Raw genomic sequence first — 49,417 nt, 5'->3', positions numbered from 1 at the left:
CCGGACGGCGCCCGCACCCTGGTGCTCGGCTGGGGATCCACCTACGGGCCGATCACCGCGGCGGTCCGCCGCCTGCGTGCCGCTCGGGAGCCCATCGCGCAGGCCCATCTGCGGCACCTCAACCCCTTCCCACGCAACCTCGGTGAGGTTCTGGCCCGCTACGAGCGCATCGTCGTCCCCGAGATGAACCTCGGCCAGCTGGCACTGCTGCTGCGCGCCAGGTATCTGGTCGACGCCCACTCCTACAACCAGGTCAACGGCATGCCGTTCAAGGCGCAGCAGCTCGCCGACGCACTGCGGGAGTTCCTCCATGAAGACTGAACTGAAGCTGTCCGCCAAGGACTTCAAGTCCGATCAGGAGGTGCGCTGGTGTCCGGGCTGCGGTGACTACGCCATCCTCGCCGCGGTGCAGGGCTTCATGCCCGAGTTGGGGCTGGCCAAGGAGAACATCGTCTTCGTCTCGGGCATCGGCTGCTCCTCCCGCTTCCCGTACTACATGAACACCTACGGGATGCACTCCATCCACGGCCGCGCCCCCGCCATCGCCACCGGCCTGGCCGGCTCGCGCCGGGATCTGTCGGTGTGGGTGGTCACCGGTGACGGCGACGCGCTGTCCATCGGCGGCAACCACCTCATCCACGCCCTGCGCCGCAACGTCAACCTCAAGATCCTGCTGTTCAACAACCGCATCTACGGCCTGACCAAGGGCCAGTACTCGCCCACCTCCGAGGTCGGCAAGATCACCAAGTCGACGCCGATGGGCTCCCTGGACGCCCCCTTCAACCCGGTGTCACTGGCCCTCGGCGCCGAGGCCTCCTTCGTGGCCCGCACCGTCGACTCCGACCGCAAGCACCTCACCGAGGTGCTGCGCCAGGCCGCCGCCCACGAGGGCACCGCCCTGATCGAGATCTACCAGAACTGCAACATCTTCAACGACGGCGCCTTCGACGCGCTGAAGGACAAGGAGCAGGCCCAGGAGGCGGTGATCCGGCTGGAGCACGGCCGGCCGATCCGCTTCGGCGCCGACGGGGCCAAGGGCGTGGTGCGCGACCAGCTCACCGGGGACCTGCGGGTGGTCGCCGTGACCCCGGACAACGAAAGCCGGATCCTCGTCCACGACGCGCACTCCCCCTCGCCCACCACCGCCTTCGCGCTGTCCCGGCTGGCCGACCCGGACACCCTGCACCACACCCCGATCGGTGTGTTCCGCTCGGTCCAGCGGCCCGTCTACGACACGCAGATGGCCGACCAGCTCGACACGGCCGTCGAGCAGCACGGCAAGGGCGACCTCGCCGCGCTGCTGGCCGGCGGCGACACCTGGACCGTCGTCGGCTGATCCGGCGGCCGATGCGCGACGGCCCGGCGCGACCTGGTCCAGGTCGCGCCGGGCCGCTCTCACGCACCCGTGCGGCGGGTCAGTGCACGAGGTCGGGCTCGGCCTCCGGGCTGCTCCGCGGGGCCGGCGGTGTGGCGGGCTGAAGGCGCCGCTGGAGCTTCTCGCCCTCCACGTCGACGTTCGGCAGCAGCCGGTCCAGCCAGCGCGGCAGCCACCATGCGGCGTTCCCGAGCAGCGAGTGCACGGCGGGCACGATGACCATGCGGACCACGAAGGCGTCGAACAGGACGGCCGCGGCGAGGCCGAAGCCCATCATCGCGACCAGGTCGTCGGCCTCGAAGATGAAGCCCGAGAAGACGCTGATCATGATGATCGCGGCGGCCGCGACCACCCGGCCGCTGTGGCGGAAGCCCGTGACGACGGCGGCCTCCGCCGAGGCGCCGTGGACGTACGCCTCCCGCATCCGCGTCACCAGGAACACCTCGTAGTCCATGGCGAGGCCGAACACCACGCCGATCATGAAGATCGGCAGCGTGGTCATGATGGGCCCGGTCTGCTCGACACCGAAGAACCCGGAGGCCCAGCCGAGTTGGAAGACCGCGACCAGCGCGCCGAGCGCGGCGCCCACCGAGAGCAGGAAGCCGAGCGCCGCCTTCAGCGGAACCAGCAGCGAGCGGAACACCAGGAGCAGCAGCAGGAAGGCCAGGCCGACCACCAGCCCCAAGTAGGGCAGCAGGGCGTCGGACAGGGTCTGGGAGAAGTCGCTGACGAGCGCGGTCTGGCCGGTCACCAGGACCTCCGTGGCGCCCGAGGACGCCTCGAGCGCCGTGGCCCGCGTGCGGATGTCCTTGACCAGGTCCTCGGTGGCGGCGTCGGTCGGGCCCGTCTTCGGGACGATGCTGAAGATGGCGGTGTCGCCGGCCTTGTTGGCGGTGGCCGGGGACACCGAGGCGACGGCGCCGTCCTTCTTCAGTTCCGCGCCGACCTTGTCCCCGGCGGCGGCCGCGTCCTTGCCCTCGACGGTGACCGTCAGCGGGCCGTTGAAGCCGGGGCCGAAGGACTCGGACAGCAGGTCGTAGGCCTTGCGCTGGGTGGTGTCGGTGGCCATCGTGCCCTCGCCGGGCAGACCCAGTTCCAGTTTGGTGGCGGGCAGGGCGAGCGCCCCGAGGCCGACCACCGCGAGGAGCAGCACCCCGAGGGGGCGGCGCACGACGAAGGAAGCCCAGCGGGTGGACAGGGCGGGCTTGGTCCGCGCGGCCAGCTTGGCCGCCTTCTCCTCGGACTTGCGCAGCTTGCGCGCCGACAGCGGCTTCTTGACCTGTACGAGGCGCCGGTCGGCGACCCGCAGGACCCGGCGCGGCGCGAAGCCGAGCAGGGCCGGCACGAAGGTGACCGCGATCAGTACGGCGACGGCGACCGTACCCGCCGCGGCGAGCGCCATCTTGGTGAGGATCGGGATGCCGACGACCGCGAGGCCGCCCAGCGCGATGATGACGGTGAGCCCGGCGAAGACGACGGCCGAACCGGCGGTGCCGGTCGCGATCCCCGCGGCTTCCTGCGGCATACGGCCCTCGGCGACCTCGGAGCGGTAGCGGGAGACGATGAAGAGGGCGTAGTCGATGCCGACCGCGAGGCCGATCATCATCGCCAGCGTCGAGGTCGTGGCGGACAGGCCCAGCGTGGAGCCCAGCGCGGCGATGCCGGAGACGCCGACACCCACGCCGATCAGGGCGGTCAGCAGCGGCATGCCGGCGGCGATCACCGAGCCGAAGGTGAGGAACAGCACGATGGCCGAGATCAGCACACCCGCCTGTTCACCGGTGCCGGAGACCGTCTGCTCGATCGGGACGGCGTCACCGCCGGCCTCCACGGTCAGTCCGCCGTCGCGAGCCCGGTCGGTGGCCTCGGTGAGGGCGTCGTGCGCCTCGTCGGTGAGTTCGGGCGCGGCGACCTCGTAGGACACCACCGCGTACGCGGTACGGCGGTCGCCGCTGATGGTGCCGGCGGCGAACGGATCGGCCACGCGCGCCACTTGGGGCGCCTTGCCGAGTTCGCCGAGAAGCTTGCCGATCGCCGGCTTCTCGTCGGCGATCGTCCTGCCCTCGGGCGCCTGGATCACCACACGGGCGGTGGCACCGTCGGCACCCGCGTCGGGGAACTTCTCCTCGAGCAGGTCGAACGCCTTCTGCGACTCGGTGCCAGGCATCGAGAACTGTTCGGTCGGCGGTGTGGGTGCGGAGGAGGCCGCGGACCCGACGCCCACGACGATCAGCACCCACAACAGGGTCATGAGGCCACGTCGCCGAAAGGCGAGACGGCCGAGTTTGTACAGGAAGGTAGCCACGGGTAACCGCACTTCCGTCGAGTGAAGGGGAGGAGTTTTCCGAGGGGGCCCGCCGCCCCGGGCGAGCCCGGGGCGGCGGCTGCGAGACGCACACACGGTGACCCCGCGCGCGGGCGAAGGGCCGGGTTCTGTGGCGGTACGGCAGTGATGCTGCAGCGATGGTCGAGCGGACGGGCGGGTTTCGGCCGGCGGCCCGGGCCGGTGAGCCCGTTCGGCTAGGCAGCCGTCGCCAGAGCCGCCACACCCGCCGTGCCGTGCTGCCGCAGGGGCCGCACGGGGTGGCCGTGGCGGGCGGCGAAGACGTGGCAGCGCAGGACGAGGAAGCGGCCGGTGCCGACGAGGCCCGAGGCGACCAGGTAGACGAGCTGCTCGGTCAGCAGGCCGGGGGAGGGCCGCAGGAGGTGCAGGACCCCCACGGCGAGGGTGGTGGCCAGGTAGGCGGCCGTCGCCGAACCCGCGGACTGCCAGTGCTCGCGCCATGCGGCGCGCCGCCCCTTGGCGAAGGTGAAGCGCGCGTGCAGTTCGGTGCACAGCAGGGTCGAGGCCACGGTGACCGCCGCGTTCGCGGCCGCCCAGGGGATCACCGTCGCCAGCAGGGGGACGGTGAGGCCGCAGAGGACTCCGACACCGCCGCCGAGGAGGACGAACCGGAGGAAGGAGGCGAAGGGGCCCGGGCCGGCCGGAGCCGCCACGGCGGGCTGGTGTGCGAGCGGCTGCTTCATGGCGGCGTCCTTCCTCGACGGGCCGGTGCGGGGGCGCTGTTACAGGCTGCGGGCGGTGATGTCGCCGTAGGAGGTGGTGGCGTGGACGGTCAGTTCGGCGGCGGAACCGGCGGTGTTCGTCAGGGAGTTGTCGACCCGGCCGTAACCGGTGCCGGCGTCGAGGGTGGCGGAGGTGCCGCGGGCGGCGGCGACGGTGATGGCGCCCTGCTCGGTGCGCAGGGTGAGCGTGCCGCGTACGGCCTCGTTGACGGTCAGGTCGCCCTTGCGAGTGGTCAGTTCGGCGCTGCCGTCCAGCCGGCCGACAGTGATGTCGCCCGCTTGGAGCGACAGCCGTGCGTTTGCGGTTTCGTCGAGCTCGACGGTGCCCTGGGCGCCCTCGAAGGCGACGTCACCGAGACGTCCGGTGGTGCGGAACTCGCCGTCGGCGGCCTTCGCCTCGACCCGGGAGCCGGCCGGCAGCCCGACGGTCACCTCCAGGGAGCCGGAGGCGCCGGTGAGCGGGTTGGCCTCGGCGCGGGTCTCGATGCGCAGCACACCGTCGGCGTAGGAGACCTCGGTCTGTTCCGCCGTCCTGGCGTCCCGGGCCTTGGAGGGGTCGGACGGGCGGACCTCGACGGTGGTCTCGGCCCGGTCGGTGGCCGCGAACCGGATGCGCCCGGCGGGGACGTCCAGGACGACGGACACGGGGGAGGGGGTCTTGAACGTCTGCATCTCGGGCTCCTTGCTCGGTCTTTCCGACATGAGAAACGCTACGTTGCATTCATGGATTCGACAACGGGGTTGTTGCACACAATCGCTGTATCTGCAGGTAGACAGCCTCAAATCGTTGCAACGGTCCCGAATTTAACGCAACACCCCTCGCCAGATGTCGTTGCAATGAATGCGAGTGAAGGTATCCGGTGCCCGATGCGCAGACTGCCGTTCCAGCCTGCTGAACCGGCCCCGCGGAGCGCGCCGGGCGATCCTTCGACCGCCCCTCGAGCGGGGCTGCGCCGGTCTTCCGGCGGTCCTCGGGATGGTGGACGGCGACCGCCCGTCCGTGCTCGAGGAGGCCGCTCATGACCGTGCAGGTGCCGCAACCGGCGGTGGTGCCCGAGGCCCCCGCACGGCACGGCCGCGGCCGGGCCGGGAAGGCCGCCGCCCTGGCCGTGATCGCCGGCTGCAACGCGATGATCCAGCTGGACGACCCGATCGTGAACATCGCGCTGCCGGGCCTGCGCGAGGGGCTCGGGCTGTCCGCGGTGAGCGCGGCCTGGGTCGTCAACGCCTACCTGCTCGCCTTCGGCGGCCTGCTGCTGCTCGGCGGCCGGGCCGGTGACCTCCTGGGCCGCCGCAAGGTGTTCCTGGCAGGCGTCGCCCTCTTCACGGCGGCCGCGGCACTGCGGGGCTTCGCCCGGTCCGCCGAGTTCCTGATCGCCGTACGGGCGGTGCAGGGCGCCGGTGCGGCGCTCGCCGCGCCGAGCGGGCTCGCCCTGCTGCTCAGCACGTTCGGCGAGGGCCCCGCCCGCAAGCGGGCCATCGCGGTGTGCACCATGGCGGGCGCGGCCAGCACCGCCGGGGGGCTGCTCCTTGCGGGCACCCTCACGTCGCTCAGCTCCTGGCGCTGGGTGCTCAGCCTCGATGTCCCCCTGGGCGTGGCGATCGTGCTGCTGGCTCCGTTCGTCCTCGACGAGACGCCCCGCCACCGCGGCCGGTTCGACCTTCCCGGCGCCCTGCTGTCCGCCCTGGGCGCCGCCCTGCTGGTGTACGGGCTGGCGCAGGCCGCCGAGCGGGACTGGAGCGATCCGGTGGTCGCCGGCTGCGTGTTCGGCGGCGTGCTGACGCTGGCGGTCTTCGCGGCCGTCGAGCGGCGGGCGCAGCAGCCCATCGTGGTGCCGCGGCTGTTCGCCGACCGCGACCGGCTGCTCGCCTTCCTCGGCACGCTCGCCGTGCCCGGTGCCCTGATCGGCACCTACTTCTTCCTCAACCAGCACTTCCAGCAGCAGCACGGCTGGTCGGCGCTGGCCACCGCCGGCGCGCTGCTGCCGCTGCCGGTGACCATGGCCGTGACCGCGGTGGCCGCCGTGCGCCTGGAACGGCGCATCGGCATCCGCCGGTTGTGGGTCACGGGCGCCGTGCTGCTGATGAGCGGGAACCTGTGGCTCTCCACGCTTGCGGCGGGCGACGGCTACGCCGTGACGGTGCTGCCGGCCCTGATCCTGCTCGGCGCGGGCATGGCGTGCTGTGTACTGCCGCCGACCGTCCTGGCCACCTCGGGATTGCGCGGCGACGAGGCGGGCACGGCCGCCGGTGTCCTGAACTCCTCGCAGTCCGTGGGCGGTTCCATCGGCCTGGCCACACTCGTCGCGGTCTCCTCGCACACCGGCGGGATGCCGGGCGGGTTCACCACCGGGGCGGCTTTCGCGGGCTGCGCGCTGCTGGCGGCGCTGCTCCTGCGGCGCCGCTGAAAGCGCCCCCGGGCGTCGTTTCGGACGACGGAAACGCTACGTTGCATTCGAGATGTCGGCAAGGTCGGCCGACCGAACGGGCAGGTGAGGACGGGCGAGAAGCAAGCAGCGGGTGCCGGGCCGGCAACATCCTCACTCCCTCCGCGTTGCAATGAATGAGGGGCGAAAGCTATGCTGCCCCTCCGACGCACGCCGAAGGAGACCGCGATGCCGGGAGGCAGGCTCACCCAGCAGGAGCGCCAGCAGATCGCGCTGGGCCTGGCCGACGGCCTTCCCTACGCGGAGATCGCCAGGCGCCTGGACCGGCCCACCTCGACGATCACGCGCGAGGTGATGCGCAACGGCGGCCCCACCGCCTACCGCGCGGACCTCGCGCACCTCGCCACCGAGCGCCGCGCCCACCGCCGCCGGCAGGCCGCGCCCCGGGGTGGACAGCGCACTCCCGAGCAGCCCCACGGGCGCGACGCCGAGGCGGTGCGCGCCTACGAGGAGACCCTGACCACCGTCTTCATGGCCTCGGGCATGCCCAAGATGATGTCCAGGGTGCTGGTCTGCCTCTACACCACCGACGAGGGCAGCCTCACCGCCGCCGAGCTCGTCCAGCGTCTCCAGGTCAGCCCGGCGTCCATCTCCAAGGCCATCACCTTCCTGGAGAGCCAGGGCCTGGTCCGGCGGGAGCGCGACGAACGCCGCCGGGAGCGCTACGTCGTCGGTGACGACGTCTGGTACCAGGCGATGATCGCCAGTGCCCGCTCCCTCACCCAGGTCGTCGAGGTCTCCCGGCAGGGCATCGGCGTCCTCGGCCCCGGCACCCCGGCCGCCACCCGCCTGGAGAACGTCGCCCGCTTCCTCGACTTCGTCCAGGAGAGCACCATCCGCGCGGCGGAACAGGCCCGCGAGGTGCTGCACACCCGGCCCGAATCGGTGCGGGACGAAACCGCCGCCGCGCGGTCCTGACCGCCGAGCCGGCGGCCGGCGCTCGGCTCAGGACGTTCCCGCACGAGGCACCCGGTGAGCGATGAGTCCCGGCGGCGGGCCGGGTCTGCGCCGGCATGACGGGCAACTGCGCTGACATCCCGGCCTCCGAAGGGGCCCGGTGATCCCATGACCGCGGTCGACGCCGACGGGATCGTCCTGGGCGCCGAGTCGTTCGGCGACCACCACGCGCCGCTCGTTGTGCTCGCGGGCGGGACGACGATGCTCTCCTGGCCCGACGCGCTGTGCGAGGGCCCCGCCGCCGGGCGCCGCGTCGTGCGCCACGACCTGCGTGACAGCGGGGAGCCGACGTCGGTGGACCCGGAGGCGCCCGCCTCCACCCTGCGCGACCTCGCCGCCGACGCGGCGGCCCTGGCCCGCGCGCCGGGCGGCGGGCCCGCGCACCTCGCGGGCATCGGTGTCGGCGGGACGGTCGCGCAGGTGGCCGTGCTCGACCATCCGGGTGCGTTCCCGGCGCTCACCCCGGTCGGCACGTGCGCGGTCGCGCCCGGCCCGCCCGACGACGACCTCCCCGACCACGACGGGGCGACGATGCGCCGGCTCTTCGCACGTGCGATGCCCGACTCGACCGACCGCGAGGCGGTGGCCGGGTACGCCGCCGCCGGCGCAGGAACCCGCGGCGACGACCCCACCGCCGCGCGCGTGCTCGCCGCGCGCGTCCGGGACCGCACACCCGGCACCGCCCCACCGGTCCAGACGGCCAACCAGACGGGCATGGTGTTCTCCAGGCTCGACCGCACACCCCGGTGGCGGGAGCGCCTGCCCGGGACCGCGGTCCCCACGCTCGTCGTCCACGGCCGCCGCGACCGGTTCTTCCCCGTCGGCAACGGCGAGGCGATCGCGCGCGCGATCCCCGGGGCGCGGCTCCTCGTCCTCCAGGAGGCCGCCGCGGCGGTCCCGGATGCCGCGGTCGGTGAAGTCCGCGAGGGGATGCTCGCACTCGGGTGGGCAACGGCGCGCCCCGCGGTCGCAGCATCCGAGTGACCCGCCCGCCGGGCACCTGCGGTCAGGGCACCCGTGAGGCGGGCCGGCCCCTCTGATGGCATGTTCAAGCCATTCTCCAGGTCCATCGGCGACGCTCGGACGGTAGCCGAGGTGGTCGTGACACCTGGAGGACAACTGTGAGGGACAGCCGATGAGACGGGCCGTGATCACCGGTATCGGAGTGGTCGCCCCGGGCGGGGTGGGTACCAAGGAGTTCTGGTCGGTGCTCACCGCGGGCCGTACGGCGACTCGAGGCATCACCCTGTTCGACCCGGCCCAGTTCCGGTCCCGCATCGCCGCCGAGGTGGACTTCGTCCCCGAGGCGCACGGGCTCGGCGCGGCCGAAGCCGAGAGACTCGACCGGGCCGCGCAGTTCGCGGTGGTGAGCGCGCGGGAGGCACTGGCGGACAGCGGCCTGGCCGGAGGACTCGACCCGCTGCGGACCGGCGTCGCGCTCGGCAGCGCCGTCGGCTGCACCACCGGGCTGGACGTCGAGTACGCGGCGGTCAGCGAGAACGGCGCGCACTGGCTCGTCGATCACACGCGGGCCGTCAGCCACCTCTTCGACTACTTCGTGCCCAGCTCGCTGGCCGCCGAGGTGGCCCACACCGTCGGCGCCCAGGGACCGGTGTCGCTGGTCTCGACGGGCTGCACCTCGGGCCTGGACTCCGTCGGGCACGCCGTGGAACTCATCCGCGAGGGCAGCGCCGACGTCATGGTCACCGGAGCCACGGAGGCGCCGATCTCACCCATCACCGTCGCCTGCTTCGACGCCATCAAGGCCACCAGCCCCCGCAACGACGAGCCGGAGACGGCCTCCAGGCCCTTCGACCGCACGCGCAACGGATTCGTGCTCGGTGAGGGCTCGGCGGTTCTGGTCGTCGAGGAACTGGAGCACGCCCGACGGCGCGGCGCGCACGTGTACGCCGAGATAGCCGGCTTCGCCAGCCGCAGCAACGCCTACCACATGACCGGACTGCGGTCGGACGGCAAGGAGATGGCCGAGGCCATCGGCGCCGCGCTGGACGAGGCCCGGCTCACCCCCGGCGACATCGACTACATCAACGCCCACGGTTCGGGCACCAAGCAGAACGACCGGCACGAGACGGCCGCGTTCAAGCGCAGCCTCGGTGCCCGCGCCCACGAGGTGCCCGTCAGCTCCATCAAGTCGATGATCGGGCACTCGCTCGGCGCCATCGGCTCCCTGGAGGTGGCGGCCAGCGCCCTGGCCATCGAGCACGGCACCGTGCCCCCCACGGCCAACCTCCACGAACCCGACCCCGCCTGCGACCTGGACTACACCCCGCTCGTGGCCCGTGAGCAGGTGACCGACGCGGTCCTCACCGTGGGCAGCGGCTTCGGCGGATTCCAGAGCGCCATGATCCTGACCCGCCCACACCCGGGAGCGAGCGCATGACGACCGGTATCTCCCCCACGTCGGTCCGCACCGGCGCCGCCGTGGTCACCGGGATCGGCGTCGCCGCCCCCAACGGGCTCGGTGCCGAGGCCTGGTGGGCCGCGGTGCTGCGCGGCGAGAGCGGCATCCGGCGCCTCACCCGGTTCGACGCCTCCGGGTACCCGGCGCGTCTCGCGGGCGAGGTGCCCGGATTCGTCGCCGAGGACCACGTACCGAGCCGTCTGCTGTCGCAGACCGACCAGGTGACCCGGCTGTCGCTGGTGGCCGCCGAGGAGGCCCTGCGCGACGCCGGCGTCGACCCGGCCGAGCTGCCCGAGTACGCCGCCGGTGTGGTCACCGCCAGTTCCGCGGGCGGCTTCGAGTTCGGCCAGCGGGAACTGCAGGCGCTGTGGAGCAAGGGCGGCCAGCACGTCAGCGCGTACCAGTCCTTCGCCTGGTTCTACGCGGTCAACACCGGCCAGATCTCCATCCGGCACGGGCTGCGCGGCGCCAGCGGCGTGCTGGTGACCGAGCAGGCGGGCGGGCTCGACGCCGTCGGCCAGGCCCGCCGTCAGCTCCGCAAGGGTTCCTCCCTCGTCGTCACCGGCGCGGTCGACTCCGGCCTGTGCCCGTGGGGCTGGACCGCACACCTCGCCGAGGGACGCATCAGCCTCAGTGACGACCCCGGCCGGGCCTTCCTGCCGTTCTCCGCCGACGCCTGCGGATACGTCCCCGGTGAGGGGGGCGCCCTGCTGGTGCTGGAGGACGCCGAGGCCGCGCACACCCGCGACGCCCGGGTCTACGGGAAGGTCGCCGGGTACGCGTCCACCTTCGACCCGGCCCCGGCGGCCGGGGGAGGGTCACGGCTCGGCGCCGCGGCCGAACTCGCCCTGGCCGACGCCGGAGTGCGGCCCGATCAGGTCGACGTGGTCTTCGCCGACGCCGCCGGTGAACGCGCGGCCGACCGTGCCGAGGCCGAGGTGCTCGCCGAACTGTTCGGGGAGCGCGGCGTGCCGGTGACCGCGCCCAAGAGCATGACGGGCCGCCTCGCCGCCGGGGGCTCCTCCCTGGACCTGGCCGCGGCCCTGTTCTCGGTGCGGGACCAGGTGATACCCCCCACCGTCGGCACCGTGCGCCCCGCGGACGACTGCCCCCTGGATCTGGTGACCGGTGCGCCGCGCCGTGACGTCGAGGTGCGGACCGCACTGGTGCTGGCCCGCGGGCGGGGCGGCTTCAACTCCGCCGCCGTGGTCCGCTCCTGAACACGCGGCCCGGGGCCGTCACGCCGTGACGGCCCCGGCCCCCTGACCGAAGTCCGTACCGAAGGAAGAGGTAGACCGTGAACCAGCTGGAACTCACCGACCTGACCACCCTGCTGCGCGAGTGCGCCGGCCAGGACGAGGGCGTGGACCTGGACGGCGACATCCTGGACGTCCCGTTCGTCGAGCTCGGTTACGACTCCCTGGCGGTCCTCCAGACCACCGGGCGCATCGAGAGGGACTTCGATCTGATCCTGGACGAGGACGCCATCGACGAGGCGGAGACCCCGCGCGCGTACCTGGAACTGATCAACCGGGCGCTGTCCGAGCGCGCCGCCGTCTGAGCGGGGGAGTGATGACTGCTCCGAACCGCCGGCGCTTCGTCACCGGGACCATCGCCGCGGCGGCGAGCGCCGGCGTCGCCGGCGGCGCCGGCGTCGCGAACGCCGCGACGTCCGGGACCTCGGCGACCGGACAGAACGCCGTCGTGGTCGACCCGTCGGACCCGCGCTACGAGGACCTCGCCGTGCGCGGCAGCAACAAGAGGTTCTCCACCCGCCCGGACGCCTTCCTCCTGGCGACCACCACGGACCAGGTGGTGCGGGCCGTGCAGAGGGCCGTACGGGAGGGCAAGCGCATCGCGGTGCGCAGCGGCGGGCACTGCTACGAGAACTTCGTGGGGGACGCGGCCGTCCGGCGGGTCATCGACCTGGCCGGGATGGACACCGTGCGCTGGGACGCGGCACGCGGGGCGTTCGAGGTGGGCGCGGGTGCCCGGCTCGCGGACGTCTACCGCACCCTCTACTACGGCTGGGGCGTGACCATCCCGGGCGGCGCCAGTGCGACGGTCGCCGCGGGCGGTCACGTGCAGGGCGGCGGTTACGGTGCCCTGTCCCGGCGTCACGGCATCTCCAGCGACCACCTCCAGGCGGTCGAGGTCGTGGTCGTGGACGCCTCCGGACGCGCCCGTGCGGTCATCGCCACACGGGAGGCCCGTGATCCGCACCGGGAACTGTGGTGGGCCCACACCGGTGCGGGGGGCGGCAACTTCGGTGTCGTCACCCGGTACTGGTTCCGCTCCCCCTCCGCCCGGGGCGGTGACCCGGCCGCGGCGCTCCCGCGCCCGCCGGGCAGCGTCCTGGCCGCCAGTGTGATGTTCCCGCGCGAGGGCATGACCAAGAGCGCGTTCCGCACCCTGGTCGGCAACCACGGACGCTGGCACGAACGCAACAGCGGCCCCCGCTCGCCGTACACCGGGCTGTTCAGCGGGCTGGTGCTGCTGGGCCGTCAGGCGCAGGACGACCAGGGTCTGAGCGCGATCGCCTTCACCCACCTGGACGCGACCCTGCCCCGTGCGGAGGCGCTGCTGAAGGACCACGTCGACGCCCTCGGCGCCGGAGTGGGCGTCGAGGCGTACACCGCGCCGACGGAGACCCTGCCGTGGATGGCGTCGGTGGAGGCGCTGGCCACGGCCCAGGACGCGGAGACCGGTCGCCAGAAGATCAAGTCGTCGTACCTGCGGCGGTCGTTCACCGACGAGCAGATCGACGTCCTGTACGACTTCCTGGGCAGCACCGAGCACAGCAACGAGACCAGCTCGGTGTCCATCCAGTCGTACGGCGGCAAGGTCAACACCGTCCACCCCGGGGCGACGGCGTCCGCGCAGCGGGACTCGGTGATGAAGGCGCTGTTCATGAACACGTGGCAGGACCCCGAGCACGACGCGGTGAACGTGGACTGGCTGCGCCGTCTCTACGCGGGTGTCTACCGGGACACCGGCGGCGTGCCGGCGCCGGGGGAGCGCAGCGACGGCTGCTTCGTCAACTTCCCCGACATCGACATGGCCGACCCGAGGTGGAACACCTCCGGCGTGCCCTGGCACACGCTCTACTACGGCGCCAACTACCGCCGCCTGCAGGCGGTCAAGGCCGTGTGGGACCCCGCAGACGTGTTCCACCATCCGCTGTCGGTGAAGGCCGCGCGCTGAGGCAGTGCACGAGCGAGCGGGCGGCCCCTGCGGTCAGGGGCCGCCCGCTCGCTCGTGCGCGGGGCGCTCAACTCTTCGCGGTGGTGGCGGAGGTGCGCTCCATCACCGGCGCGTACAGGTTCGGCTCGCTGGTGCTCAGGGTGCGCAGGGCGGCGGCGTGCGGGGCGAAGTCCGGGTGGGTGACGGCCGCCCGGAAGGACTCGGTGTCCGCCCACTCGGCGACGTTGACGTAGCTGCCGGGCTGCTCGCTGTGGCGCAGCAGCCGGTGGCTGAGGAATCCGGGACGGTCGTGGAAGAAGGCCGAGGTGTCCTCGAAGAGCCGTTCGAACTCCTCGGGCGGGCCGGTGACCGTGAAGCGGTTGATGAAGGTGACCACGTGCTCCTCCGTGCCGGTGGGCGTGCGCTGACGTCCCGACGCTTCCGCCCGCCGGTCGAGCGGGACTCGAAGGCGGGCCGAGCGGTGGCCCCCACACTGCTCAGCACGTCAACCATTTCTGCGGAAGGACATCCATGGGATCCGACTACGCGATCCTCGCCGAGAACCTGTGCAAGCGGTACGGCGCGGCCCCGGCTCTGAACGGGTTCCATCTGCGGGTGCCGGAGGGGACCGTCCACGGACTGCTCGGCCCCAACGGTGCGGGCAAGACCACCGCGGTGCGCATCCTGTCCACGCTGGCCCGGCTGGACGAGGGCCGCGCCGAGGTCGCCGGCTTCGACGTGGCCCGCCACAGCGCCGAGGTACGGGCCAGGATCGGGTTGCTCGGCCAGTACGCGGCCGTCGACGAGGTGCTCAGCGGGCGGCAGAACCTGGTGATGTTCGGCCGGCTGTACCACCTGGGGAAGCGGGCGGCGATGGAGCGCGCGGACGCGCTGCTGGAGCAGTTCGGGCTCGCCGGCACCGGCGCCAAGCAGGTGAAGGACTACTCGGGCGGCATGCGGCGGCGCCTGGACCTGGCGGCCAGCCTGATCCTCGCGCCCCGGGTGCTGTTCCTCGACGAGCCGACGACGGGACTGGACCCGCGCAGTCGCAACGAGGTGTGGGCCGCGGTGCGTTCACTGGTCGACGACGGCACGACCGTCCTGCTGACCACGCAGTACCTGGACGAGGCGGACCAGCTCGCCGACCGGATCTCGGTCATCGCGTCGCCGGGCGGCGCGGGCGGGCGGGTGATCGCCGAGGGCAGGCCCGACGAGCTGAAGTCGGCCATCGGCGGCGACCGGATCGACGTCACGGTCCGCGACTCCGCCGACCTCGCCGCCGCGGCCGGGGTGCTGGCGCGGATCACCGGCCGGGACACCGACACCGACGCGGAGAACCGCCGCGTGGGCGTGCCGGTCCAGGACCGGGTCGTCGCGCTGACCGAGACGGTGCGCGCACTGGGCGACGCGGGTGTGGTGGCCGAGGACATCGCACTGCGCCGCCCGACCCTGGACGAGGTGTTCCTGCACCTCACCGGGGCCCAGAAGGACACCCGCGACGACGCGGACACCGAGACGGTCCGGACGGACCGCGACGAGAACAAGGAAGAGGTGACGGTGTGACCACCGCAGCCCCGCAGCACACGACCGGGGCGGGCGGCGCCCGCTGGGCCCTGTCCGACTCCTGGGTCCTGACCGGCCGCTCCCTGGCCCACTGGGCGCGCAACCCCGCTCCGGTCGTCATCGGGCTGCTCTTCCCGATCATGATGGTGCTGATGTTCGGGTACCTCTTCGGCGGCGCGATGCAGGTGCCCGGAGGCGGCAACTACCGCGAGTTCCTGGTGCCGGGCATGTTCGCCATGACGATGGTCTTCGGCATCGAGGTGACCATGCTGGCCGTGATCAGCGACGCCGCCAAGGGCGTCACCGACCGGTTCCGCGCGATGCCCACGTCCTCCGCGGCGGTGGTGACCGGCCGCAGCATCGCCGACATGCTCAACTCGGTCCTCGCACTGACGGTGATGATCCTGTGCGGACTGGCCGTCGGCTGGCGGGCCGACAACGGGGCGGGCCAGGCGCTCGCGGCCGTCGGACTGCTCCTGCTGCTGCGCTTCGCACTGCTGTGGGTGGGCATCTACCTCGGACTCGTCTTCACGGACACGGCCGCCGTCACGGCCGTGCAGACCCTGGTGTGGCCGCTCGGCTTCCTGTCGAACGCGTTCGTCTCGCCGGACACCATGCCGGGCTGGCTCGCCGCGGTCTCCGAGTGGAATCCGCTGTCGGCGACGGTGACGGCGGCGCGCGAACTGTTCGGCAACCCCGGGTACGACACCGGGACATGGGCGTCGGATCAGGCCATCGTCATGGCCGTGATCTGGCCGCTGGTCATTTTCGCGATCTTCTTCCCGCTGTCCGTGCGACGCTACCAGCGGCTCGGCCGCTGAAACCGGTCGCGCCGGGCGGACGAAGAGGAATGCAGAGGGACATGGCAGTGACGACGAGTGTGCGCACCGGCGAACTCACCAAGTGCGCCGTGCTGTTCGAGGCGGCCGACCCGCCCCGCGCGGGCAGGGTGGTGTTCTGGGACGCGCAGGGCGGCTCACCACCGGTCGGGGAGGACGAACGCGGCGACGCCGGCGAGGCGGACGTCGTCGCCGTCGAGGACGGCGCACCCGTGACCCGCACCGTCCCGGTCGTGCGTCTGCCGGTCGCCGACGCCCTGCCCGTCCTGGCCGGCGCCGCCAGACCCGGGGCCCGGGGGGTGCACCCGGCCGCCGCCTTCTGGGGACGGGCGGCCGCGATCGCCCTGCACCTGGCCGCCCGCGAGCGCCTGCTGCCGGGCGTGAGCGCGGCCGGGTACGACGCCTGGCGCACGGGACCCCTGGACCTGGACGACGTGCGGCGCGTGCGGGAGCTGGCGGCCGCCGCGCCGCCCGAGGCGTACGCCGCCGCCCTCCCCGGCACGACCGGCGCGCACGTGCGCATGGCCGAACCCGAGGGCCTGGTCAGGGCGTTCCTGGACGCCGTCGCCGACGTGCTGCCCCGCACCCCCGCCGCCCACGCGGCGACCGGCCGGGCGGCGTTCGCGGCCGTCGAGCCCCAGCACGTGCCACAACTGCGGGCCTGGGCCGAGGAGATCTCGGCGGGGCTCGACTCCGGGGTGCGGGTCTCGCTGCGGGTCGAACTCGCCGAGGGCGCGCACGGGCAGGGAGGGGACCGGCCCGCCCTACGGCTCGTACCGCGCGCCCACAGTCTCGCCGACCCGACCCTCGCGCTCGACGCGGGCGAACTGTTCGAGAGCGCCGACCACGCGCTGGGACCGCGCGCCCAGGCCGACACCGTGCTCGCCGTCCGCCGCGCCTCGGGCGTGTGGCCACCGCTGGAGCGGCTGCTGCCCGTCCCGCACTCCATGGACCTGTCCGACCGGGACGTCACCGAGCTGCTGGGCGAAGGGGCCGGCCGGCTGCGCGCCCACGGCATCGACGTCCTGTGGCCCGAGGACGCCCACCGCTCGCTGACCGCCCGCGCCGTCGTCGGCGCCGACCTCGCGCCGCCCACCGACTTGCGCGACTTCTTCGGCGGTGACGGCACGGTCGGCCTGCGCTGGCAGCTCGACCTGGACGGCGATCCGCTGACCGAGGAGGAGATGGCGGCGGTGGCCGCGGGCCCACCCGTGGTGCGGCTGCGTGGCAGGTGGACCCTCGTCGGCGCGGACCTCGCCCGCAAGGCGCGCGACCGGCGGGTCGGCTCCCTCACCGCCATCGAGGCCCTCGCCGTCGCCCTGAGCGGATCCACGCGGATCGGCACCGAGCAGGTACCGGTCGCACCCACCGCCTGGCTGCTGGCGTTGCGGGCCCGTCTGTCCGACCCGGACGGCGGCGACGAACCGGTCCGGCAGCCGGCCGCGCTCACCGCCACCCTGCGCGACTACCAGCTGCGCGGCCTGCGCTGGCTGGACCGGATGACCTCGCTGGGCCTCGGCGGCTGCCTCGCCGACGACATGGGCCTGGGCAAGACCCTCCAGCTCATCGCGCTGCACCTGCTGCGCCGGGAGGCGGGCGGCCGCGGCCCCACGCTGGTCGTCTGCCCGGCCTCGCTGCTGGGCAACTGGCAACGGGAGGTGGGCAGGTTCGCCCCCGGCACCACCGTCCGCCGCTACCACGGACCCGGGCGCACCCTGGACGGTGCCGACGACGGGTTCGTGCTGACGACGTACGGCACCATGCGGCTCGACGCCGGGCAACTGGCGGAACACCGCTGGGGCATGGTCGTCGCCGACGAGGCCCAGCACGTCAAGAACCCGCACTCGGGCACCGCGAAGGCGCTGCGCCTCATCCCCGCCGACGCCAAGGTGGCGCTCACCGGCACGCCCGTGGAGAACAGCCTGTCCGAGCTGTGGGCGGTCCTGGACTGGACGACACCCGGACTGCTGGGCGGCTACGGCGAGTTCCGCCGGCGCTGGATGGCCCCGATCGAGGCGGAGCGTGCCGAGGGGGAACGGGCCACGGCCGCGCGCCTGGCCGGTCTCGTCCGGCCCTTCCTGCTGCGCCGCCGCAAGTCCGACCCGGGCATCGCACCGGAACTGCCGCCCAAGACCGAGACGGACCGGCCGGTCGCGCTCACCGCCGAGCAGTCGTCCCTCTACCGCACGCAGGTGCAGGAGGTGATGGCGCGGATCCGCGGCAGCGAGGGCATCGCCCGCAACGGCCTGGTCCTGAAGCTGCTCACCGGGCTGAAGCAGATCTGCAACCACCCCGCCCAGTTCCTCAAGGAGGAGGGCACGGCGCTCGCCGGACGATCCGGGAAGCTGGAGCTGCTCGACGAACTCCTCGGCACGATCATCGCCGAGGGCGGCGCCGCCCTCGTGTTCACGCAGTACGTCGCCATGGCCCGGCTGCTGGAGCGCCACCTGCGGGAGCGGGGCGTGCCCGTGCAGCTCCTGCACGGCGGCACGCCCGTGCCCAGGCGCGAGGAGCTGGTGCAGCGCTTCCAGGACGGTGAAGTACCCGTGTTCCTGCTGTCGCTGAAGGCGGCGGGCACCGGGCTGAACCTCACCCGCGCCGACCACGTCGTGCACTACGACCGCTGGTGGAACCCCGCGGTGGAGGCACAGGCCACGGACCGCGCCTACCGCATCGGCCAGACCCGGCCGGTCCAGGTCCACCGGCTGATCGCCGAGGGCACCGTCGAGGACCGCATCGCCGCCCTGCTGGAGTCCAAGAAGGAACTGGCGGACGCGGTGCTGGGCACGGGCGAACAGGCACTGACGGAGCTGACGAACGACGAGCTGGCCAACCTGGTCGAGCTGAGGAGCGAGTGATGGGCGAGGCACAGGGAAGCGGTGCACGGGGCTTTCCCGCCTTCGCGGCGCGCAAGGGCGGGCGCGCCCGCGGCCAGTCGTTCTGGGCCAAGGCGTGGACCGAGGCCGTGGAGGACACCTGGCCGGAGGAGGAGTCGCTGAAGAGGGGGCGGGCCTTCGCACGCTCCGGGCGGATCGGCCCCGTCACCGTCAGCCCGGGGCGCATCGCCGCAGAGGTGTACGGGGGTGAGACCGCGTACACGACCGTGGTCACGCTCGCCGAGCTGGACGCGGGGGAGTGGGAGCTGCTCTGGGAGAAGGCCGCCGACCGGCCCGAGGTGACGGAGGAACTGCTCGGCGGTGAGCTGCCGGAGGACTTCCTGGAAGCCGTGGAGGACGCCCGGGTGCGGATGCTGCCCGGGTACGGCGACCTGGACGCGGACTGCGACTGCGACGAGCTGGAGCACCCGTGTCCGCATGCCACGGCGCTGTGCTACCAGGTGTCCTGGCTGCTCGACGCGGAGCCCTGGCTGCTGCCGCTGATGCGGGGCCGAGACCTCGACGAGGCCGTGGAGGAACTGAAGTCCGAGCTGCTGCTGCGGGCCATGACGGGCGCCGAGGACGACGAACACGACCAGGAGGACGACGGCGAGGGGTCCGGGGAGGACACCGGGGGCCCGGCCGGGACACCGCCGGGCGTCGACCCGGTGGCGGCGTGGGCTCGGGGCGCTGCGCCGCTGCCCGCGCCGCCACCACTGCCCGCCGCGCCGGCCGGCGGCGACGAACCCGTCACCGGCATCGAGGCCGACCCGCTGGAGCAGCTCGTCGCCGACGCGGCGGTGCGGGCACGCGCACTGCTCGCCTACGCCCTCGGGCTGACCGCGGAGCCCGCGCCGCCCCTCGATCCGTGGCAGGACACCGTGCGGATCGCCGCCACGCACCCGGATCCGAGGGTGGCCGAGCGGCTGCGCGGAACCTGCGGCAGGCCGCCCCGGGAGCTGGACCGTGCGGTCCGGGCCTGGCGCACCGGCGGGGCGGCCGGGCTGGAGGTGCTGGAGCACACCTGGCCGCCGTCCCCTCAGGAGACCGCCCGCGCCCGGTCGGCGCTCCAGGCGTGCTGGGAGGCCGACGAGCTGCCCGGGCTGGACGTACGGGACAACCACTGGACCCTGGCCGGACAGGGCGTCCAGCTGCGCCTGGGCCGCGACGGCCGGTGGTATCCCTACCGCGAGGAGTCGGGCGCGTGGTGGCCCGCCGGGGCGCCGCACAGCGACCCGGCGGACGCGCTCGGGGAACTGACCGGCGGCTGACAGCCGCACGGCGCGAGGGGCCGCGTTCACCCGCCCGGTGACGCGGCCCCTCGGCGTACGTCGGTGCCTCGCAGCCGGCGGGCAAGTGCAGCGGGGCTCCATCCATCCTCCAGACGGCGCGACCACCATCGGAATCCGCAGGACGCAAGGCGAACCGGGGGAGGGGCCGTGAGCGGAAGCGCGGGTGGGACGCAGGGCCGTCACGGTCTGCTCGACGGCGTGGTCGGACAGGCACGCCGCACGCCCCGGGCGACGGCCCTGGTGTGGCGGGACGAGGAGATCGACTACGGAACGCTGCTGCACCTCACGGCGCAGGAGCGCGACCGCATCGCGAGGCTGCCGGGCGACGAACCGGTCGCCGTGCCCGCCGTGAAGTCACCCGCCACGATCGCGCTGGTCCTGGCCTGCCTGCTGCAGCGGCGGCCGGTGCTGCTGCCCGCCGCGACGCTCGGCCGGGACGCCCTGGACCGGCTGCACCGGCAGGCCGGCGTCCGGGAGGTGCTGCGGCCCTCCGCCACCGTCACCCGGGGACCGCGGACGGGCACACCGGCGCACCCCGCGCCGTGCACCGGCCGGCCCGCCCTGCTGCTGACCACCTCCGGCTCCACCGGCCTGCCGAAGATCGTCCCGCTGCACACGGACGCCCTCGACGCCTTCGGCGACTGGGCCGCCGCCGCCTTCGGCATCGCACCGGGCACCACGGTCCTCAACTACGCGCCGCTCAACTTCGACCTGTGCCTGCTGGACGTGTGGACCACCCTCGCCCACGGCGGCCGCGTCGTCCTCGTCGACCCCGACCACGCGCTGGACGGAGCGCGTCTGCTCGGCCTGCTCCGGCGGCACCGGGTGCACGTCGTCCAGGCCGTGCCCATGTTCTTCCGGCTGCTCACCGACGCGGCGGACGCCACCGGGACGTCCCTGCCCGCCGTGCGGCACGCCATGTTCACCGGCGACGCCATGCCCGGGCCGCTGCTCGACCGGCTGGCCGGCCTGCTGCCCGGAGCCCGGCTCCACAACATCTACGGATGCACCGAGACCAACGACAGCTTCATCCACGAGGTCGACTCCCGCGCCCCCGCGGCGTCACCCCTGCCCATCGGCGTGCCGCTGCCCGGAGTCGAGGCGCTCGTCGTCGCGGACGGCGGCGCGGTCCTCGACGGCCCCGGCACGGGCGAACTGCTCGTCTCCACACCGTTCCAGACGCGCGGCTACCTCGGTGCCGCCGCCGCCCGCCAGGTCTTCGCGGCGCATCCCGGGGGTGACGACGGGCGGCGCTACTTCCGCAGCGGCGACCTGGTGCACAGGCACCCGGACGGCTCCCTCACCCTCGAGGGCCGCACCGACCACCAGGTCAAGGTGCGCGGAGTGCGGGTCAACACCCAGGAGGTGGAGCACCTGCTGCTCGGCCACGGCGAGGTCACCGAGGCGGCCGTCGTGGCCCTGCCCGACCCCGTCGCCGGGCGCCTGCTGCACGCGGTCGTCCGGCGTGCACCGGGTTCGGGCCTCAACAGCCTGACGCTGCGCGGGCACCTGGCCCGCCGGCTGCCCCGGGCGGCGGTCCCGGCCGTGCTGCGGATCACCGACGACGCGCTGTCCCGTACCTCCACCGGCAAGGTCGACCGCGACCGGGTCGCTTCGGCCCACTTCAACAAGGAGAACTGACATGCAGTACGTTCAGGCCGTCAAGGCGTTCGTCGTCGAGGAGTTCCTGCCCGACGTGGCCGCCCACGAACTGGCCGACGACTACGACCTCGTGGACAACGGCGTCATCGACAGCCTCGGGCTGCTCAAGGTGATCGCCTGGCTGGAGGACCGCTACGGGGTCGACACGGACGCCGTCGACCTCGACCCGGAGTCCTTCACCTCCGTCGCGGCGATCGCCGCGTTCCTCGCGGACGCGCCGCGCGAGCACGCGGGGGCCGCGTAGCCATGCACGAGGCGGTCGTCTCGCTCATCGGCCGGGACCGTCCGGTGGAGCTGCCGGTGTGGAGGTCGTTCTGGGACCGGCTCCACACGGGAGACCTGCGCCGGGGGGAGGCCACGGCTCTGCTGGCCTCCCTGTCCACCCGGATGCCCGACCGGGTCACCCTGCGCGCGTTCCTCGACTCGCTCGCCGAGCGCCGTCCCGCCCCTCCCGCCGACGGATTCGGGACGGCCGTCAACATCGTCGGCACCGGGGGCGGGCCGCGCACCTTCAACATCTCCACGGCCGCCGCGTTCGTGGCCGCGGCGATGGGGGTGCGGGTCGTCAAGACCGGCTCGCGGGCCTACACCAGCGGCTGCGGTTCCCTGGACCTGCTGGAACAGCTGGGGATCACCCCCACGACGTCGTACGAGCAGACCCGGGAGGTCCTTCGGCGCTGCGGCATCGCCTTCGCCGGGTACTTCGTGTACCCGCGCGAGATCGCGCTGCTCGCGCGGGCCGTCGCACCGCTCGACATACGGTTGCTGGGCTCGTTCGTCAACACCCTCGGCCCCTTCCTGGCCGACGTGCCGGTGGCCGCTCAGGTGACCGGCGTGTCCCGCCCGGCGGCGCTGCAGGCCCTGCGGCACGCCGCCGTGCACACCTCCCGTGCCACCGGCCGCACCGTGTGGCTGGCCGACAACGCCGCCGGCGCCGACGAGTTCCTCGCCTTCACCGCCAACCGGGTGCACGCCTACGACGCCGGCGCCGAGGACGAGTTCACGCTCGTGCCCGCGGCACTGGACCTGGGGGCCGGTGACCTGGCCGACCTGGCCCCGGCCGAGGACGGGGTGCGGGGCGCCGCCTCGAAGTTCCAGGAGGTGCTGGCCGGGCGCGGCAGCCCGGCGGCGACCCAGACCGTCTGCCTCAACGCCGCGGCGCTCGCGGTCGCCGGCCGGCTCACCGGTGACTGGCACCAGGCGCTGGGCGCCGCACGCGCCACCCTGCACAACGGCTCGGCGCTGCGACTGCTCGAGCGGCTGCGCACACCGGAGGCCGCCCATGCCTGACGGTTTCCCCGCCACCCGGATACCGGGCCGCCCCCGCGGTCTGCCGCCCGCACCCGGCACGTCGAGAGGTGCCGCGCGGACCGACTCCCGGGCGGACGGCGCCGACGGGCACGGCGCAGGGGGGCACGGGTTCTTCGCCCGTCGGCGGCCCGGGCGGCCCGGGCTGGCCGTGTTCGTCAACGCGGGCGATCCGCCGCTCGGCACGCTGCCCGAGTTCGCCGCGATGCTCGACGACAGCGACGTCGACTGCCTCGAACTGGCCGTCCCCTTCCCCGACTCGGTCACCGACGGCCCCGTGATCCGGCGGTCCGCCGACCGGGCCCTGGCCACCGGCGTCACACTGAGCGGCGTCCTGCAGGCGGTGGCCGCCGTACGGCCCCGGCTGCGGCGGCTGCGGATCGCCCTGCTCGCCGACTGGAGCCACACCGTCAAAGGCCGGGACCTGGGCGACTTCGCCCGGTCCGTCGCCGACGCCGGCTGCGACGGGCTGCTGCTGCACGGACTGCCGCCCCGGCTGCGCACCGCCCACTACGAGGCCGCCGACCGGGCCGGGCTGCCCCTGGTCACCACCTGCTACGCCGTCTCCGGCACCGCGACCGCGGCCGAGGCGGCCCGGCACGCCTCGGCCTACCTCTACCTGGTCGCCCACTACGGCCGCAGCGGCACCACCGCCCCACCCGACCGGGAACGGCTCGCCGCCGTCCTCGGCACGCTGCGGCCCGCGACCCGGGCCCCGGTCGCCGTCGGCTTCGGCGTCCGTACAGCGGCCGACATCGCCGCCCTGGAAGCACTCGGCGCGGATGCCGCGGTCGTCGGCAGCGCCGGCGTGGCCAGGATCGAACAGGCCCTGGACACCGGGCGCGACCCGGTGGAGGAGTTCGCCTCCTTCGCGGCCCGGCTGCGCCACCCCACCGTCCCCACCACCTGACCGAAGGGATCTCACCGTGATCATCCGCACGCTCGACAGCGTCCACTGCGTCGACTGGGGCAACGGCCTCAGCCGCCGGTTCCTCACCGAGTCCGACGGCCTCGGGTACACCGTCACCGACACGATCGTGCGGGCCGGCACCAAGTCGCGGCTGGAGTACCGCCGCCACCTGGAGGCCTGCTACTGCATCAGCGGCAGCGGCGAGGTCGTCGACATGGCCGGGACCTCCCACCCCATCATCCCCGGCACCCTCTACGCCCTCGACCAGCACGACGCGCACTGGCTGATCGCCGGTCCGCACGAGGACCTGCGCCTGGTGTGCATGTTCACCCCGGCGCTGCGCGGCGACGAACGCCACAACCTGGACTCGTCCGAGTTCTCCCAGTACTGATGATCACGTGGACGGACGAACAGCAGCGGCTGCGCGACAGTCTGGCACCGCTGCTGGACAAGCTCAGCGCCGGGCACGTCGAACGTGACGCCGAGGCCGCCTTCCCCCGCGAGCAGTGGGACCTGCTGCGTGCCTCCGGCATCCTGGGCCTGCCCTTCGACGAGCGGTGGGGCGGCCTCGGACAGGACCTGCTGACCACGATGTACGTCCTGGAGGGTCTGGGCCAGGGCTGTCGCGACGCGGGGCTCAACTTCTCCGTGTGCAGCCACCTGGTCAGCACCGGCGTCCCCCTGCACCGGTTCGGCTCCCCGGAGCTGAAGGACCGCTACCTGCCGGCTCTGTGCTCCGGCGACCTGATCGGCGCCCACGCCATCAGCGAGCCCGACAGCGGGTCGGACGCGCTGGCGATGCGCACCCGCGCCGTACGGGACGGCGACGACTTCGTCCTCAACGGCAGCAAGGCCTTCGTGAGCAACGGCCCGGTCGCCGACGTGGTCACCGTGTACGCGCGCACCAGCGACCGCCCCGGCCCGCTGAGCATCACCGCCTTCCTGGTCGACCGCGCCACGCCCGGCCTGACCGTCGGCGGACCGGTCGCCAAGATGGGGCTGCGCACCTCGCCGCTGTGCGAGCTGTTCCTCGACGACTGCCGCGTCCCCGCCTCGCGGGTCGTGGGCCGCCCCGGCGGCGGCTTCCTCGTCCTGGACCACGTGATGCGCTGGGAGATCCTCTGCTCCTTCGTCATCAACGCGGGGGAGATGCGCGACCGCGTGGAGCGCTGCACCGAGTACGCCCGCACCCGGACCCAGTTCGGGCAGCCGATCGGCTCCTACCAGGCCGTGTCCCACAAGATCGTGGACATGGACGTCGGCGCCGAGACGGCCCGGCAGTGGCTGTACTCCACCGCCCGCAAACTGATGGCCGGGCAGAACGTCACCCGTGACATCGCCATCGCCAAGCTCGTCACCAGCGAGGCCAACGTCGCCTCCGCGCTCGCCGCCGTCCAGATCTTCGGGGGCAACGGCTACATGGCCGAGTACGGCGTCGAGCAGGAGCTGCGCAACTCGGTCGCCGGGACCATCTACTCCGGCACGTCCGAGATCCAGCGCAACCGCATCGCCTCGATGCTCGGCCTCTGAGCACACGTCGACACCCAACGGAAGCGGACCACGCCACCATGACCCTCCACTCCGCCCTGGCGGCGACCGAGTTCATCGACCACCACAGCCCCGAAGTGCGCGACTTCGTCCGCCGCGCGCTGCCGGCGACCGCCACCACCCCCACCGAACGCGCCGTGGCCCTGTACTACGCCGTGCGTGACGGCATCCACTACGAGGTGTACGGCGCGGACCTGTCCCGCGAGGGTCTGCGCGCGAGCCGAGTGGTGCGCACCGGCTCCGGCATGTGTCTGCACAAGTCGGTCCTGTACACGGCCGGGCTGCGCTCGCTGGGCGTCCCGGCGCGCCTGGTGCTGACCGACGTGCGCAACCACCTCGCCTCCGAGCGGCTGAAGCGGCTGCTGGGCGGTGACGTGTTCCACCAGCACGGGCTGACCTCGGTGCTGCTGGAGGACCGCTGGGTGAGGGCGACGCCGGTGTTCAACAAGACGCTGTGCCGGCTGTACCGGATGGCGCCGCTGGACTTCGACGGCACCGCCGACAGCCTGCACCACCCCTTCGACCTGAAGGGGCGCAGGCAGATGGAGTTCCTGCGCGAGCACGGCGAGTTCGACGACCTGCCCTACGAGTGGCTGATCGGCGACCTGCGGGCCGCGCACCCGGGACTGTTCGAGGACGGGGCGGACGGCTCGGGCGACCGGCTCGCGCGCGGTTCCCTCGTCGGTGAGGCGGTGTAGTGCTCGTCAAGATCTGCGGTGCGACGAGCGCCGCCGAGGTGCGGGGCGTCGCCGACGCCGGGGCGGACCTGGTCGGGCTGTGGCACGGGGTGCCCGGGGGCCGGGCCGACCTGCCGGCCGGACGGCTCGCCGACCTCACCGCCGAGGCGCGCGCGACCGGACGCCTGGAGGCGGTGCTGGTCACCTTCGCCACCGACGTCGAGGCACTGGCCGGCCTCACGGGCGCGGGCGGCCCCTCCTGGATCCAGCTGCACGGCTACCAGCCGCCCGGCACGGTGCGTGCCCTGCGGGCCCTGGTCCCCGACGGCGTACGCATCGTCAAGGTGCTGCACGTCGACGGGGGTTCCTGTGTGGAGGCGCGACTGATCGGCGCGTACGAACGGGCCGGTGCGGACTGCTTCCTGCTCGACGCGGTCGCAGCGGGCGGACGCGTGGGCAGTACCGGGGCGAGCCTGGACGACGGCACGGTGACCGGACTGGCCGACCGCATGCAACGGCCGTTCCTGCTCGCGGGCGGGCTCGGCGCGGGCAACCGGCACCGGTTCGCCGGTACTCGCGCCCACCCCCGGTTCCTCGGCATCGACGTCGACTCGGCCGCCCGTGGCGAGGACGGTCTGCTGGCCGCGGGGAGCGCCGCGGCCGTGACCCGCGCCTGGAGGGCGGCATGAGGTTCACCGACGCGCTCCTGGCGGCCCCACGGCCCGTGATCATGGAGGTCAAGCGGCAGGACGCCGACGGCACCGACCTGCTGGGCGCGCGCTCGGTGACCGAGGTCGTCGCCGCCTACGAGGAGGCCGGGGCGCCGTGTATCTCCGTGGTCACCGGCCGCTGGTTCGGCGGCGGCGAGGCGCTGCTGGAAGGGGTCGCCGCTTCGACGCGCCTGCCCCTGCTGCGCAAGGACTTCCTCACCAGCCGGCGCCAGCTCGAACGCAGCCGTGACCTGGGCGCCTCCGCCGTGCTGCTGACCGTACGGCTGCTGCCCGGCGGCGTACTGGCCCGGCTGGTGGACCACGCCCTGGAGCTCGGGCTGACCCCGTTCGTGGAGGTCGCCGACGCGGCGGAGGCGGCGGCGGTGCCGAGGGCCGGGCGGTGCGTGGTCGCCGTCAACAACAAGGACATCACCACCCGTGAACGCCTGCCCGGCGACCTCGAGCGCAGCTCCACGCTGCTGCCGGCCGTGCGGGAGACCGGCGCCCGCTGCGCGGTCAGCGCCAGCGGCATCGCCGGCCCCGAGGACGCGGCCCGGTTGCTCGACGAGGGGTTCGACGGCCTGCTCATCGGCACGGGTCTGCTGCGCGCCCCGCACCCGGCGCACTGGTGCACCGCCCTGGACGCCGCACGCGAACGGCCCGGGGCCTTGCCGGGCGTCCCCGGGTAGAAGGACGTCCGGCCCGCCCCGTGGGGGCGGACCGGACGTCCGGGACGGGCCGGTCGCGTCAGGTGCGGCGGGGGCGGGCCGTGGCGCGGCGGCCGCGGGCCGTGCGGCCCCAGGGTTTGTAGACGGAGATGACCGCCGCCGCGGTGAGCAGCACGAACAGCGCGGGAACGCTCCACACCAGGAAGTCGGCCGGCCAGCCCGGGTTCGGGGGCGCACCGCCGGCCTCGGCCGTGTTCTCGGTGGCCTTCATGACGATCGGGTGGATGACGAACCACGCGAAGATCGTCATGAACAGGGTGATGACCCACTTGGCGACGATCCACCAGTGCAGCAGCAGACCCCAGGCCGTGCCGCAGGACAGCAGGATGCCGGAGATCGACGCGGTCACGCTGAACACCGTGACGCTGGTGTCGTCGAACACGTACATGGCGTAGTACACGCCCTTGGCGACCGCCGCGTCGTCCGTGGTGAATCCCATGAGGGCTAGGACGGCCATGGACAGCGACAGGCCGACCCAGCCGACGGACGTGACGACGTGGACGGCCAGGGTCAACTTGCGGCCCCGGCGGCTCAGTTCGAATCTCTTCTTCTTCCGGGCGGCCTGCTGCCCGGTCTTTCCGGGCGTGGTCGTGGGAGCGGACAAAACGCTGCCTCGCCTTCATGTCCTGTGGGATGTGGTGGCCGTTGCCATCGTTCCCCCTTCCGCTCGAGGCGGGGTCGAGGCGGTCGACCGCCTCTCCGGGCATCCTCCAGCGGCGTTCCCGACGCTGGGCACCACTCACTGACCGACGAACTCGTGGAGCAGGCGTGACAATTCTCGTGACAGGTGCGACAGGATCGGTGGGCCGTCATGTGGTCGGGCGGCTCGTGGCCGCGGGCGCCGCGGTGCGGGCGCTGACCAGGAATCCGGCCACCGCCGGGCTTCCCGAGGGTGTGGACGTCTTCGAGGGCGACCTCACCCGCCCCGACACGCTGCGCGCGGCGCTGCACGGGGTGGAGCGCCTCTATCTCTTCCCGGTCCCGGAGACGAGCCGCGAGGTCGTCGCGGCCGCCAAGGAGGCCGGGGTGCGGCGCATCGTCGTGCTGTCCTCGTCCTCCGTACTGGACGAGTCGGGCGACAACCACAGCGGTGAGCACCACCGCACCGTGGAACGGGCCGTGGAGGAGTCCGGCATCGACTGGACGTTCGTGCGCCCCGACGAATTCGCCACCAACGTCCTGTGGAAGTGGGGCCACTCCGTCCGTGCCGAGGGCGTGGTGCGCGCCCCGTACGGCAACGCCCCGCGCGTCCTGATCCACGAGGCGGACGTCGCCGCCGTCGCGGTGACCGCGCTGCTCGAGGACGGGCACGCGGGCAGGGCGTACGTGCTCACCGGGCCGGAGGCGATCACCCAGGCCGACCAGGTGCGTGCCCTCTCCGGTGCGCTGGGGCGCGAGATCCGCTTCGAGGAGATCACACCCGACCAGGCCCGTGAGCTGATGGGCCGGGCCATGCCGGCGCCGGTCGTGGAGATGGTGCTGGGCTACCTGGCCGACGCGACGGTCAACCCGCCCGCGGTCCTGGACACCGTCGAGCGTGTCACCGGCGTGCCCGCGCGGACCTTCGCCCAGTGGGCGGCCGACCACGCCGCCGACTTCGCCCCCGTGGCCGAGGAGGTGGCCGCATGACCGCCGACGCCGGCCTCGGCACCGCGCTCAGCGGCGCGAAGGTCACCATGACGGGCAGCGGCAGGCCCGAGGAGCGGCTCGTCACCGCCCGCGAGGCGGCCCCCTCGGCGGGCCGCGGCAAGGTGGTGGTGCGCGTCGAGGCGGCGGGCGTGTCGTTCGCCGAGGTGCAGATGCTGCAGCACCTGCATCCCTTCCCGCCCGGGTTCCCCTTCGTGCCCGGCTACGACCTGGTGGGACGGATCACCGAGGTCGGGGAGGGCGTCACCGGGTGGCGCACCGGGGACCGGGTCGCCGCCATGCCCCGCTACGGTGCCTGGCAGGAGTACGTCGAGACCGCCGCCAAGGACCTGGCCCCGGTGCCCGAGGAGCTGGACGCGGCCGAGGCGGTGGCCCTGGTCACCAACGGGGTGACCGCCTACCAGATGCTGGACCGGCTGACCGGCCTGGCCCCCGGCGACACCGTGCTGGTGCACGGCGCGAGCGGCGGCGTGGGCACCCTGCTGACCCAGCTCGCCGTCCACCGCGGCCTGCGGGTCATCGGCACCGCGTCGCCCGCCAAGCACGACGCCGTACGCGCGCTGGGCGCCGAGCCGCTCGACTACCGCACGCCCGACCTGACGGCCGCGGTGCGCGAGCTGGCGCCGCAGGGTGTGGCGGCCGTCTTCGACCACATCGGCGGCCGGGGCCTCGACGCCGGCTGGGCGATGCTCGCCGAGGGCGGCACGCTGGTGTCGTTCGACTCCTCCGTCGCCGGATACCGGCCGGGGCAGTGGTTCCGCCCGCACGTCCCGGCACTGGTGCGCACGGGCCGGCGCTTCGTGGCACGCCTGCTGGGCCTGACGGGCGGGCGGCGGATGACGATGTACTACGTCAAGCCGGGCACGGCCTTCAACACCGCTCTGGACGCCCTGTACGAGCTGCTGGCCGAGGGCGTGCTGAAGCCCCAGATCGCCGGCCGGCACCCCCTGGACGGGGCCGCCACCGCGCTGCGGGAGCTGCTGGACGGGCGGTCCGTCGGCAAGCACGTCCTGCTTCCCTGAACGTCCCCGGCCCTCGTCGCCCTCACCCCACGATCACGAAGGACCCATCATGACCACGACACTGACCGAGCCGTCCGTCCAGGAGCGCAACAAGCAGATCGCGCTCGACTGCGCCGCCGCCTGGAACCGCTGGGAGCTGGACGGCATCATCAAGCACTGGGCGCCGGACATCCGGCACTTCTCCGAGGACCGTCCCGTCGACACCCAGCAGATGATCGGGGCGATGCAGGGCGGCCTCGCCGCCTTCCCCGACCTGCACCTGGACGTCAGAAGCGCCGTCTCCGAGGGCGACCGGGTGATCCTGCGGATCACCGTGACGGCCACCCACCTGGGCGAGTTCATGGGCAAGGCCCCGACCGGCAAGAAGGTCACCTGGTTCATGCTGGAGGAGCTGCGTTTCGACGACGCCGGCCGGATCATCGAGCACTACGACGTGTTCAACTACCTGCCGATGCTCAAGGAGCTGGGCTTCGTCCCCTCGGACGTGCTGTGAGCACCGCCGCCGGCCTCGTGGGGGAGTTGACCGAGGTCGCCGACGGGGTGCACGCCTTCGTGCAGCCCGACGGCGGCTGGTGCCTGAACAACGCGGGCCTGGTCGCCGGTGACGACGGCCGCGGCGTGCTCGTCGACACCGCGGCGACCGAGGCCCGTGCGCGGCGGCTGCGCGAGGAGGTGCTGCGCGTGGCGGGCACGCCACCGCGCACGCTGGTCAACACGCACTTCCACGGCGACCACACCTTCGGCAACCACCTCTTCCCGGAGGCCGTCGTCGTCGCGCACGAGAAGACACGCTCGGACATGGCGGCCGCCGGACTGCACCTGACGTCGCTGTGGCCGGACGTGTGCTGGGGCGACATCCAACTCGCCCTGCCCGAGGTCACCTTCCGCGACACCCTCACCCTGCACGCCGGCGGCGTACGAGTGGAACTGCTGCACATGGGCCCGGCCGCGCACACCACCAACGACACCGCGGTGTGGCTGCCCGAGCAGCGGGTGCTGTTCACCGGCGACCTGGTGATGTCCGGGGTGACGCCGTTCTGCCTGATGGGCTCGGTCGGCGGGTCCCTGGACGCCCTGGAGCGCATGCGCCGCCTGGACCCGCTCGTGATCGTGCCCGGCCACGGACCGGTCGGCGGCGCCGAGGTGCTCGACGCCGACGAGGCCTACTTCCACTGGCTGCGCGACCTCGCCCGGCAGGGGGTGGCCGACGGGGCGAGCCCCCTGGAACTGGCCCGCGCCGCCGGACCGGGGCCTTTCGGCGGCTTGCTGGACGCCGAGCGGCTGGTGCCGAACCTGCACCGGGCCTACGCGGAGGAACGCGGCGCGGCGCCGGGCGAGGCACTGGACGTCCCGGCGCTGTTCCGGGAGATGACCGCCTACCACGGCGGGCTGCCCACCTGCCGCGCCTGAACGGGTGACGTGAACGCCGGCGGCCCTCCCCCTGGGGGAGGGCCGCCGGCGTTCGCGCGTGACGCAAGCGTCAGACGTCGATGCCCTTCAGATACGTGGCGAACGTCTGGAGCGCCGGATGCGCGGCACGCAGCGCGGGGATGTCCGCGCGGTAGCCGTGCTCCTGGAACCACTCGAACATCAGGGCGATCTCCGGGCCGTTCGGGATGTACGGGTTGGCGGCCACCGCGTCCAGGGGCAGCTCCTCGAAGCGGGCCGGCAGGCCGCTGCGGGCGGAGAACGCCTCGGCGATCGCGGTCGCCGTCAGCTCGTCTCCCGCCAGTTCCACGGCCCGCCCCAGGTACTCCTGCGGCCGGTCGAAGGCCTCGGCGGCGAAGTAGCCGATGTCGTCCACGGCGATGAACTGCACCCGCGTGTCCGGCTTCAGCGCCAGCTGCACCACCAGCGTGCCGTCGACGTTCCGCGGACCGTGCGCGGCGAAGTTGTCCATGAAGAACGTCGGGCGCAGCACCGTCGTCGGCACGCCCAGCTCCTCCAGGTACCGCTCGATGTGCCGCTTGGAGTCGAAGTGCGGCACGCCGCTGCCTCGTTCGGCGCCGCCCACCGAGCTGTACACCACATGGGCGATCCCGGTGGCCTTCGCCGCCCGGGCCACCGCCCGGCCCTGGCGGACCTCGCCGCCCAGACCCTTGGGGGTCATGAAGTTCTGCACGGAGAACACCCCGTGCGCACCCTCCATGGCCGCGCGCAGCGACGCCTCGTCGTCCAGGTCGCCGGTGACCAGCCGCACGCCGAGCGCGGCCAGCGCGCGGGCCGCCTCGGACTGCGGGTCACGCACCAGCGCGGCCGTGTCCCGGCCGCGCCGCACCAGTTCCCGTGCGGTGGCGCCGCCCTGGAGGCCGGTGGCCCCGATCACCAGGATCGGGCCGTTCGCCTCGGTCGTCGTCATGTCGTTCGCCTTTCCTCAGCCGAACAGCGGCGCGGCGTTGGCGGCCGCCCAGGCACGGTACGGACGGGGGTCGCGGCCGGTGAGGTCCTTCACAGCCGTCGTGGGCGTGGCCCACGGCACGTCGGGGCTGTGCAGCGCGGCCACGTTGGTCACGGCCGCCGGGCGGTCGCCGGTGATGCCGGCGAAGACCTCGACGACCTCCTCCTGCGGCGCCACGGAGAAGTCCAGGCGACGCCCCAGGACATCGCCCAGGATGCGGGCCTGCTCCTCGGAGGTGAGGATCTCGCCGCCGGTCAGGACGTACGCCTCGCCCCGGTGGCCGTCCTCGGTGAGCGCGGCGACGGCGGCGGAGGCGATGTCGTACTCGTCGATCGGCGCGCCGGGGTTGTTGCCGATCCAGCAGCGCACCGAGCCGCTCTCGCGGACGGTCCCGACCCACCACGCGGTGTTGGCGTGGAACGGGCCGGGACGCAGGAACGTGGTGGCGACGCCGGACTCCGTGATCGCCTCCTCGGCGGCCCGGTGCTCGTCGGCGATGCCGTGCGGCAGCGGGTGCAGCACGCTCGCCGAGGACAGGAACACGATGTGCTCGACGTGCGCGGCCGCGGCGGCCTTGGCGACGTTGCGGGCTTCCCCGGCCACGTCGCCGGAGAGCACCACCAGTGCCGAGGTGACGCCGGCGAAGGCCGCGGTCAGCGATGCCGGGTCGGCCGGACTGCCGGCCACCACCTCCACACCCTCGGGCAGGCCCGCCTCCTCGGGCTTCCTGCTGAGCGCCCTGACCCGGCGGCCCTGGGCGGTGAGCTGCTCGACGGCCTCGCGGCCGACCTTGCCCGTCGCTCCGGTGACGAGAATCATGATCAGGCCCTCCAGCCCTGCGGCTCCGGCCACGGCGAGCCGAGCTGACGGTACGTGCCCTGGTAGTCGGGCCAGTCGCGGTGGTCGCGGATCTTGCCGTCGACGAAGCGGATGAGGTGGATCTGCTCACCGGAGAAGCGGCGCCCGGTCGGCGCCATGCCGACCAGCTCCCCGACGTGCCGGCCGTACAGGACGAGGTTCGCGCGCACCCAGTCGCCGCGCTCCTCCAGCAGCACCTCCTCCAGGTGCGCCTCCTCGGAGAAGGTCATGCGCAGCCACTTGACCGCCATCGCGAAGGAGTCCGGACCGCGCAGGTCCATGTGTTCCATCGTCGCCGGGTTGAGGTATTCCGGGTGGATGTACTCCGCGACGTCCGCGGTCTCACCGGTGTTGTACGCATCGATCATGCGGCGTACCGCAGCTATCTGCTCGCTCATCGAATTTCCTCCACGGCAGGCGCCAAGAATGGCGGGTCAATGGCCACAGTCTGTGGGCGGCAGGTACGGCCCGGCAAGGGACGAAATGTCAATTCCCCTCGTTCTCCAGGGGAATTCGGGTCCGCCGTCCGGTGAGCCTCGATGAATGCTCCAGCTTCCCGCGTGACGGGGGCCGCAGCATGTGGCACATGGACACGGACACAGCGACCTACAAGACAAAAGTCACCGCCGCCTTCAACGGCGCCGCAGCGGCCTACGACCGGCTCGGTGTGGAATTCTTCACGCCCATGGGAAAGCGGTTGGTGGAATTCGCCGACCCACGCCCGGGCCGGCGGCTGCTCGACGTCGGCTGCGGTCTGGGCGCCACCCTGCTGCCGGCGGCGCAGCGGCTGGGCCCCGGCGGCAGCGCACTCGGCATCGACATCGCCGAGGCCATGGTCGAGGAGGCCCGCCGCGAGGCGCAGCGCCAGGGCATCGGCAACGTCGAGCTGCGGGTGATGGACGGCGAGCACCCCGAACTGCCCGCCCGCTCCTTCGACCTGGTGCTGGGCAGCTACAGCGTGATCTTCCTGCCGGACGCCCGGGCCGCGCTCGCCCGCTACGCCGGACTGCTGCGCGACGGCGGCCGGATCGCGTTCACCAGCCCGGTGTTCACACGGGACACCTTCCCGTTCCTGCCTCCGCTGTTCACCGGCCTGATCCCGATGTCCCTGCTGAGCCACCTGCCGGCCGCCTGGCACCCCGAGCAGCTGCAGCGGCAGCTCCACTCCTGGCTGGAGGATCCGCGGGACCTGACGGCCGCGCTGCGCACGGCCGGCTTCGACGACGTCCGCATCGTCGACGAGTCGGTGGACATGACGGCCCGCTCCGGCGAGGCGTGGGTCGACTGGTCCCACACCCAGGGCATGCGCCTGCTGTGGCAGCACCTGCCGGCCGACGAGGCGGCCGCCCTGCGTACCCGGCTGATCACGGCCCTCGACGCCCTGCGCGGTGAGGACGGCCTGATCCACATCGACGTCCCCGTCCGCTACGTCACGGCCACGGTCGCCCGCTGACCAGAGCACGACCGACCCCGAGGACGACCCCGAGGACGACACCGAGGACGACACGGAGAACGACCGCGGGCTGACGACACGTCAGCCCGCGCGCGAACAGGGCGGCACCACCGGTCACCGGGGCGGTGCCGCCCCGTGCTGCGGGCACGACACCGTCCGGCGGTCACCGCCCGGGCACTGCCGGCCGGCCGGAACGAACAGCCCGCCACGCACGACGCCCGGCTGGGAGACCCCAGCCGGGCGTTCCGCCGAACCCGTGGCCACGGCGGCCACCGCCCCGGTCAGGTGACCGACAGCGCCCCGTCCACCGCCAGGACCGTGCCGTTGGCGTAGGCGGCCTCCGGACGGGTCAGCTGGACGATCCACCAGGCGATGTCCTCCGGCCTGCCCACCCTGCCCGAAGGGACCCTCTTCGCCATCCCGTCGAGAAACGCCTCGTACGCCTCGGGAGGCATCCCCGCCCGTACGCCGACACCCGTGTCGACGACGCCCGGCGCGATGCCGACCGAGCGGATGCCGCGCGGGGCCAGCTCCACCGCCCAGGTGCGGGTCAGGAAGTCCAGCGCGACCTTGGCCATGCCGTAGACGGAGTTCTCCGGCCACGCCCGGCGGCCCAGCGAACCCGCCGAACCGACGTTGACGACGACACCGCCGGTCGCCTCCAGAGCGTCCAGCGCCCGCTGGGTCAGGAACACCGGAGCGATCAGATTGGTGCCGAGCTGGGTGCGCACGGAATCGCGGTCCAGACCCTCGAGGGAGGCGAATCCGGTGACGGCCGCGTTGTTCACCAGGACGTCGAGCCGTCCGAATTCGCGCAACGCGGTGGAAACGATGAGTTCGGGTGCGTCGTGGTCGTGTACGTCCGCCGCCAGAACGCGAATGCGGTCGTGGCCGTCCGCGGTTTCCTTCAGGGTGGTCTCATTGCGGCCCACCACGAGCACATGGGCGCCGCTCTCCGCGAATGCGCGGGCCGTCGCCGCTCCGATTCCCGTGCCGCCACCCGTGACGATGACGGCCTTCTCCACGGAATTCGTCACCGCGACCTCACGAGCACAGGGCGATGTTGACGCCACGAATGACGGCCTGCTCGGCGTCCGGCCCGAAGTCCTTGTCGCCGATGGTGAACGACAGCTGCACCCGGGCGCTCAGGTCACGGGTGGTCGCCGCGAAGGTGGCGTAGCCGGGGATGCCCGCGCCGTGGCCCCACAGGTCGAGGTCGTCGTCGTTCTCGAGCTTCATGATGCCCAGGCCGTAGCCGATGCCCATCGGCAGGTTCTCGATCATCTCGGGCGGCAGCGGGGTGGTCATCTCGGTGAACTCCGGCTCGTTCAGCAGCTTGCCGCTGAACAGTGCCGAGAAGAAGCGGTCCAGGTCCGCGGTGGTGGAGATGATCTCGCCCGCGCAGCCGGCCTCGGAGGGGTTCATCAGCGTGACGTCCACCGGCTCCCCGCCGATCTGCATGTAACCGCGCGCGTGGGGCTCCGGGATGTTCGGGTCGTCACCGGGCAGCACGGTCTCGTTCAGCGCGAGCGGCTCGAGGACCCGCTCGCGGATCTCGTCGCGGTACGAGCGGCCCGTCACCTTCTTGATGAGCAGGCCCACGATGAAGTAGTTCGTGTTGCAGTAGGCGAACTTGGTGCCCGGCTCGAACTCCAGCGGCTTGGCGGCCGCGATGGCGATCAGGTCCTCGGGCTCGTAGTGCTTGTACCGGTCCCGCAGGAAGCGGTCGCCGGGCTTCTGGAACGAGTCCATGTAGTTGTACAGGCCGCTGGTGTGCTGCATCAGGTTGCGGATGGTGATCTTCTCGCCGTACGGCAGCAGGCCGGGCAGGTAGCTCTCGACGCTGCGGTCGAGGTGGATCTTGCCCTCGGCGACGAGCTGGAGCACCACGACGGCCACGAAGGGCTTGGTGATGCAGGAGATGCGGAAGCGGCCGTCGGCGGGAACGGGACGGTCGGTGCCCAGCTCCGCGATGCCGGACGTCACCACGAAGGACTCCTCCCCCCGCGCGACCCGGAACTGCACGCCTCCGGCTCCGGCCTCGACGAGCCGGTCAGCGGCGCCCTGGACGGCCTGCTGAAGGGCCGATACCTCCGGCCGGGCGATCGTCGTCTGCGTCATGTCGGGAAACCCCCATCGGGTGGCTGTCGGTTCTTTCGGCAGAGGCTGACCGGCCGGGGTGGAGAGGCGGCCGGGCGCCGGTGGAGCGCGGCTCAGGCGAGGTCGTCGCGGGTGACCGTGCGGGCGAGGACCCGCAGCTCGCCGTCCTGGCGCACCAGGACGTCCTGGCACACGCACACGCGGTGCACCCGGGACTCGCCACCGATCTGCGAGGCGTACACGATCGCGTAGGAGCGGACGTCCACCGCGCCGTCGGGCCGGGGGCTGACGTCGAACATGCCGATGAAGTGACGGTGGCGCTGGCCGGCGGCGGCGAGTTCGGCCGCGGCCCGGCTCGTCGCCGCGATCAGCCCCGCACGGCCGCGCACCGGCTCGGGCAGGGTCGGCACCGCGAAGGTGGCGTCCTCGGTGAAGGTCCCGGCCCACTGCTCGGCCTCGCCGAGGTCCAGGAGCTGCATCTGGTGCGCGTAGAACTGCTGGACCTCCACGTGCAGGGAAGCGGCCCAGGCAGGGCTCTGGGCGAGTTCGGGTGCGAGCGTCATGGTGTCTCCTCCGGTCGGTCTGAACGCCCGCCAGTCTGGGTGGGCCCGGTCGCATGCCGTTGGAAGATCCCTCAAGCCGCCGACCGGCGGCGCCCGCCCCGGCACCCCGGCGCGCGGACCGGGGCGGTGGCGCGGACCACCGCGGGGGGACCGGCACCGGCGGCCCGGCGGCGGTCGAGCGCCCTTCCGCCGCACCTCGAGCGGCACGGGACACCGTCGAAGTCACCAAGGCGCTCATGGGAGGAAACCGATGACGACAACGACGAGGCCCGCCGCACTGATCACCGGCGCGACGAGTGGCATCGGCCTGGCCGTGGCCCGCGAGCTGGGCCGCCGGGGCCACCGGGTCTTCCTGTGCGCGAGGACGGGACAGCAGGTCAAGCAGACCGTCGAGGACCTCCGCGCCGAGGGCATCGACGCCGACGGCATCGCGGCCGACGTCCGCTCCCCGGAATCGGTGACCGAGCTCGTCGCCGCCGCTGTCGAGACGTACGGCCCGATCGGCATCCTGGTGAACAACGCCGGGCGCAGCGGTGGCGGGCCCACGGCCGACCTCTCCGACGAGCTGTGGGACGACGTCATCGACACCAACCTCAACAGCGTGTTCCGGCTCACCCGGGAGGTGCTGAAGAAGGGCCGCATGAGCGACGCGCCCTACGGCCGCGTCATCAACATCGCCTCGACCGCCGGCAAGCAGGGCGTCGTGCTGGGCGCCCCCTACAGCGCCTCCAAGCACGGCGTCGTCGGCTTCACCAAGGCCCTCGGCAAGGAGCTGGCGCCCACCGGCATCACCGTCAACGCCGTCTGCCCCGGCTACGTCGAGACGCCCATGGCCGAGCGCGTGCGCCAGGGCTACGCCGCCGCCTGGGACACCACGCAGGAGGACGTGCAGCAGCAGTTCGAGGCCAAGATCCCGCTCGGCCGCTACTCGACCCCCGAGGAGGTCGCCGGGCTCGTCGGCTACCTGGCCACCGAGACGGCCGCCTCGATCACCGCGCAGGCCCTCAACGTCTGCGGCGGACTGGGCAACTTCTGAGTGTCACGACCAAGAGAGAAGGTAGTGAAGGTGTCGGCTGAACAGGTTCACCGCACATCGCACGACGTGGAGATCGCCGCACCGGCCGCGGTCGTCTACGGGTTCATCGCAGACACGGAGCGGTGGCCGCTGTTCTTCCCGCCGAACGTGCACGTGCAGCGGCTGGAGTCCGACGGGACGAGCGAGCGGCTGCGCATGTGGGCGACCGCCAACGGCGCGGTCAAGTCCTGGACCTCGCGCCGGACGCTGGACGCGGCCGCGCGCCGCATCGAGTTCCGCCAGGAGATTCCGGCGGCCCCGCTCACCGGCATGGGCGGCACGTGGGTCGTGGAGGAACTGGGCGCCGGCTCCTCGCGACTGACCCTGCTGCACGACTTCACCGTGGCGGACGACCGGCCCGAGGACGTCGCCTGGGTCGACCGGGCCACGGACACCAACAGCCGGGCCGAGCTCGGCCGTCTCAAGGCCCTCGCCGAGCGGTGGGGCCGGCTGGACGGTCTGCTGCTGTCCTTCCGTGACTCGGTACGGGTGGACGGACCCGCCGAGCCGGTCTACGACTTCCTCCACCGGGTCGGCGACTGGCCCGAGCTGGTTCCCCACGTCACCCGGCTGGACCTGACGGAGACCACTCCCGGCATCCAGATCATGGCCATGGACACCCTGACGGCCGACGGCTCCACGCACACCACCGAGTCCATCCGCATCTGCTTCCCGGACGCCGGCCGCATCGTCTACAAGCAGACCGCGACCCCCGCGCTCATGGACGCGCACACCGGCGAGTGGACGGTGGTCCCCGACGAGACCGGCGTCACCGTCACCTCCCACCACCACGTCGTCATCCGCGAGGAAGCCGTCGCCCGCGTCCTCGGCCCGGGCAGCACCCTCGAGGACGCCCGCCGCTACATCCGTCAGGCACTCGGCCGCAACTCCACCGCGACCCTCAACCTCGCCAAGCAGCACGCGGAGAAGGCCGCCGTCGTCGGGTGACCCGACGGCCCGCCACGACTCACCACCAGGGCTCCAGGAGGCAGACATCCCCTGGAGCCCCCGGCGTGCGCCGGGCCTCGACGTGCATCCGCCCGGGGGCCGGGACGCCGGCGGCGACCCGTCCGGCGGCGACGTCCTCAGCGCAGCCGACGCACCCGCAGGACCAGGTCGTCCGTGTGATGCGCGCCGGCGCCGCCGGGGGGCGCGACGCGCGGCCGTCGCTCGTCCACCTCCACCGACCAGTCGGCGTCGAGCAGAGCGGCGACCGTCCGGGGCCAGACGTAGTCGGCCGGGTCGAATCCGCTGTCGTGCGCCTGCTGGGTCTCCATCCCCGCGTGGTGCACGAGCAGCAGCACACCGCCCGGAGCGACGGCGGCGAGCAGGGCACGCTCCGCGGCCGCGTCAGGGGTGCGCAAAAGGGCCGGATACTGGGCGGAAACCAGGTCGAAGGAGGCCGGCGGGAGCACGGCCTCGGTGAGCGCGGCGTGTACCCAGCGAACGGACAGGCCGGCGTCCCGTGCGTGTCCGGCCGCCCGCTCCAGCGCCACGCCCGAGACGTCGAGCGCCGTCACGTCCCAGCCGCCGCGCGCGAGCCAGAGGGCGTCCGCCCCCTCGCCGCAGCCGACGTCGAGTACGCGTCCGGGAGCGAGCCCGGCGGCCTCGGCCACCAGTGCGCCGTTGGGCCGGCCGCTCCACAGCTGTCGTCGTTCGGCGTAGCGGTCGTCCCACTCCGCCCGGACCGCGGGGTCGCCGACGTACCCCTCGGATCGCACGGGGAAGCCGGAGGCGGACGTTCGTGCTGCGATGTCGTCGGTCACGGATCCACCGTCGCCCACCGCCCCCCGGCTCGGCCAGCTCTGTTGCCGGTCCGGCAAACGGCCGCGTGCGCTGCGAGGCCCCTCGCTCCGGATCCCGCCGTCACCTACGCGGAACGCCGGTCCGCCGACGGCGAGGACGCCGCCGGGGCGCGGCGAACGGGGAGCATCGTCTCGACCGGTTCGGCGGTGAGGTGCTCGATGACGAGGTGATTGACCGCGGCGGGCTTCTCCAGCGGGACCACGTGCGAGGTCCCGGGGACGACGGCGAGCTCCGAGCGGGGCAGAGCCCGGTACAGGGCGACGGTGTGCTCGAGGGTCACCAGGTCGTCGTCGCCGACCACGACCAGAGTCGGCGCACCGATGCGCGCCAGGTCGTCGGTGGTCAGTGTGGGCTGGGTGCGCCACATGTCGGTCACCTTGCGTGCGACGACCGGCCAGTGCCCCGGCCCTTCCGGCGCCACCGGTTCGTACAACTCGCGGAAGAACTCCAGCTCGGAGCTGTCGGGTGTCATGCGGTCCAGCATGGCGGGCGCGGCCCAGCACTCCCCGGCCGGCCGGAAGTTCGTCCCGATGACGACGACCCTGCGTACGAGGTCGGGACGGGCGAGGGCGACGAGCAGGGCGACGACGCCACCGTCGCTCCAGCCGACGAGGTGGGCCGGACCGCCGACGACCGTGTCGAGGAAGGCCACGGTGTCGTCCGCCATGTCCTGGTACGTGAGCGGTCCCTCCACGTCGGCCGTGTGGCCGTGCCCCCGCCGCTCGGGGAGGAAGAGGCGGAACCGCGCCGCGAGCTCGGAGCGCTGCGCTCCCCAGGTCTCGTTCGTGCAGAAGCCGCCGTGCAGCATGAGCAGCGGATCGCCGCTGCCGTCGGTCTCATACCAGGTTCTGACGCCGGGAAGGTCCACGTAGTCGCCCATAGCCGAGGCTTTCTGCAGTGCCGTTGTTGCTGGTCAGTCTCCGCCGGGGCGCCAGGGCCCGCAACGGGAGCGCGGCGGCAGCCCCTCGGCTCGTACGCACCGGCGGGCCCGGTTCGAGCGGGCCTGTGGTCCGGTTCGAGAGGGCCTTTCACGCCACTGTGGAGACTGGCCCGGTGGAATGCAGTCCGCGGCGAGGTGGGGGGTGCGGGGCGGTGTCGGTGGGGCGGCGTGGTGAGGTGCGGTTGCTGGGCGAACTGCTGGCGGACGCGGGACGTACAGGGGGAGCCGTCGCCCTGGTGTCGGGCAGCTCGGGGTGCGGGAAGAGTGCGCTGCTGAGGGCGTTCGCCGCGCGGGCCGCCGAGGCGGGCGCGCTGGTGCTGTCCGCGTGCGGCTCTCCGGCGGAGGAGGGCCTGCCGCTGGGTGTGGTGGGACAGCTGCTCAGCGGCACCGGCACCCGGCCCCTGACCGTGCCGGGGGCTGCGCGCACGGATCTGGGGCCGGGAGCCGGGGGGCCGCAGGTGCTGTACGAGGCTCTGCGGGCCGTGCGGTCCGGGCCGGTGGTCGTGGTGGTGGACGACGTGCACCACATCGACGAGGCCTCCGCGCGCGCCCTGCTGTACGTGTGCGGGCGGCTGGCCGCCGTCGAGGCGTTGGTGGTGCTGGCTGGGCGGTCGTCCGAGCCGCCGGCGTCGTCGCTGCCGCTCACGGAGCTGTGGGGGCAGGCACGCGGGGTGCGGGTGATGCTGCGGCCACTGTCCGAGGACGGCGTCGGGGAGTTCCTGTGCGAGCCGGCGGGGGGTGGCATGGACGCGGTGACGGCCGAGCGGCTGGCTCCGCTCTGGCACGGTTTCACCGGTGGCAACCCGCGCCTGCTGCGCGGCCTGCTGGACGACCAGCGTGACTGTGGGCCGTTGCGGTCGCTCCGGCCGGTGGCCGGGACGGCCTTCCGGGCTGCGGTCGCCGCATGCCTGCGTGGAGCGGGCACGGCGGTGGCGGCCACGGCCGGCGCTCTCGCGGTGCTGGGCGAGGACGCCACCTTGACCCGGCTGGCGCGGCTCCTGGCCGTGCCCGAGCGGACCGTGTCGCGGCGCATGGAGCATCTTGACGCCGTCGGCTTGCTGGAGGGTGGGCGGCTGCGCCATCCGGGGGTGCTGGCCGCGGTGCTTCACCAGCTGAGCGCCGAGGAGAGCGGGCGGCTGCACGCGCGCGCGGCCGAGGTGCTCTACGACGCCGGGGCGGCGGCGTCCCGGGTGGCCGTGCACCTGGCGGTCGCCGACGCCTCCGGTGCCGACGAGATGGGGGCGGGTGCCGGGGGCGGGGGGCTTCCCGCCTGGGCGGCGGCCGTGTTGGTGGAGGCGGCCGGGTCGGCGCTGCGGGCGGGTGCGGCACATCAGGCGGTGCGGTTCCTGCACATCGCGCATCGTGCCCGCGGGGGCGGGCCGCTGGAGGGGGACATGCTGGCGGCGGTTGCCGACGCCGAGTGGGAGAGCGATCCGGCGCTGGTGATGCGTCACCTGCCGTGGCTGGAACGTGAGGTGAACGGCGGGGAGGGCGGTGGCCGGGGTGCTGGTTCGCCCGCGGCCCCGCCGGCGGACGTCGAGCGCCGGGTCCGGGTAGCCGGGCTGTTGCTGTGGCATGGCCGGCGTGAACAGGTGGTGCCGGATGCGGCGGCCCGTGGGCGGGGCACGGGGGCGCGGCACCTGCGGGCCGCGTCCGAGTTCGTGTGGCCGGTTGCGGGCGGGCCCCTCGTGACGCCGGACGTGGATGCCGTCGAGGTGGTGCTGGATGCGTTGGTGCAGGGGTACGCGCCTGCGCCGGCGGTCCCGGACCTGCTGATGGCCTTGGTGTACGCCGGTGAGACGGACCGGGCGGCCCAGTGGTGTGGGTGGACGGGCGGTGTGGAGGAGATGAGGGGCACTCCGGCTCGCCGGGCCGTGGCGCACGCGGTGGCGGCCGTGGTGCACGCACGGGTCGGATCCTTCGACAGGAGCGGTGAGTCGGCCCGGCGGGCGCTCGGGCTGTTGTCGCCGTCTGCTTGGGGGGTGGCGGTGGGTATGCCCCTGTCCGCCGCGGTGTGTGCGGCCACGGCGCTGGGCGCGCACGAGGAGGCGGAGCGGATGTTGCGGGTGCCGGTACCGGACGCGATGTTCGACTCGCGCGTGGGTGCGCACTATCTGCTGGCACGCGGTCGGCATCGCCTTCGGGCCGGCCGGGCGCGGGCAGCGCTGGCGGACTTCCACGCCTGCCGGGACCTGGCGGCGCGCTGGGGCGCGCGGGTGGGCGAGGTGGTCGACTGGCGTCGGCCGGCGGCGCAGGCGCTGCGGGCCCTGGGCGAGGGGCCCGATCCGGCGGTGGGGGCCGAGGACGGGCCCTTCGACGCGGATCCGTTGAGGGTGCTGACCCGCTCGGAGCGGCGGGTGGCCGTGCTGGCGGCGGGTGGCTGCACCAACCGGGCCATCGCGGCCCGGCTGCACGTGACCCCCAGCACGGTCGAGCAGCATCTGACCAACGTGTACCGCAAGGTGCGGGTGACATCGCGGACCGGCCTGAGGGAGCTGGTGGGCGGGCGCGTGCCGGCCGGGGCGGGCAGCGGGGCCTGAGGAGCGCGGCGGGACTCCGGTGGGCGGCGTGAGTCAGGTGGTCGCCGCGGGTTGACGGCTGGTGAGGGCGCCGAGGCGGTGGCGGGCGCGTTCGTGGACGCTCAGGGCTTCGGCCCGGCGGCCGCTGTGGTGGAGGGCCGTCATGAGCTGGTCGTAGAAGCGTTCGCGCAGGGGGTGGGTGGTCGGCGGTGAGTTTCTCCAGTTCGCCGGTGATCTCGTGGTGGCGGGCGCAGCTCAGGTGTGCCTGGGACAGGGCGTGGTGGCGCCGTCGAGGTCGAGCAGGTAACCGGCGGACCGGGTGTGGATCCACTCGTGCCCCTGCCCCTGTCCCTGCCCGGACCGGTGCCCACTGGTGCGCGGCAGGAGACGGCGCAGCCGGGCGATGTGGGCCCGCAGGGCGTTGGCGGGGTTGGCCGGGGGGCGCCGGTCCGACAGTTCTTCGGTGATCCGGTCCGTGGTCAGGAACCGGCCGGCGTGCAGGACGAGCGCGGACAGCAGAGCCCGCTGCTTCGATCCGGGCGGGACGAGGAGGGTGTGGGTGGGGCCGTGATAGAGCTCCACCGGCCCCGGCAGCCGGAACTCGTACTGCCCGGACGTCCGTTGGCCCGCGTCCGCGTCCGCGTCCGCAGCCGTGCCCTGGGCCGGACTCGGAGCGGGTCCGCTCGCCGGGACCTGGGCGGGGGATGCGGCGGTCATGACTGCCGCGCCGGGGTCGGCAGGTCGAGTGCGGTGCGGATGTCGCCGGTGATCCGCCCGATCAGGTCGCCGGGGTCGGGCCGGAAGTAGAAGTGGCCGCCGTGGAACAGGTGCAGCCCGAGGTGATGTGTGCTGTAGGGAGCCCAGCCTTGCAGGTGGCGCGGGGGGACGAGGGAGTCGTGGATCCCGCCGTAGACCGACAGCGGCACGGGCAGCGGCGCGGGTTGCGGTCGTGGGCGCCAACTGTCCACCAGACCCAGGTCGCCGCGGATGACGGGGGAGAACATCTCCCACAGTTCGGGGTCGTCGAGCACGTCGGCGGGTGTACCGCCCATCGCGGCGAGTTCGTCCCGCAGGGCCGCGTCGGACAGCAGGTGCCGGCCGGTGCGGTGGCGGCCTGAGTGGGGAACTCCCCGGGCGGACAGGCCCAGCCACAGGGGAGGGCGGCCCTGTGCGTGCAGCAGGCGGGTCAGCTCGTAGGCGATCAGGGCTCCCATGCTGTGCCCGAACAGGGCGAAAGGAGCGTCGAGTTCGCCCTGCAGTTCGGTGTGGAACCAGGCGACCAGCTCGTGGGCGTCGCCGATGGCGGGGAGGTCGGCGAGCAGGCCGCGGCCCGGGGCGTCGAGCAGGCGCACCTGCCAGGTGGCGGGGAAGCGGCTCGGCCAGTCACGGTAGGTCAGGTGGGACCCACCGGCGTGGTGGAACACGAACAGGCGCAGTTCCATGGCGAGGCTCCCTGATGTCGGCACGGGACGGGCGTCGACGTCGACGGCGGTGGGGATCGTGCGGTGTGCGTGAGGAGGAGGGCTGGGTTTCGCCCAGGACGGGTGGTCCGGGGCGGGCTTGTCGACGGGGACGATAACCGGGGCCGGGAGGTGGGGGCGCCGGTGCCCGAGTTGGCTTCGAGCGGTCGTGCAAGCGTTCTCGAGCTGTGGGGGCCGGCCGGTGGCGGGGTGCGTGTGGCCCCGGGCACCGCGCAAGGGACGACGACGGGCCGAGAGGGGGAAGCCCGAGTGCCGCTCGAGCCGACCGGGCAAGGCTGGACCGCACACGTGTGAAGCGCTCCCCGGCCACCCGGCGGGACGCCGGTCGCCGCGGCCGTATCGGAAGGGACCAGCCATGCCTGATGCACCGCCGGTGCTACTGCACTGCTTCGCGCACGCCGGGGCCGGGGTCTCGGCGTTCCACGGCTGGCCGGCCCGGCTGGGCCCCGGCGCGCTGCCCGTGGCGCACCTGCTGCCCGGACGGGACCGCCGGCGTCGTGAGCCCCGCGTGACCACACAGCAGGCGCTGCTGGCCGACCTGCTCGACGGCTTCAGGGCGCCGAGCGGGCCGTTCGTGCTCTACGGGCACAGCCTCGGCGCGATGGTCGCCTACACCCTGGCGCGTGCCCTGCACGAGGCGGGCCTGCGGACGCCCGGGCTGCTCGTGGTGGGTGCCTGCCCGCCACCGGACGGGCCTTCGGAGCTGGCGGACGCCTGCCGTCGCTCTCCCGAAGGACTGGTCGACCTGCTGGAGTCCCTGGGCGTGGTGCCCGAGGGCGCCCGCCCGGGAGGTCTGTGGCACCGGGCGGTGCTTCCGGTGCTGCGCGACGACCTGACGCTCGCCGACAGCCTGCGCCGCGCCGCCCGCAGGCCGGTGGCGGGCAGCCCGTTCGCGGTGCCGCTGTTGGCCGTCGCGGGCGATGCCGACCCGCTGGCACCGCCCGAGGTGATGGCGGGCTGGGAGCGCTTCAGCGCGGGGCCGGTGGTGCGGCGCACGGTAGCCGGTGACCACTTCTTCCTGCGGGGACCGGCCCTGCCCGCGTTGCTGGGCAGGGCCTGCCGGGTCGTGGGGCGCGCGGTGGGCGCGCCCCCCGCCGGGACGGCCGCGCCCGCGTCACCGGTCACGGCGTTCGCGCAGGCGTAGTCAGGCCCTGGGGCGGGGTTGGGCGGCCACGACGCGGCGACGCCCGTCCGCGCCACCCGTCGACAAGAGGAGAGGCACATGGTGGATCGGCCGGAACCGAAGCGACGCACCGAAGAGGCACGGGTGTGTGGGGGAGGCGGAGGGCGCCGACGGCCGGGCGGGAACCCCGGCCGCGCGTGGCGAGGCCTGAGGGGCGGTGGAGGGGTGTGACTTTGCTGCGTGTACCTGCGATGAACCGCGCCGATGAGGTGCGTGCCGATGTCTGCGTGGTGGGTGCGGGACCGGCCGGGCTCGCGCTCACCTTGATGCTGCTGCGCTCGGGTGTACGGGTCGCCCTGGTGGAACGGTCCACCGCGCTGCGCCGTGACTTCCACGGGGAGATTCTGCAGCCCGGCGGTCAACGGGTCCTGGACGAACTGGGCGTGCTGGATGCCGCCCGTGGCCGCGGCGCCCGGGAACTGGGCGCTTTCCAAGTGGTGCAGGACCGGCGGGTGCTCCTCGACGTCGACTACCGGTGCCTGCCCGCCCCCTACGACCACCTGCTCGCGCTGCCCCAGCGGCATCTGCTGGACGAACTCCTGGACGCCTGCCGTGCCCTGCCCGGACTCACCCTGCTGCAGGGGTACCGTGCGGGAGCCCTGGTGCGTGAGGGCGGGCGGGTCGCGGGGGTGGTGGCACACCGGCGCGGCGTCGCCTCGACCACGGTGCGGGCCCGGGTCGTGGTCGGTGCCGACGGTCGCTACTCGCAGATTCGGATGCTGGCCGGGATCGGTGCCGGCCGGCGGGAGGCCTTCGACCAGGATGTCGCCTGGTTCTCGCTGCCCGCAGCGGGCCGGGCGATCGGCGCGGTACGCATCCATCGCACCGAGGGCGGGGCCGTGCTCGTGCACGACACCCACCCCGACCGGCTGCGTGTGGGCTGGACCCTGGAACACCGCACCTGGAACCGGGTGGCGGCCCGCGGCATCGCGGAGGTCCGCGCTGAACTCGCCACGGCGGTGCCGCCCTTGGCCGATCTCATCCACGATCACCTGCGTTCGCTGAAGGACGTGCACCTGCTGGACGTGTTCGCCGCGCAGGCCGGTGAGTGGGTGCGTGAGGGGCTGATGCTGGTCGGTGACAGCGCCCACACCCATGGGCCGATCGGCGCCCAGGGCATCAACCTCGCGTTGCAGGACGCGGCGGCCGCGCACCCGGTGCTGGTCGAGGCCGTGCGCGCGGGCGATGCCAGCCGGGAACGGCTGCTGCCCTACGAGCGGCGGCGCCGGCCGGTGGCGGCGGCGGTGCACCGCATGCAGCGCGTCCAGGCCAAGGCTCTGCTGGGGCGGAGCGGGCCGCTGACCGCACGGGTGCGGGCGCGGGCGGCTTCCTGGGTGAGCGGATCGGCGGTCGGGGCCCGCATCACCCGCCGGATCGCCTACGGCCCCGACGCGGCCCGTGTGCGCGAGGACCTGTTCACGGCGTCCGCCGAAACTCCGGCGGGGACGGCGACGGTGCCGGGGCGCCCGGCCGGCTGACCGGCACGATCCGGCCTCCGGCACCGGCCCCGGACGGTGCGGAAAGGATCAACGGCTGGCGTCGGTCGCAGCGTTCGTCCTGAGAGTGGGCGGGAGCGCTTCCGATCCGAACGGCGGGCATCCGGAGCGCTCACCGACGGGCCGAGGGTGACAACCTCCTCGTGGACGTCCGGCACCGGCGTCGTCACGACGCCGGTGCCGGGCGGGCGCCCCGTAACGCCCCGCGTGCACGGTGAGGCAACGCGGCCCTGCCCACCCGGCACAACGTCCCCCCGGCACCGGAACCCGCGGGGACCGAAGCACCGGAGTCGAGACGATCGCCGAACCCGGTCCACACCCTCGGCCGAGCACCCCGTGGACACACCTTTGGTACGCGCCCGACCTCGGGGACCGTCCGGGTTCCCTACCGTCGGCCGACCCCGACGGCCGAGTCCGCCGCCGGGGCGTAGAAGTGCGCGCGGACCCGGTGCAGCCAGGCCTCGACCGGAGCCTCGTCAGGCTGGTCCGGCAGCACCGTGGGACCCGCCTCGAAGGCGTCCTCGTAGCGCTTGAGCAGCGGCCGCGCCGCCGACGGGTCGGCGGCGACGCGCTCGCCGAAGACGTGGTACTCCTCCGGATCCCCGAGGCGGATCGTCAGCCGCCCGGTGGTGTACAGCTCCAGACCCTGGGTGCACAGCCGCTTGAGGTGCCGGGCGTGCTTCGCGGTGCGCTTGCGGGTGTCGGCGGAGAACGAGCCGTCGCCGCGGGCCTCGAGCCGCCGGAACTGCTGCGTGGCGTAGCCGAGGTAGGCGTCTCGGACGCGACGGGCGGACAGGAACGCGGTCCGTATGCCGATGAGTTCGTCACCGAGCGGGGTCCGCACCTCGTACAGCTCGTCCGGGAGCCACACCAGCTCCGTCACCGTCGGGTTGCCGCCCAGCGCGAGTCGGCACCATTTGGCCGCCTCGTGCAGGGTGCGGTCCGGTGCCGTGCTGACGTGCGACTCCTTGGGCCGGTGCAGTCCGTGCAACTGCGTGGTGGGTGCGGCGAACAGGCCGAGGCGGTCGATGTCGGAACCCTCGTGGGCGAGACCGTACGCGGTCGATCCGACGATGCCGGAGAGCAGGACGTTGGGGACGGTCACGGTCGGCCGCCTTTCGCTCGTGGATACCGGGACATTGTCCTGACGTGCGAGGACGGGGTCACCCCGTTTTCCGGCGGTGGTCACCGTTTTCCGGCGGTGGTCACCGCGCGGCGGACGGCCGTGCAGCGGTCGGCCTGCCCCGCCTCCGCCGGACGTCCGACCCTGCGTCTCTCCCGGCCCGCCGCCATGATCCCCAAGCCCGTCACAG

At 73.4% G+C, this 49,417-nt stretch carries 48 protein-coding genes and 1 pseudogene (1 of these 49 cut by a window edge); 32 read left to right on the top strand and 17 right to left on the bottom strand.

The window, feature by feature from the left end; translation table 11 throughout:
- A pseudogene (locus tag Q5694_RS30225) lies at positions 1-321 on the top strand (2-oxoacid:acceptor oxidoreductase subunit alpha); the annotation flags it as partial.
- Entirely contained in the window at positions 311-1,336 is a 1,026-nt protein-coding gene (locus Q5694_RS30220) for a 2-oxoacid:ferredoxin oxidoreductase subunit beta (RefSeq protein WP_333936655.1), read from the top strand. The pseudogene Q5694_RS30225 and the gene Q5694_RS30220, both read left to right, overlap by 11 nt.
- A 79-nt stretch (positions 1,337-1,415) precedes the next feature.
- On the opposite strand, the gene Q5694_RS30215 is transcribed toward Q5694_RS30220, so the two are convergent.
- The 3 genes from Q5694_RS30215 to Q5694_RS30205 all read right to left on the bottom strand — a co-directional run bounded on the left by Q5694_RS30215 (position 1,416) and on the right by Q5694_RS30205 (position 5,113).
- A complete protein-coding gene (locus Q5694_RS30215; RefSeq protein WP_333936654.1) occupies positions 1,416-3,680 on the bottom strand; it encodes an MMPL family transporter in 2,265 nt (754 codons plus the stop codon).
- Positions 3,681-3,895: 215 nt separating this feature from the next.
- A complete protein-coding gene (locus Q5694_RS30210) occupies positions 3,896-4,402 on the bottom strand; it encodes a GtrA family protein (protein ID WP_333936653.1) in 507 nt (168 codons plus the stop codon).
- Between the two features lie 39 nt (positions 4,403-4,441).
- A complete protein-coding gene (locus Q5694_RS30205; RefSeq protein ID WP_333936651.1) occupies positions 4,442-5,113 on the bottom strand; it encodes a DUF4097 family beta strand repeat-containing protein in 672 nt (223 codons plus the stop codon).
- A gap of 347 nt (positions 5,114-5,460) precedes the next feature.
- On the opposite strand from Q5694_RS30205, the gene Q5694_RS30200 reads away from it, so the two are divergent.
- The 7 genes from Q5694_RS30200 (at position 5,461) to Q5694_RS30165 (ending at position 13,471) form a co-directional block, all read left to right on the top strand.
- The gene (locus tag Q5694_RS30200) at positions 5,461-6,849 is read left to right on the top strand and encodes an MFS transporter (protein WP_333936650.1); all 1,389 of its coding nucleotides are present in this window, start codon (positions 5,461-5,463) and stop codon (positions 6,847-6,849) included.
- Between the two features lie 207 nt (positions 6,850-7,056).
- Positions 7,057-7,806 carry a helix-turn-helix domain-containing protein gene (locus Q5694_RS34940; RefSeq protein ID WP_443040970.1) on the top strand — a complete coding sequence of 250 codons (750 nt, stop codon included), beginning with the start codon at positions 7,057-7,059 and terminating at the stop codon, positions 7,804-7,806.
- A 147-nt stretch (positions 7,807-7,953) separates the two neighbouring features.
- Positions 7,954-8,829, top strand: coding sequence for an alpha/beta fold hydrolase (locus tag Q5694_RS30185; protein WP_333936649.1), 876 nt, complete (start codon positions 7,954-7,956; stop codon positions 8,827-8,829).
- A 151-nt stretch (positions 8,830-8,980) separates the two neighbouring features.
- Complete coding sequence (locus tag Q5694_RS30180) at positions 8,981-10,246, top strand: beta-ketoacyl-[acyl-carrier-protein] synthase family protein (protein ID WP_333936648.1); 1,266 nt, start codon at positions 8,981-8,983, stop codon at positions 10,244-10,246.
- Positions 10,243-11,487 carry a ketosynthase chain-length factor gene (locus tag Q5694_RS30175; protein WP_333936647.1) on the top strand — a complete coding sequence of 415 codons (1,245 nt, stop codon included), beginning with the start codon at positions 10,243-10,245 and terminating at the stop codon, positions 11,485-11,487. The genes Q5694_RS30180 and Q5694_RS30175 overlap by 4 nt, the downstream gene beginning before the upstream one ends.
- Before the next feature lie 77 nt (positions 11,488-11,564).
- Positions 11,565-11,828 carry an acyl carrier protein gene (locus Q5694_RS30170; protein ID WP_333936645.1) on the top strand — a complete coding sequence of 88 codons (264 nt, stop codon included), beginning with the start codon at positions 11,565-11,567 and terminating at the stop codon, positions 11,826-11,828.
- Between the two features lie 11 nt (positions 11,829-11,839).
- Positions 11,840-13,471: an FAD-binding oxidoreductase gene (locus Q5694_RS30165; RefSeq protein WP_333936644.1), complete on the top strand. Its 1,632-nt coding sequence runs from the start codon at positions 11,840-11,842 to the stop codon at positions 13,469-13,471.
- 67 nt (positions 13,472-13,538) lie between these two features.
- On the opposite strand, the gene Q5694_RS30160 is transcribed toward Q5694_RS30165, so the two are convergent.
- Positions 13,539-13,847: an antibiotic biosynthesis monooxygenase family protein gene (locus tag Q5694_RS30160; protein WP_333936643.1), complete on the bottom strand. Its 309-nt coding sequence runs from the start codon at positions 13,845-13,847 to the stop codon at positions 13,539-13,541.
- Positions 13,848-13,981: 134 nt separating this feature from the next.
- On the opposite strand from Q5694_RS30160, the gene Q5694_RS30155 reads away from it, so the two are divergent.
- The 13 genes from Q5694_RS30155 (at position 13,982) to Q5694_RS30095 (ending at position 27,524) form a co-directional block, all read left to right on the top strand.
- Positions 13,982-15,013 carry an ATP-binding cassette domain-containing protein gene (locus Q5694_RS30155; protein ID WP_333936642.1) on the top strand — a complete coding sequence of 344 codons (1,032 nt, stop codon included), beginning with the start codon at positions 13,982-13,984 and terminating at the stop codon, positions 15,011-15,013.
- Positions 15,010-15,834: an ABC transporter permease gene (locus tag Q5694_RS30150; RefSeq protein ID WP_333936641.1), complete on the top strand. Its 825-nt coding sequence runs from the start codon at positions 15,010-15,012 to the stop codon at positions 15,832-15,834. Before Q5694_RS30155 ends, Q5694_RS30150 begins: the two co-directional genes overlap by 4 nt.
- Before the next feature lie 41 nt (positions 15,835-15,875).
- The gene (locus Q5694_RS30145; protein ID WP_333936639.1) at positions 15,876-18,710 is read left to right on the top strand and encodes a DEAD/DEAH box helicase; all 2,835 of its coding nucleotides are present in this window, start codon (positions 15,876-15,878) and stop codon (positions 18,708-18,710) included.
- The gene (locus Q5694_RS30140; RefSeq protein ID WP_333936638.1) at positions 18,710-19,999 is read left to right on the top strand and encodes an SWIM zinc finger family protein; all 1,290 of its coding nucleotides are present in this window, start codon (positions 18,710-18,712) and stop codon (positions 19,997-19,999) included. Before Q5694_RS30145 ends, Q5694_RS30140 begins: the two co-directional genes overlap by 1 nt.
- 168 nt (positions 20,000-20,167) lie before the next feature.
- On the top strand, positions 20,168-21,661 hold the full coding sequence (locus tag Q5694_RS30135; protein ID WP_333936637.1) for an AMP-binding protein: 1,494 nt from the start codon (positions 20,168-20,170) through the stop codon (positions 21,659-21,661).
- 1 nt (position 21,662) lies between these two features.
- On the top strand, positions 21,663-21,926 hold the full coding sequence (locus Q5694_RS30130; RefSeq protein ID WP_333936636.1) for an acyl carrier protein: 264 nt from the start codon (positions 21,663-21,665) through the stop codon (positions 21,924-21,926).
- A 2-nt stretch (positions 21,927-21,928) separates the two neighbouring features.
- A complete protein-coding gene (locus tag Q5694_RS30125; RefSeq protein ID WP_333936635.1) occupies positions 21,929-22,972 on the top strand; it encodes an anthranilate phosphoribosyltransferase in 1,044 nt (347 codons plus the stop codon).
- Complete coding sequence (trpA, locus tag Q5694_RS30120; RefSeq protein ID WP_333936634.1) at positions 22,965-23,900, top strand: tryptophan synthase subunit alpha; 936 nt, start codon at positions 22,965-22,967, stop codon at positions 23,898-23,900. The genes Q5694_RS30125 and trpA overlap by 8 nt, the downstream gene beginning before the upstream one ends.
- A 16-nt stretch (positions 23,901-23,916) precedes the next feature.
- Positions 23,917-24,291 carry an ectoine synthase gene (locus Q5694_RS30115; RefSeq protein WP_333936633.1) on the top strand — a complete coding sequence of 125 codons (375 nt, stop codon included), beginning with the start codon at positions 23,917-23,919 and terminating at the stop codon, positions 24,289-24,291.
- The gene (locus tag Q5694_RS30110; protein ID WP_333936632.1) at positions 24,291-25,430 is read left to right on the top strand and encodes an acyl-CoA dehydrogenase family protein; all 1,140 of its coding nucleotides are present in this window, start codon (positions 24,291-24,293) and stop codon (positions 25,428-25,430) included. The genes Q5694_RS30115 and Q5694_RS30110 overlap by 1 nt, the downstream gene beginning before the upstream one ends.
- A 38-nt stretch (positions 25,431-25,468) precedes the next feature.
- Complete coding sequence (locus tag Q5694_RS30105; protein WP_333936631.1) at positions 25,469-26,146, top strand: transglutaminase-like domain-containing protein; 678 nt, start codon at positions 25,469-25,471, stop codon at positions 26,144-26,146.
- Positions 26,146-26,814, top strand: a complete 669-nt coding sequence (locus Q5694_RS30100; RefSeq protein WP_333936630.1) for a phosphoribosylanthranilate isomerase — start codon at positions 26,146-26,148, stop codon at positions 26,812-26,814. The genes Q5694_RS30105 and Q5694_RS30100 overlap by 1 nt, the downstream gene beginning before the upstream one ends.
- Positions 26,811-27,524: an indole-3-glycerol-phosphate synthase gene (locus Q5694_RS30095; RefSeq protein WP_333936629.1), complete on the top strand. Its 714-nt coding sequence runs from the start codon at positions 26,811-26,813 to the stop codon at positions 27,522-27,524. The genes Q5694_RS30100 and Q5694_RS30095 overlap by 4 nt, the downstream gene beginning before the upstream one ends.
- Positions 27,525-27,582: 58 nt before the next feature.
- On the opposite strand, the gene Q5694_RS30090 is transcribed toward Q5694_RS30095, so the two are convergent.
- Positions 27,583-28,167 (bottom strand): DUF2269 domain-containing protein, encoded by a 585-nt coding sequence (locus tag Q5694_RS30090; RefSeq protein WP_333936628.1) that lies wholly within the window; start codon positions 28,165-28,167, stop codon positions 27,583-27,585.
- 176 nt (positions 28,168-28,343) lie between these two features.
- Between Q5694_RS30090 and Q5694_RS30085 the strand changes: the two genes are divergently transcribed.
- The 4 genes from Q5694_RS30085 to Q5694_RS30070 are packed head-to-tail and all read left to right on the top strand — an operon-like array spanning position 28,344 to position 31,642.
- Complete coding sequence (locus Q5694_RS30085; RefSeq protein WP_443040969.1) at positions 28,344-29,192, top strand: NAD(P)H-binding protein; 849 nt, start codon at positions 28,344-28,346, stop codon at positions 29,190-29,192.
- Complete coding sequence (locus tag Q5694_RS30080; protein ID WP_333936626.1) at positions 29,189-30,232, top strand: zinc-binding dehydrogenase; 1,044 nt, start codon at positions 29,189-29,191, stop codon at positions 30,230-30,232. Before Q5694_RS30085 ends, Q5694_RS30080 begins: the two co-directional genes overlap by 4 nt.
- Positions 30,233-30,281: 49 nt before the next feature.
- A complete protein-coding gene (locus tag Q5694_RS30075; RefSeq protein WP_333936625.1) occupies positions 30,282-30,725 on the top strand; it encodes an ester cyclase in 444 nt (147 codons plus the stop codon).
- Entirely contained in the window at positions 30,722-31,642 is a 921-nt protein-coding gene (locus tag Q5694_RS30070) for an MBL fold metallo-hydrolase (protein ID WP_333936624.1), read from the top strand. The genes Q5694_RS30075 and Q5694_RS30070 overlap by 4 nt, the downstream gene beginning before the upstream one ends.
- Positions 31,643-31,712: 70 nt before the next feature.
- Here Q5694_RS30070 and Q5694_RS30065 read toward each other — a convergent pair whose 3' ends face one another.
- From Q5694_RS30065 to Q5694_RS30055, 3 genes are read right to left on the bottom strand one after another with little or no spacing between them, the layout of a single operon-like run.
- Entirely contained in the window at positions 31,713-32,591 is an 879-nt protein-coding gene (locus Q5694_RS30065; protein WP_333936623.1) for an NmrA/HSCARG family protein, read from the bottom strand.
- A gap of 15 nt (positions 32,592-32,606) precedes the next feature.
- Positions 32,607-33,482, bottom strand: coding sequence for an NAD(P)H-binding protein (locus Q5694_RS30060; protein ID WP_333936622.1), 876 nt, complete (start codon positions 33,480-33,482; stop codon positions 32,607-32,609).
- Positions 33,452-33,886, bottom strand: a complete 435-nt coding sequence (locus tag Q5694_RS30055; RefSeq protein ID WP_333936621.1) for an ester cyclase — start codon at positions 33,884-33,886, stop codon at positions 33,452-33,454. The genes Q5694_RS30060 and Q5694_RS30055 overlap by 31 nt, the downstream gene beginning before the upstream one ends.
- A 188-nt stretch (positions 33,887-34,074) precedes the next feature.
- Between Q5694_RS30055 and Q5694_RS30050 the strand changes: the two genes are divergently transcribed.
- A complete protein-coding gene (locus Q5694_RS30050; protein ID WP_333936620.1) occupies positions 34,075-34,941 on the top strand; it encodes a class I SAM-dependent methyltransferase in 867 nt (288 codons plus the stop codon).
- A 281-nt stretch (positions 34,942-35,222) separates the two neighbouring features.
- Here Q5694_RS30050 and Q5694_RS30045 read toward each other — a convergent pair whose 3' ends face one another.
- The 3 genes from Q5694_RS30045 to Q5694_RS30035 all read right to left on the bottom strand — a co-directional run bounded on the left by Q5694_RS30045 (position 35,223) and on the right by Q5694_RS30035 (position 37,604).
- A complete protein-coding gene (locus Q5694_RS30045) occupies positions 35,223-35,978 on the bottom strand; it encodes an SDR family NAD(P)-dependent oxidoreductase (RefSeq protein WP_333936618.1) in 756 nt (251 codons plus the stop codon).
- A gap of 7 nt (positions 35,979-35,985) precedes the next feature.
- Positions 35,986-37,062: a serine hydrolase domain-containing protein gene (locus Q5694_RS30040; protein ID WP_333936617.1), complete on the bottom strand. Its 1,077-nt coding sequence runs from the start codon at positions 37,060-37,062 to the stop codon at positions 35,986-35,988.
- Positions 37,063-37,154: 92 nt separating this feature from the next.
- Positions 37,155-37,604: a nuclear transport factor 2 family protein gene (locus tag Q5694_RS30035; RefSeq protein WP_333936616.1), complete on the bottom strand. Its 450-nt coding sequence runs from the start codon at positions 37,602-37,604 to the stop codon at positions 37,155-37,157.
- Between the two features lie 250 nt (positions 37,605-37,854).
- Between Q5694_RS30035 and fabG the strand changes: the two genes are divergently transcribed.
- Positions 37,855-38,640, top strand: coding sequence for a 3-oxoacyl-ACP reductase FabG (gene fabG, locus Q5694_RS30030; protein WP_333936615.1), 786 nt, complete (start codon positions 37,855-37,857; stop codon positions 38,638-38,640).
- A gap of 30 nt (positions 38,641-38,670) precedes the next feature.
- Entirely contained in the window at positions 38,671-39,627 is a 957-nt protein-coding gene (locus tag Q5694_RS30025; protein WP_333936614.1) for an aromatase/cyclase, read from the top strand.
- Between the two features lie 137 nt (positions 39,628-39,764).
- Here Q5694_RS30025 and Q5694_RS30020 read toward each other — a convergent pair whose 3' ends face one another.
- Both Q5694_RS30020 and Q5694_RS30015 read right to left on the bottom strand, forming a co-directional pair.
- The gene (locus Q5694_RS30020; RefSeq protein WP_333936612.1) at positions 39,765-40,445 is read right to left on the bottom strand and encodes a class I SAM-dependent methyltransferase; all 681 of its coding nucleotides are present in this window, start codon (positions 40,443-40,445) and stop codon (positions 39,765-39,767) included.
- A 104-nt stretch (positions 40,446-40,549) separates the two neighbouring features.
- Positions 40,550-41,365, bottom strand: coding sequence for an alpha/beta fold hydrolase (locus Q5694_RS30015; protein ID WP_333936611.1), 816 nt, complete (start codon positions 41,363-41,365; stop codon positions 40,550-40,552).
- A 212-nt stretch (positions 41,366-41,577) separates the two neighbouring features.
- Here Q5694_RS30015 and Q5694_RS30010 point away from each other — a divergent pair, with 212 nt between their 5' ends.
- Positions 41,578-43,965, top strand: coding sequence for a helix-turn-helix transcriptional regulator (locus Q5694_RS30010; RefSeq protein WP_333936610.1), 2,388 nt, complete (start codon positions 41,578-41,580; stop codon positions 43,963-43,965).
- A 33-nt stretch (positions 43,966-43,998) separates the two neighbouring features.
- Here Q5694_RS30010 and Q5694_RS30005 read toward each other — a convergent pair whose 3' ends face one another.
- From Q5694_RS30005 to Q5694_RS29995, 3 genes are all read right to left on the bottom strand, one after another.
- Entirely contained in the window at positions 43,999-44,136 is a 138-nt protein-coding gene (locus tag Q5694_RS30005) for a BTAD domain-containing putative transcriptional regulator (protein ID WP_443040971.1), read from the bottom strand.
- 63 nt (positions 44,137-44,199) lie between these two features.
- A complete protein-coding gene (locus Q5694_RS30000; RefSeq protein WP_333936607.1) occupies positions 44,200-44,661 on the bottom strand; it encodes an AfsR/SARP family transcriptional regulator in 462 nt (153 codons plus the stop codon).
- Positions 44,658-45,386: a thioesterase II family protein gene (locus Q5694_RS29995; protein ID WP_333936606.1), complete on the bottom strand. Its 729-nt coding sequence runs from the start codon at positions 45,384-45,386 to the stop codon at positions 44,658-44,660. Before Q5694_RS29995 ends, Q5694_RS30000 begins: the two co-directional genes overlap by 4 nt.
- Positions 45,387-45,780: 394 nt before the next feature.
- Between Q5694_RS29995 and Q5694_RS29990 the strand changes: the two genes are divergently transcribed.
- Together Q5694_RS29990 and Q5694_RS29985 are read left to right on the top strand one after the other, a co-directional pair.
- Positions 45,781-46,569, top strand: a complete 789-nt coding sequence (locus Q5694_RS29990) for a thioesterase II family protein (protein ID WP_333936605.1) — start codon at positions 45,781-45,783, stop codon at positions 46,567-46,569.
- Positions 46,570-46,799: 230 nt separating this feature from the next.
- Positions 46,800-48,086, top strand: a complete 1,287-nt coding sequence (locus Q5694_RS29985; RefSeq protein ID WP_333936603.1) for an FAD-dependent monooxygenase — start codon at positions 46,800-46,802, stop codon at positions 48,084-48,086.
- 403 nt (positions 48,087-48,489) lie between these two features.
- Here the strand turns inward: Q5694_RS29985 and Q5694_RS29980 are convergent, their stop codons facing one another.
- On the bottom strand, positions 48,490-49,417 hold the 3' portion of the coding sequence (locus Q5694_RS29980) for a nucleotidyltransferase domain-containing protein (protein ID WP_333936657.1). Its footprint extends 353 nt past the window's final position; the window shows 928 of its 1,281 coding nt (coding positions 354-1,281); its start codon lies off the right edge, out of view; the stop codon is at positions 48,490-48,492.

The sequence above is a fragment of the Streptomyces sp. AHA2 genome (assembly GCF_036857595.1).
In the GTDB taxonomy this organism is placed as follows: Bacteria; Actinomycetota; Actinomycetes; order Streptomycetales; family Streptomycetaceae; genus Streptomyces.
Note: the sequence above shows the minus strand (reverse complement) of the source record. Positions and strands in the feature narration are given on the sequence as shown.

Coding starts and splice junctions, on each gene's coding strand:
- Q5694_RS30130 (WP_333936636.1), top strand. CDS start 21,663: ATGCAGTACGTTCAGGCCGTCAAGGCGTTCGTCGTCGAGGAGTTCCTG.
- Q5694_RS29995 (WP_333936606.1), bottom strand. CDS start 45,386: ATGGAACTGCGCCTGTTCGTGTTCCACCACGCCGGTGGGTCCCACCTG.
- Q5694_RS30080 (WP_333936626.1), top strand. CDS start 29,189: ATGACCGCCGACGCCGGCCTCGGCACCGCGCTCAGCGGCGCGAAGGTC.
- Q5694_RS30000 (WP_333936607.1), bottom strand. CDS start 44,661: ATGACCGCCGCATCCCCCGCCCAGGTCCCGGCGAGCGGACCCGCTCCG.
- trpA (WP_333936634.1), top strand. CDS start 22,965: ATGCCTGACGGTTTCCCCGCCACCCGGATACCGGGCCGCCCCCGCGGT.
- Q5694_RS34940 (WP_443040970.1), top strand. CDS start 7,057: ATGCCGGGAGGCAGGCTCACCCAGCAGGAGCGCCAGCAGATCGCGCTG.
- Q5694_RS30050 (WP_333936620.1), top strand. CDS start 34,075: ATGGACACGGACACAGCGACCTACAAGACAAAAGTCACCGCCGCCTTC.
- Q5694_RS30220 (WP_333936655.1), top strand. CDS start 311: ATGAAGACTGAACTGAAGCTGTCCGCCAAGGACTTCAAGTCCGATCAG.
- Q5694_RS30125 (WP_333936635.1), top strand. CDS start 21,929: ATGCACGAGGCGGTCGTCTCGCTCATCGGCCGGGACCGTCCGGTGGAG.
- Q5694_RS30105 (WP_333936631.1), top strand. CDS start 25,469: ATGACCCTCCACTCCGCCCTGGCGGCGACCGAGTTCATCGACCACCAC.
- Q5694_RS30140 (WP_333936638.1), top strand. CDS start 18,710: ATGGGCGAGGCACAGGGAAGCGGTGCACGGGGCTTTCCCGCCTTCGCG.
- Q5694_RS30015 (WP_333936611.1), bottom strand. CDS start 41,365: ATGGGCGACTACGTGGACCTTCCCGGCGTCAGAACCTGGTATGAGACC.
- Q5694_RS30200 (WP_333936650.1), top strand. CDS start 5,461: ATGACCGTGCAGGTGCCGCAACCGGCGGTGGTGCCCGAGGCCCCCGCA.
- Q5694_RS29985 (WP_333936603.1), top strand. CDS start 46,800: ATGAACCGCGCCGATGAGGTGCGTGCCGATGTCTGCGTGGTGGGTGCG.
- Q5694_RS30155 (WP_333936642.1), top strand. CDS start 13,982: ATGGGATCCGACTACGCGATCCTCGCCGAGAACCTGTGCAAGCGGTAC.
- Q5694_RS30180 (WP_333936648.1), top strand. CDS start 8,981: ATGAGACGGGCCGTGATCACCGGTATCGGAGTGGTCGCCCCGGGCGGG.
- Q5694_RS30040 (WP_333936617.1), bottom strand. CDS start 37,062: ATGACGCAGACGACGATCGCCCGGCCGGAGGTATCGGCCCTTCAGCAG.
- Q5694_RS30055 (WP_333936621.1), bottom strand. CDS start 33,886: ATGAGCGAGCAGATAGCTGCGGTACGCCGCATGATCGATGCGTACAAC.
- Q5694_RS30110 (WP_333936632.1), top strand. CDS start 24,291: ATGATCACGTGGACGGACGAACAGCAGCGGCTGCGCGACAGTCTGGCA.
- Q5694_RS30165 (WP_333936644.1), top strand. CDS start 11,840: ATGACTGCTCCGAACCGCCGGCGCTTCGTCACCGGGACCATCGCCGCG.
- Q5694_RS30145 (WP_333936639.1), top strand. CDS start 15,876: ATGGCAGTGACGACGAGTGTGCGCACCGGCGAACTCACCAAGTGCGCC.
- Q5694_RS30075 (WP_333936625.1), top strand. CDS start 30,282: ATGACCACGACACTGACCGAGCCGTCCGTCCAGGAGCGCAACAAGCAG.
- Q5694_RS30065 (WP_333936623.1), bottom strand. CDS start 32,591: ATGACGACGACCGAGGCGAACGGCCCGATCCTGGTGATCGGGGCCACC.
- Q5694_RS30185 (WP_333936649.1), top strand. CDS start 7,954: ATGACCGCGGTCGACGCCGACGGGATCGTCCTGGGCGCCGAGTCGTTC.
- Q5694_RS30175 (WP_333936647.1), top strand. CDS start 10,243: ATGACGACCGGTATCTCCCCCACGTCGGTCCGCACCGGCGCCGCCGTG.
- Q5694_RS30095 (WP_333936629.1), top strand. CDS start 26,811: ATGAGGTTCACCGACGCGCTCCTGGCGGCCCCACGGCCCGTGATCATG.
- Q5694_RS29990 (WP_333936605.1), top strand. CDS start 45,781: ATGCCTGATGCACCGCCGGTGCTACTGCACTGCTTCGCGCACGCCGGG.
- Q5694_RS30205 (WP_333936651.1), bottom strand. CDS start 5,113: ATGCAGACGTTCAAGACCCCCTCCCCCGTGTCCGTCGTCCTGGACGTC.
- Q5694_RS30210 (WP_333936653.1), bottom strand. CDS start 4,402: ATGAAGCAGCCGCTCGCACACCAGCCCGCCGTGGCGGCTCCGGCCGGC.
- Q5694_RS30035 (WP_333936616.1), bottom strand. CDS start 37,604: ATGACGCTCGCACCCGAACTCGCCCAGAGCCCTGCCTGGGCCGCTTCC.
- fabG (WP_333936615.1), top strand. CDS start 37,855: ATGACGACAACGACGAGGCCCGCCGCACTGATCACCGGCGCGACGAGT.